42 protein-coding genes and 1 tRNA gene (1 of these 43 running past the window's edge) are annotated in these 57,671 nt (G+C 60.1%); 22 read left to right on the top strand and 21 right to left on the bottom strand.

Going from position 1 to position 57,671, the window contains the following annotated elements:
- On the bottom strand, window positions 1–894 hold the 5' portion of the coding sequence (gene serS, locus HMPREF9720_RS11930; RefSeq protein WP_009598640.1) for a serine--tRNA ligase. It extends 378 nt beyond the left edge of the window; 894 of the gene's 1,272 nt are visible here — the first part of the coding sequence; it begins with the start codon at window positions 892–894; its stop codon lies off the left edge, out of view.
- A 455-nt stretch (window positions 895–1,349) separates the two neighbouring features.
- Here serS and HMPREF9720_RS11920 point away from each other — a divergent pair, with 455 nt between their 5' ends.
- Genes HMPREF9720_RS11920 through HMPREF9720_RS11905 form a run of 4 tightly spaced genes read left to right on the top strand, consistent with a single transcriptional unit; the run spans window position 1,350 to window position 7,583 of the window.
- Entirely contained in the window at window positions 1,350–3,179 is a 1,830-nt protein-coding gene (locus HMPREF9720_RS11920) for a peptidase U32 family protein (protein WP_009598645.1), read from the top strand.
- Between the two features lie 9 nt (window positions 3,180–3,188).
- A complete protein-coding gene (locus HMPREF9720_RS11915) occupies window positions 3,189–6,242 on the top strand; it encodes a glycoside hydrolase family 2 TIM barrel-domain containing protein (protein WP_039940603.1) in 3,054 nt (1,017 codons plus the stop codon).
- A 12-nt stretch (window positions 6,243–6,254) separates the two neighbouring features.
- Window positions 6,255–7,283, top strand: coding sequence for a class I SAM-dependent methyltransferase (locus HMPREF9720_RS11910; RefSeq protein ID WP_009598612.1), 1,029 nt, complete (start codon window positions 6,255–6,257; stop codon window positions 7,281–7,283).
- A 12-nt stretch (window positions 7,284–7,295) separates the two neighbouring features.
- Window positions 7,296–7,583 carry a hypothetical protein gene (locus HMPREF9720_RS11905; protein ID WP_009598656.1) on the top strand — a complete coding sequence of 96 codons (288 nt, stop codon included), beginning with the start codon at window positions 7,296–7,298 and terminating at the stop codon, window positions 7,581–7,583.
- Window positions 7,584–7,653: 70 nt separating this feature from the next.
- Here HMPREF9720_RS11905 and HMPREF9720_RS11900 read toward each other — a convergent pair whose 3' ends face one another.
- From HMPREF9720_RS11900 to HMPREF9720_RS11860, 9 genes are all read right to left on the bottom strand, one after another.
- Complete coding sequence (locus HMPREF9720_RS11900) at window positions 7,654–8,226, bottom strand: chromate transporter (protein ID WP_009598663.1); 573 nt, start codon at window positions 8,224–8,226, stop codon at window positions 7,654–7,656.
- Window positions 8,223–8,765: a chromate transporter gene (locus HMPREF9720_RS11895; protein WP_014774535.1), complete on the bottom strand. Its 543-nt coding sequence runs from the start codon at window positions 8,763–8,765 to the stop codon at window positions 8,223–8,225. Before HMPREF9720_RS11895 ends, HMPREF9720_RS11900 begins: the two co-directional genes overlap by 4 nt.
- Window positions 8,766–8,767: 2 nt before the next feature.
- Window positions 8,768–9,532: an NADH ubiquinone oxidoreductase gene (locus HMPREF9720_RS11890; RefSeq protein ID WP_009598609.1), complete on the bottom strand. Its 765-nt coding sequence runs from the start codon at window positions 9,530–9,532 to the stop codon at window positions 8,768–8,770.
- A gap of 11 nt (window positions 9,533–9,543) precedes the next feature.
- Complete coding sequence (locus tag HMPREF9720_RS11885; RefSeq protein WP_009598583.1) at window positions 9,544–11,055, bottom strand: hydrogenase large subunit; 1,512 nt, start codon at window positions 11,053–11,055, stop codon at window positions 9,544–9,546.
- Entirely contained in the window at window positions 11,052–12,452 is a 1,401-nt protein-coding gene (locus HMPREF9720_RS11880; RefSeq protein WP_009598584.1) for a hydrogenase 4 subunit F, read from the bottom strand. Before HMPREF9720_RS11880 ends, HMPREF9720_RS11885 begins: the two co-directional genes overlap by 4 nt.
- 4 nt (window positions 12,453–12,456) lie before the next feature.
- Complete coding sequence (locus tag HMPREF9720_RS11875; protein ID WP_009598611.1) at window positions 12,457–13,086, bottom strand: membrane protein; 630 nt, start codon at window positions 13,084–13,086, stop codon at window positions 12,457–12,459.
- The gene (locus HMPREF9720_RS11870) at window positions 13,083–13,997 is read right to left on the bottom strand and encodes a respiratory chain complex I subunit 1 family protein (protein ID WP_009598662.1); all 915 of its coding nucleotides are present in this window, start codon (window positions 13,995–13,997) and stop codon (window positions 13,083–13,085) included. The genes HMPREF9720_RS11875 and HMPREF9720_RS11870 overlap by 4 nt, the downstream gene beginning before the upstream one ends.
- A 2-nt stretch (window positions 13,998–13,999) precedes the next feature.
- A complete protein-coding gene (locus HMPREF9720_RS11865; RefSeq protein ID WP_009598588.1) occupies window positions 14,000–15,985 on the bottom strand; it encodes a proton-conducting transporter transmembrane domain-containing protein in 1,986 nt (661 codons plus the stop codon).
- An 82-nt stretch (window positions 15,986–16,067) separates the two neighbouring features.
- Window positions 16,068–16,781, bottom strand: a complete 714-nt coding sequence (locus HMPREF9720_RS11860) for a 16S rRNA (uracil(1498)-N(3))-methyltransferase (RefSeq protein ID WP_009598661.1) — start codon at window positions 16,779–16,781, stop codon at window positions 16,068–16,070.
- Window positions 16,782–16,876: 95 nt separating this feature from the next.
- On the opposite strand from HMPREF9720_RS11860, the gene HMPREF9720_RS11855 reads away from it, so the two are divergent.
- The 3 genes from HMPREF9720_RS11855 (at window position 16,877) to HMPREF9720_RS11845 (ending at window position 22,364) form a co-directional block, all read left to right on the top strand.
- Window positions 16,877–19,048 (top strand): M3 family metallopeptidase, encoded by a 2,172-nt coding sequence (locus tag HMPREF9720_RS11855; protein WP_009598595.1) that lies wholly within the window; start codon window positions 16,877–16,879, stop codon window positions 19,046–19,048.
- Window positions 19,049–19,084: 36 nt separating this feature from the next.
- Entirely contained in the window at window positions 19,085–21,205 is a 2,121-nt protein-coding gene (locus HMPREF9720_RS11850) for a M3 family metallopeptidase (RefSeq protein ID WP_009598589.1), read from the top strand.
- A gap of 232 nt (window positions 21,206–21,437) precedes the next feature.
- Window positions 21,438–22,364 carry a hypothetical protein gene (locus HMPREF9720_RS11845; RefSeq protein ID WP_009598602.1) on the top strand — a complete coding sequence of 309 codons (927 nt, stop codon included), beginning with the start codon at window positions 21,438–21,440 and terminating at the stop codon, window positions 22,362–22,364.
- 370 nt (window positions 22,365–22,734) lie between these two features.
- Here HMPREF9720_RS11845 and HMPREF9720_RS11840 read toward each other — a convergent pair.
- Window positions 22,735–22,805: transfer RNA gene (locus HMPREF9720_RS11840), tRNA-Gln, on the bottom strand.
- A gap of 138 nt (window positions 22,806–22,943) precedes the next feature.
- Here HMPREF9720_RS11840 and HMPREF9720_RS11835 point away from each other — a divergent pair.
- A complete protein-coding gene (locus HMPREF9720_RS11835; RefSeq protein ID WP_009598597.1) occupies window positions 22,944–24,188 on the top strand; it encodes a nucleoside permease in 1,245 nt (414 codons plus the stop codon).
- 54 nt (window positions 24,189–24,242) lie between these two features.
- On the opposite strand, the gene HMPREF9720_RS11830 is transcribed toward HMPREF9720_RS11835, so the two are convergent.
- Window positions 24,243–24,686, bottom strand: a complete 444-nt coding sequence (locus tag HMPREF9720_RS11830) for a GNAT family N-acetyltransferase (protein WP_009598604.1) — start codon at window positions 24,684–24,686, stop codon at window positions 24,243–24,245.
- 50 nt (window positions 24,687–24,736) lie between these two features.
- On the opposite strand from HMPREF9720_RS11830, the gene HMPREF9720_RS11825 reads away from it, so the two are divergent.
- On the top strand, window positions 24,737–25,606 hold the full coding sequence (locus tag HMPREF9720_RS11825) for a nitroreductase family protein (RefSeq protein WP_175282414.1): 870 nt from the start codon (window positions 24,737–24,739) through the stop codon (window positions 25,604–25,606).
- A gap of 104 nt (window positions 25,607–25,710) precedes the next feature.
- Here HMPREF9720_RS11825 and HMPREF9720_RS11820 read toward each other — a convergent pair whose 3' ends face one another.
- Window positions 25,711–28,575: a putative LPS assembly protein LptD gene (locus tag HMPREF9720_RS11820; protein WP_009598599.1), complete on the bottom strand. Its 2,865-nt coding sequence runs from the start codon at window positions 28,573–28,575 to the stop codon at window positions 25,711–25,713.
- 140 nt (window positions 28,576–28,715) lie between these two features.
- On the opposite strand from HMPREF9720_RS11820, the gene HMPREF9720_RS11815 reads away from it, so the two are divergent.
- From HMPREF9720_RS11815 to HMPREF9720_RS11755, 13 genes are all read left to right on the top strand, one after another.
- Window positions 28,716–30,005: an N-acetylmuramoyl-L-alanine amidase gene (locus HMPREF9720_RS11815; protein ID WP_009598586.1), complete on the top strand. Its 1,290-nt coding sequence runs from the start codon at window positions 28,716–28,718 to the stop codon at window positions 30,003–30,005.
- A 13-nt stretch (window positions 30,006–30,018) separates the two neighbouring features.
- Entirely contained in the window at window positions 30,019–31,020 is a 1,002-nt protein-coding gene (locus HMPREF9720_RS11810; RefSeq protein ID WP_009598592.1) for an MlaD family protein, read from the top strand.
- A gap of 21 nt (window positions 31,021–31,041) precedes the next feature.
- Window positions 31,042–33,531, top strand: coding sequence for an endonuclease MutS2 (locus tag HMPREF9720_RS11805; RefSeq protein WP_009598617.1), 2,490 nt, complete (start codon window positions 31,042–31,044; stop codon window positions 33,529–33,531).
- An 82-nt stretch (window positions 33,532–33,613) separates the two neighbouring features.
- Complete coding sequence (alr, locus tag HMPREF9720_RS11800; RefSeq protein ID WP_009598625.1) at window positions 33,614–35,992, top strand: alanine racemase; 2,379 nt, start codon at window positions 33,614–33,616, stop codon at window positions 35,990–35,992.
- A 4-nt stretch (window positions 35,993–35,996) separates the two neighbouring features.
- Entirely contained in the window at window positions 35,997–36,506 is a 510-nt protein-coding gene (locus tag HMPREF9720_RS11795; protein ID WP_009598641.1) for a hypothetical protein, read from the top strand.
- Window positions 36,485–37,195: an SAM-dependent methyltransferase gene (locus HMPREF9720_RS11790; protein WP_009598638.1), complete on the top strand. Its 711-nt coding sequence runs from the start codon at window positions 36,485–36,487 to the stop codon at window positions 37,193–37,195. The genes HMPREF9720_RS11795 and HMPREF9720_RS11790 overlap by 22 nt, the downstream gene beginning before the upstream one ends.
- Window positions 37,196–37,261: 66 nt before the next feature.
- On the top strand, window positions 37,262–37,861 hold the full coding sequence (locus tag HMPREF9720_RS11785; RefSeq protein ID WP_009598651.1) for a nucleotide exchange factor GrpE: 600 nt from the start codon (window positions 37,262–37,264) through the stop codon (window positions 37,859–37,861).
- Between the two features lie 4 nt (window positions 37,862–37,865).
- Window positions 37,866–39,032, top strand: a complete 1,167-nt coding sequence (dnaJ, locus tag HMPREF9720_RS11780) for a molecular chaperone DnaJ (protein WP_009598639.1) — start codon at window positions 37,866–37,868, stop codon at window positions 39,030–39,032.
- 207 nt (window positions 39,033–39,239) lie between these two features.
- A complete protein-coding gene (locus HMPREF9720_RS11775; RefSeq protein ID WP_039940613.1) occupies window positions 39,240–39,689 on the top strand; it encodes a hypothetical protein in 450 nt (149 codons plus the stop codon).
- Entirely contained in the window at window positions 39,690–41,729 is a 2,040-nt protein-coding gene (gene mutL, locus HMPREF9720_RS11770) for a DNA mismatch repair endonuclease MutL (RefSeq protein ID WP_009598634.1), read from the top strand.
- Between the two features lie 195 nt (window positions 41,730–41,924).
- On the top strand, window positions 41,925–42,533 hold the full coding sequence (locus HMPREF9720_RS11765) for a rhomboid family intramembrane serine protease (protein ID WP_009598629.1): 609 nt from the start codon (window positions 41,925–41,927) through the stop codon (window positions 42,531–42,533).
- 4 nt (window positions 42,534–42,537) lie between these two features.
- Complete coding sequence (locus tag HMPREF9720_RS11760) at window positions 42,538–43,689, top strand: endonuclease/exonuclease/phosphatase family protein (RefSeq protein ID WP_009598601.1); 1,152 nt, start codon at window positions 42,538–42,540, stop codon at window positions 43,687–43,689.
- 12 nt (window positions 43,690–43,701) lie between these two features.
- Entirely contained in the window at window positions 43,702–44,151 is a 450-nt protein-coding gene (locus HMPREF9720_RS11755; protein ID WP_009598600.1) for a YhcH/YjgK/YiaL family protein, read from the top strand.
- A 112-nt stretch (window positions 44,152–44,263) separates the two neighbouring features.
- On the opposite strand, the gene HMPREF9720_RS11750 is transcribed toward HMPREF9720_RS11755, so the two are convergent.
- The 8 genes from HMPREF9720_RS11750 to HMPREF9720_RS11715 form a co-directional block, all read right to left on the bottom strand.
- Window positions 44,264–45,577 carry a UDP-glucose dehydrogenase family protein gene (locus tag HMPREF9720_RS11750; protein ID WP_009598637.1) on the bottom strand — a complete coding sequence of 438 codons (1,314 nt, stop codon included), beginning with the start codon at window positions 45,575–45,577 and terminating at the stop codon, window positions 44,264–44,266.
- Window positions 45,578–45,603: 26 nt separating this feature from the next.
- Window positions 45,604–46,791, bottom strand: a complete 1,188-nt coding sequence (locus HMPREF9720_RS11745; protein WP_009598603.1) for an FprA family A-type flavoprotein — start codon at window positions 46,789–46,791, stop codon at window positions 45,604–45,606.
- Window positions 46,792–47,042: 251 nt separating this feature from the next.
- On the bottom strand, window positions 47,043–47,510 hold the full coding sequence (locus tag HMPREF9720_RS11740; protein ID WP_039940598.1) for a lipocalin family protein: 468 nt from the start codon (window positions 47,508–47,510) through the stop codon (window positions 47,043–47,045).
- Between the two features lie 18 nt (window positions 47,511–47,528).
- Window positions 47,529–49,577 carry a S8 family serine peptidase gene (locus HMPREF9720_RS11735; RefSeq protein ID WP_009598652.1) on the bottom strand — a complete coding sequence of 683 codons (2,049 nt, stop codon included), beginning with the start codon at window positions 49,575–49,577 and terminating at the stop codon, window positions 47,529–47,531.
- Between the two features lie 398 nt (window positions 49,578–49,975).
- Window positions 49,976–51,775: a DUF4302 domain-containing protein gene (locus HMPREF9720_RS11730; protein WP_009598610.1), complete on the bottom strand. Its 1,800-nt coding sequence runs from the start codon at window positions 51,773–51,775 to the stop codon at window positions 49,976–49,978.
- A gap of 12 nt (window positions 51,776–51,787) precedes the next feature.
- The gene (locus HMPREF9720_RS11725) at window positions 51,788–52,678 is read right to left on the bottom strand and encodes a zinc-binding metallopeptidase (protein ID WP_009598587.1); all 891 of its coding nucleotides are present in this window, start codon (window positions 52,676–52,678) and stop codon (window positions 51,788–51,790) included.
- Window positions 52,679–52,708: 30 nt separating this feature from the next.
- Complete coding sequence (locus HMPREF9720_RS11720) at window positions 52,709–54,310, bottom strand: RagB/SusD family nutrient uptake outer membrane protein (protein WP_009598642.1); 1,602 nt, start codon at window positions 54,308–54,310, stop codon at window positions 52,709–52,711.
- Window positions 54,311–54,331: 21 nt separating this feature from the next.
- Window positions 54,332–57,631 carry a SusC/RagA family TonB-linked outer membrane protein gene (locus HMPREF9720_RS11715; protein ID WP_039940595.1) on the bottom strand — a complete coding sequence of 1,100 codons (3,300 nt, stop codon included), beginning with the start codon at window positions 57,629–57,631 and terminating at the stop codon, window positions 54,332–54,334.
- Window positions 57,632–57,671: the final 40 nt, after the last annotated feature.

Here is a 57,671-nt window from a genome sequence, read left to right as displayed (position 1 = left end):
GTACGAGTTCTGGGGCAGGCTCAGCTGCACGATCTCCACCTTGTCGAACTGGTGCAGGCGGTTCAGGCCGCGCACGTCCTTGCCGTAGGAGCCGGCTTCGCGGCGGAAGCAGGGGGTGTAGGCGGTCATTTTTACGGGGAAATCCATTTCGTCGAGGATCACGTCGCGGTAGATGTTCGTGACGGGAACTTCGGCCGTGGGGATCAGGTAGAAATTATCGGCCGTGGCGTGGTACATCTGCCCCTCCTTATCGGGGAGCTGTCCTGTGCCGAAGCCCGAAGCCTCGTTGACCATGATCGGCGGCTCGACTTCGAGATAGCCGGCTTTGGTGTTGCAGTCGAGGAAGTAGTTGATCAGCGCCCGCTGCAGGCGTGCGCCCTTGCCCTTGTAGACGGGGAATCCGGCGCCCGTGAGCTTCACGCCCAGATCGAAGTCGATGATGTCGTATTTGCGGGCCAGCTCCCAGTGGGGCAGCGGGTTTTCGGGCAGTTCGGTGTAGCTTTCGACGAGTTTTACGACGAGGTTGTCCTCTGCGGTTTTGCCCTCCGGGACGATCTCGGCGGGGAAGTTGGGCAGCGTGACGATCGCGGCCTGCAGCTCCTCCTGCACTTCGCGCGATTCGGCCTGCAGGCGGTTCGATTTCTCCTTGAGGTCGGCGACGAAGCGTTTGCGCTCCTCGGCCTCTTCGCGGCGGCCCTGACCCATCAGCGCGCCGATCTCCTTGGCGGCTTTGTTCTGCGCAGCCAGCGTATTGTCCAATTCTACCTGAATTGCCTTGCGGCGGTCGTCCAGCGTTTCGATCTTTTCGATGACGGGTGCGGCGTCCACGCCCTTTTTGGCCAGTTTGCGGATCGCGGCCTCTTTGTCATCGCGGATTTGCTTTAGCGTAAGCATACTATCTGTTGATTTTTGAGTATTCGTATTACAAACCGCAAATTTATAAAAATAGCGGCAATATCGCTCCCGGCGGGCGTTAAATTTTCAACCTCCGTGCGAAAAACGCGTTATGGCCGGGTGGGTGGCGGCGAATCCGGCATGGCGTCTTTCCAGACACTCCGCACCCGGCGGTCTGTTGCCGATGTCTCTGCGCCGCGCGTGCGGTGCGGGCTTCCGAGGTGCTTCCGGGGTGAATTTGGGCCGGGCCGGGCCGGCTTCCGGCGCTTCGGCTTCCGGCGCTTCGTGTTTCAGCGCTTCGGGCGGCGGGACGCAGGGGTACGGGCGGAGAGGGGACAGGCGGGGCGCTATTCCGGGCGGCGGGGAATGCGGGGCAAACTCCGGCAGGGATATGTTTTTTCGGCTTCGGCTCCGTTTTTTGTCGGGGAATTTGTTATTTTTGCAAAAAATAAAGCATGAACTTCGTCGAACTACTCGCTCCCGCCAGAGATTTGCAGTCGGCCGTGGCCGCTGTGGATTACGGCGCCGACGCCGTCTATATCGGCGGTGCGAAGTTCGGGGCGCGCCATGCGGCGGGCAACAGCGCGGAGCAGATCGCCCGCGTCGCGGAGTATGCCCACCGTTACGGCGTGCGGGTGCATGCCACGCTCAATACCCTGATTTACGACGACGAACTGGAGACCGCCGAGCGGCAGGCCCGCGAGCTGATCGCGGCCGGGGTCGATGCGCTCATCGTGCAGGACATGGCTCTGCGGCGGATGGATCTTCCGGTCGAACTGCACGCCTCGACGCAGGTGTGCAACATGACGCCCGAACAGGCGCGTTTCTTAGGCGAATGCGGTTTTGCCCGCGTGATTCTCGAACGGGCGCTGTCGCTCGACGAGATCCGGGCGATATGCGCCGCGACGAACGCCGAAGTGGAGTGTTTCGTCCACGGGGCCATCTGCGTGGGTTACAGCGGCCGCTGTTTTCTGTCGCGGTCGATGTCCGAGCGGAGCGGCAACCGCGGCGCATGCAGCCAGCCGTGCCGCCTGACCTACGATCTGACCGACGGCAGCGGGCGCACCTATCTGGCCGGAAAACACCTGCTCTCGGTCCGCGACCTGAATCTTTCGGCACACGTCGGCGAGCTGCTGGATGCCGGCGTCAGGTCGCTGAAAATAGAGGGGCGTCTCAAAGACATCAATTATATCCGCAATACGGTGGCCTATTACCGCCGCGCGGTGGACGATGCGCTGGCCGTGCGGCCGCACCTGCGGCGTGCTTCGGCCGGTGAAAGCGTCGCGGACTTCACGCCCGATACGGCCAAGAGTTTCACCCGCGGGGAGTCGGAATACTTCTTTGCGGGCAAACGTGCTGGCGTCGCGTCGTTCGACACGCCGAAGGCCGTCGGCGAATATGCGGGCCGCGTGACGCGTGTCGAAAGGACCCGTTTCCGGCTCGACCGGGCGCATACGCTGGCCGCCGGCGACGGCATCTGCTTCCTGACGCCGCGCGGACTGGTCGGAACCAATGTCAATGCTGCCGACGGCGACTGCGTGACGCCCAACCGTATGGAAGGGATCGCTCCGGGATGCGAGGTCTACCGCAATTACGACCACCGCTTCAACCAGCTGCTCGAACGGAGCCGTACGCGGCGCGTGATTCCGGCCGCGGCCGTGGTGACGGCGTCGGCGGAGGGGGTGACGTTCCGCTATACCGACTGCGAAGGGGTGGCGGCTGTCGCCGAACGCCGCATCGCTTTGGAACCTGCGAATAATGCCGAAGCGAACGCCGCCGCCCTGCGGACGCAGGCCATGAAAAGCGGCGATACGATTTTTGCGGTGCGCTCGGCCGAGGTGCAGGGAGCCGAATGGTTCGTTCCGGCGTCGCTGGCGTCGCAGCTGCGTCGCGAAGGGCTTGCCGCCCTGCTGCAGGCCCGGCTGGCGCGGGGCGTCGAGCACCGGATTCTGCCTGAGGGCGCGGCGGAGTATCCGTCGGAGACGCTTTCGGCCGAGGAGAATGTCACCAACCGTCTTGCCGAAGCGTTTTACCGCGACCACGGCGTCCGGCAAATCGAGCGGGGGCTCGACCTCGCGGCCACGACCGCCGGGCGTCGGGTGATGCGCTCGGCCTACTGCATCCGCCGCGAAATCGGCGAATGCCTCAAGGAGCGGCCGCGGCTGAAGGGCGATCTTTGGCTGGAGCGCGGCGCGAACCGCTACCGGCTGGAATTCGACTGCGTCCGCTGCGAAATGAGCTTGGTGGACTGCACCCGTAAAGAGACTGCGAAACCAAAACCATAACCATAACCGATGAAAAAGACTCTCTTGATCCTTGCGGCGGCGCTTTCGGGCGCGTTGGCCGCTTCGGCCCAGACCGGCCGCGAATGGCAGGACCCTGCCGTCAATGAAATCAACCGTCTGCCGATGCACTCGACCTTTGCGGCGGGCGAGAGCATGCCGCTCGACGGCGTGTGGAAATTCCACTGGGTGCGCAACGCTTCGGAGCGTCCCTCCGGTATCTGGCAGGAGGATTACGACGATGCGTCGTGGGGCGCGATGCCCGTGCCGGGGATGTGGGAGCTGAACGGTTACGGCGACCCGCTCTACGTGAATATCGGCTATGCGTGGCGCGGCAATTTCGAGAACAATCCGCCGCACGTGCCCGACGCCGAAAACCATGTCGGTTCCTACCGGCATACGTTCGAGGTGCCGGCATCGTGGAGCGGCAAGGATATTTTTCTCTCGATCGGCTCGGCGACGTCGAACGTCTATGTCTGGATCAACGGCCGTTTCGTCGGCTACAGCGAGGACAGCAAGCTTGCGGCGGAATTCGACGTCACGAAATTCGTGAAGCCGGGCGAAAACTTGATCGCCCTGCAGATGTTCCGCTGGTCGGACGGCACCTACCTCGAAGATCAGGACTTCTGGCGCTTTTCGGGCATTGCCCGCGGCGTGACGCTGACGGCCCGCGACAAGGCGCACCTGAAGGACGTGCGCATCACCCCGACGCTCGACGCCGATTATAGGGACGCCCAGCTGCACGTCGAAGTGGAGACGACCCCGCGCGTGAAATCGGTCGGCCTGACGCTGCTGGATGCGGCGGGCGAGGCGGTGGCCGAACAGCAGATCATGCCGGCGGGCGGCAAAGCGGGGTGTCTCTTCCGTGTTGCCGATCCCGCGAAGTGGTCGGCCGAGGCGCCTAACCTCTATACGCTCCGGATCGACGTGTCTGACGGGCGGAACGTGACCGAAACCGTGACGCAGCCCGTGGGCTTCCGTTCGGTGGAGATCCGGAATGCCCAGCTGCTCGTAAACGGACAGCCCGTGCTGATCAAGGGCGCCGACCGTCACGAGATGGACCCGATCGGGGGTTATGTGGTGAGCCGCGAGCGGATGATCGAGGATATCCGCATCATGAAGGAGATGAACATCAACGCCGTGCGTACGAGCCACTATCCCAACGATCCGCAGTGGTACGAACTCTGCGACGAGTACGGCATTTATGTCGTGGACGAAGCGAACGTCGAGTCGCACGGCATGGGCTACGGCGAAGAGACGCTGGCCAAGGTGCCCGCCTTCGCGCAGGCGCATATGGAGCGCAACCAGCGCATGGTGCTGCGCGACAAGAACCACCCCTCGGTCATCGTCTGGTCGATGGGCAACGAGGCGGGTATGGGGCCTAACTTCGAGGCCTGCTACCGCTGGATCAAGGATTACGATGCGTCGCGTCCGGTGCATTACGAACGCGCCGTGTACGATCGGGACGGTGCGTTTACCGACATCATCTGCCCGATGTACTGGGACTATGCGCAGTGTGAGAAATACCTGAAGAACAACCCCTCCAAACCGCTGATCCAGTGCGAATACGCGCATGCCATGGGCAACTCGATGGGCGGTCTGGACCACTATTGGAAGCTGGTGCGCCAATATCCGTCGTATCAGGGCGGATTCATCTGGGACTTCGTCGATCAGGGACTCGCCCGCTACGAAAAGAACGGCCGCGTGTCGTTCCTCTACGGCGGCGATTTCAACAACTACGACGCGACCGACAATTCGTTCAACTGCAACGGCATCATCGCGCCCGACCGCACGTGGCATCCGCACGCCTATGAGGTGAAGCGGCAGTACCAGAATATCTGGACCGAGCTTCTCGATCCGGCGCAGGGCCGCGTGGAGGTGTACAACGAGAACTTCTTCGTGGGGCTGGACGATTACGAACTGACGTGGGAACTGGTCGCCGACGGCCGGGTCGTGAAGGCCGGCCGTATTGGCGAACTCGATGTCGCGCCCCGGCAGCGACGCACCTATGCGCTGGGCTTTACCTCCGCCGATTTCTGCCCGCAGGCCAAGGAGCTGCTGGTGAACGTGGCCTACAAACTGAAAAACAAACAGCCGCTGTTGGACATCGGCCATACGGCGGCGCAGCAGCAGTTCGTCGTGCGTGAGTACGACTGCAAAGCCGGGTTCGGTCTTGCTGTGTCGGAACGTCCCGTCGAGGTGACTGCATGGGAGCGCGGCACGCGGGTTGCAGGCCAGACGTGGGAGATGTTCTTCTCGCGCGACGGCTTCCTCAGCGCCTACGACGTCGATGGCCGCGCACTGATGGCCGAAGGCGCCGAGCTGCGTCCGCAGTTCTGGCGCGCTCCGACCGAGAACGACCTCGGCGCAAAGCTCGACCGCAAACTCGCGGTCTGGAAGAATCCCGAACTGAAACTCACGAAATTTGACGCCGGTGTGAAGGACGGCGTGGCGGTCGTCGAAGCGCTTTACGAGCTTCCCGCCGTGAAAGCGACGCTGGCGCTGACCTACCGGATCAACGGCGCGGGGGAAATGGAGGTGACGGAACGGATGACCGCCGGCAAGTCGGCCAAGGTTCCCAACCTGCTGCGCTACGGCATGACGCTCACGATGCCGGCGCGTTACGACCGCGTGATCTACTACGGCCGCGGCGAACATGAAAACTATGCCGACCGGCTCTCGTCGGCCGATCTGGGACTTTACGAACAGCGTGTCGCCGACCAGTATCACGACGAATATGTGCGTCCGCAGGAGTCGGGCACCAAGAGCGACGTGCGCTGGTGGACCGTGGCCGACAGTTCGGGCACGGGGCTGACGATCCTCTCCGACGCTCCTTTCTCGGCATCGGCGCTGCCCTATGCGACGGCCGATCTCGACGTGTCGAACTTCCCGCCCCAGCAGCATTCGGGAACGCTCACGGCGCGCGACGCGACGTTCGTGAACTTCGATCTGCGGCAGTCCGGACTGGGCTGTATCGACAGCTGGGGACAACTGCCGGAGGAGCGGTTCCGGGTGCCTTACGGCGACTATACGTTCCGCTTCCTGCTCAGGCCGACGATAAAATAAAGAAGATTTTTTATGCAAGAACAGCTGACACCCGCTTTCGGGGATTACGAATTGATCGACACGGGCGATTTCGAGAAGCTCGAACGCTTCGGGCGTTACGTTACGCGGCGTCCCGAACCGCAGGCTATCTGGCGGCGGACGCTCTCCGAGGAGGAGTGGCGCCGTGCGGCCGATGCCTCCTTTCTGCGCGATACGCGCAGCGAGGAGCGCGGCGAGTGGCGTCTCGGTTCCGAAATGCCCTCGCGCTGGACGGTGGATTACGCCTATAAGGGGATGCGGCTGCGCATGCGGCTGGGACTCACCTCGTTCAAGCACGTCGGCATCTTCCCTGAGCAGGCCGCCAACTGGAATTTCATCTACGACAACTGCCGGGCGCTGGCGTCGGGCGGAGCCGCTGCGATGGGGATTGCGGGCGGAAAGGCGCCGGATGCGATGCCGGCCACAACCGCTCCTGCGGGCGCTCCGGCCACAACCGCATCCGAGGGCGTTCTGTCCGGAGCGGCGCCGAAGGGCCGGACTGCGCCGCGAAAACCGGTTACGCCCCGTGTGCTGAACCTTTTCGCCTATACGGGCGGCGCGAGCCTTGCGGCGCGTGCCGCCGGGGCGGAGACGACCCATGTCGATTCGGTGAAGCAGGTCGTGACGTGGTCGCGCGAGAATATGGAGCTGAGCGGGCTGGACGGCATCCGGTGGATCGTCGAAGACGCGCTCAAATTCGTCCGGCGCGAAGTGCGGCGCGGCAGCCGCTACAACGGCATCATCCTCGATCCCCCGGCCTACGGCCGCGGCGCCAACGGCGAGAAGTGGATTCTGGAGGAGAATATCTGCGAGATGCTCGCCTGCTGCGCGCAGCTGCTGGAGCCGCAGGGGGCGTTTCTCGTGTTGAACCTCTACTCGATGGGCCTTTCGTCCACGCTGGCCCGTACCGCCGTGCGGCAGGCCTTCGGCGCGCCGCTCGAAGAGCAGTACGGCGAACTCTGTTTCACCGACCGCGCAGGCAAGCAGCTGCCGTTGGGGACCTATTACCGTTTCATCCGCTAAAAGATTTCGATTATGGCTATTCTGACTCTGTTGTTCGGTTTGTTGAGCGGCTGCCTGCTGGCTGTTCTGGTGGGTATCATCGGCAGCCGCCGGCGCATCGGCTTCGGGCTGGCTTTCCTGCTGAGCCTGATCTTCACGCCGCTCGTCGGTCTGATCATCACCCTGCTGACCGATCCGCTGTCGGGCGGCGATCAGCGCTGGGGCTGTATCGGCACGTTCATAGCCGTTCTGGGGCTGTTGTGTCTCGGAGTCTTCCTGTTCCTGCTGCTGGCGGGTGCGGCGGTCGTCGCCGTGGTGTGATCGGCGACTGTTGGGAAAACATCGGCCGGGGCGTATGCGCTCCGGCCGTTTTTATAGGAGAGGGACGGGGTCAGAATACGTAATAGATCAGGATTCCCGCCGCGGCCGAGAGGGCGATCAACAGAATGGGATTCACTTTTTTGACCGAAGAGATGAAGACGCCGCCGAACAGCGCCCAGCTCCAGCCGTCGATGAAATTCTGCTCGTCGGGGGCTTTGCTATGGGGGAACATCAGCAGCAGCGCCGCCGACGCGATCATGCCGATCACCACGGGCCGCATGCCTTTCATGGCTCCTTCGACGAGCGGATTTTGCTTGAGCCGCAGGAAGAAGCGCGTGATGAGCAGCATCAGCGTCAGCGAGGGCAGGCAGACCGCGAACGTCGCCAGCGCCGCCCCCAGAATGCCGCACCACTCGTTTCCGGCCTGTGCGCCGACGGTATAGCCGACGTAGGTCGCGGAGTTGATGGCGATGGGGCCGGGCGTGATCTGCGAGACGGCCACGATGTCGGCGAATTCGGCGTTGGTCATCCATGCGTGCTGTACGACCACTTCGTTCTGGATCAGGGAGAGCATGGCGTATCCGCCGCCGAAGCCGAAGAACCCTATTTTGAGGTAGCTTGCGAAGAGTTGCCAGAAGATCATTTTTTTGCCTTTTTAGTGATGAGCAGCGTCCATGAAATGCCGATCGCGGCCGCGGCGATCAGGATGTAGATCGGCGACCAGCCCAGATACCATACGGCGAAGGCCGCCGCCGCGATGACGAAGAACATCGACCAGTGCATGCCGCGCGCGAGCGAAAAAACCGGCACCACGATCAGCGCAACGACAGCCGGGCGCATGCCCTTGAAGGCCGCGTCCACGACCGGATTGTGACGGATGTCGGCGAACATCAGGGCGATTGCGAGGATGATGACGAACGACGGCAGGACGCTGCCCAGCAGTGCCGCGACGGCACCTTTGAGACCCCGCATCTTGTAGCCGACGAATACCGAGGTATTGATGGCGATCGGTCCGGGAACCGACTGCGCGAGGGTCAGCAGGTCCAAGAATTCCTTGTGCTCGATCCATCCGCGCTTGGCGATCAGCTCCTGCTCGATGAGCGGCAGCATGGCGTATCCGCCGCCGAAGGTGAAAAGCCCGATCTTGAAGAACGAGGCGAAAATCGTTCGGAGTCGTTGCATGGTCATTCGCGTTTTTTCTTGCCTAACAGGTTGAGGATGCCGTCGATGAAGGTCATCGGATGCGTCGGGGCGCCCGGCAGCCAGAGATCGGCGGCGTGCGTATCGAAGAAGGTGCGGTCCACGGCGCGGCTGCCGGCGAACAGGCCGCCTGAACAGGCTTCCGAGCCGCAGACGACGAGGATTTTGGGGTTGGCAACGGCGTCGCAGCAGATCCGGAGCGCTTCGGCCATATTGACCGTGATCGGGCCGGACACCACCACGCCGTCGGCATGGCGGGGCGAGGCGGTGAAGCCGATGCCGTAACGTCCCAAGTCGAAATTGACGTTGCCCGTGGCGTTGAGTTCCATTTCGACCGATGCGTCGCCCCCGGCGCAGACCTCGCGCAGTTGGAGCGAGCGGCCGAAGTAGCGGCCGATTTCGGGCCGTACGGCCGCGGGGTCGAACCGCACGCACTTGTCGCCGGGCCGCACGACGAGTCCTTCGCGCGTCGGCGAGCCGATGCGGTAGTCGTTCGTGAAGCGGATATTGCGCGGCGCCGTGCGGGCGCATTCGCCGCAGAAGAGACAGCGGCCGAGGTCGAGCGAGAGCGGCGCGGTGGTCAGCGCCCCGGTGGGGCAGATTGCCGCTGCCCGTTCGAGGTCCGCGGTGTCCGGGGTTTCGGTCAGGTGGGGCCGTCCGCGGAACTCTTCGGTCAGTTCGACGGCGTCGAGATCGGGAATGTATTGTTTCCCGTGGCTGCGCAGTACTTTTATTTTCGGTAGTATCATGTCTTTCGTCTTTACAAATCGTGGCCGCAGTAGGAGAGGTTGAAACTCTTGTTGCAGATCGGGAAGTCCGAAATGCCTTCGCCGCGCACGGCCAGCGCCAGCGCCAGCCAGTTGTGCAGGCTGGGGTCCTTGATGCGGCAGGCGGCGATCCGGCCTTGGGCGTCGGTCAGCAGGACGTGGCACGTTTCGCCGCGCCATCCCTCGACCAGCCCGAACGCGAGCGAATCGGGTGCGGGCGGAGCGGCATAATCGGGTGCCGGCAGGCTCCCCGGCGTGTAGTCCGCCAGCAGGCGGTCGATATACCCGGCCGATTGCAGCACCTCGCGGCAGCGCACCATCAGACGCGCCATCACGTCGCCGTGGCGTTTGACGATGCTTTCGTGCCGGATCGTTCCTGCGAAAACGCCCCACGGGTGCGTGGCGCGGATGTCGCGGGCCGCGCCGCTCGCGCGGGCCGCCTGACCCACGCCGCCGATGCGGAGCATCTCCTCGCGCGGCACGATGCCGCACTGCTCGAAGCGGGCCAGCAGCGTCGGCGACGACTTGATGTCGCGGCGCACTTCGTCGTAACGGCGGGCGATCTGAGCGACGTTGCGACGGATCGTCTCCGCCTTTTCGGCCGTCAGCGGATGGTTCGTGCCGCCGGGGCGGATCAGCCCCTTGCCGAAGCGGTTGCCGCACCACGCCTGCGTGGTGTTGATCGTCATTGTCCGGAGCGCTTCGCAGGCCACCTGCCCCAGCTGGTAGCCGACGTCCATGCAGAGCGCGCCCGTGTCGGCGATCTGCATCGCCATCCGTTCCAGTTCGAGCGCCACGGCGCGTTCGACGCCGAGCCGTGCGGAGGGGACGCCGCCCGTGAGTTTCTCGACCGCCGACGCGAACGTGGCGGCATGGGTCACGGCGCTGTCGCCCGCGACGGCTTCCGCGAGACACATCTGCCGCAGGCGGTTGGCCGTAGTCTCGAATTCATGCTCGACGCCGCGGTGCTGGTATCCCAGCGCGATTTCGAGGTGGAGCACCTGCTCGCCGTTGCAGATGAAGCGGAACGCGCCCGGTTCGATGATTCCCGCATGAATCGGGCCGACGTTCACTTCATGCAGCGAACGGCCCTCCATCGTGTAGAAGGGGTAGTTGTCCATCGTACTGCCGCGGTCGAACCGGTCGAACGGAAAACGCAGCGGCTTGGGCCACGGCATGCCGTCGAAACGCACACCGTAACGTTCGGCGATGTCGCGCTCGAACGGATGCACCTGCGGGTGCAGGGCCGTGAGCGAGGGGAGTTCCTGCTCGTCGTAGTACTCCATGGCGTGCGACGCGATCAGCACCTTGGCCTCCGCGTCGTCGAGCAGCAGGCAGAAGAACCGGAGCCGGTCGCCGAGCGGCAGGGCGAAATAGTGGGCTATATGGTAACGCGCGTCGGCCAGCTTGGCGGCCAGATCGGCGTAGAATTCGGCGTACGACGCTTCGGGAATTTCCGACAGCGGTACGGCGGGGGCTGTATTATCGGTTATATAATATTTCATAACGCGGCGATTTCGGTGATGATCCGTTGCAGAAGTTCCGGCTGCCACATGCCCAGCACGATGGCGACCGCGAGCAGCGACAGGGCCGACCACGAGAGTGCCTTGTGGGCTTTCGAGGGGTGCAGACGGTCCTGATTGGGCTGGTAGCAGAGCCGGATCAGACGCGATCCGAACGAGTAGATGACGATGCACATGAGCAGCAGCAGTCCCGCCACGAGCCACCAGTTCCGGTCGGTGATGACCTGCTTGAGGATCATCAGCTCGGAGACGAACAGCGGCGAGGGCGGGAAAGCCAGCAGTACGACCATGCCCGTCAGCAGGCCGACGGCCCCGACGCGGTTGATGCGGATGTAGTCGCCGATGCGGTTGATGCGGTAGCTGTCATACACCTGCCGTACGACGGCCATCTGCAGGAAGAGACTGCTTTTGACGAGCGTATGGCAGAATACGTGGAACAGCGCCGCCCATACGCCGATGCCGCCGATGCCCAGCCCGATGGCGGCGATGCCCATGTTCTCGACGGTGGAGTAGGAGAGGAAGCGTTTGTAGTTGTTGGTGCGGCGCAGGAAAAGCGCGCCCACGCCCAGCGAGAGAATGCCCACGATGAGCAGTACCGAGCGCACCCACGGGAAAACCTCCGTTCCGGCGAGCAGTTTATAGACGCGCAGCAGCGCGAGGAATCCGGCGTTGACCAGTCCCGTGGAGATCAGCGCAGAAGCAGGCGCGGGGGCCGCGAAATTGGCGTCTATGCCGACCGTGTAGAGCGGGAACAGCTCCAGTTTGCAGCTGTATCCGCTGAGAATCAGCAGGAAGGCCGTCTTCAGGTAGAGCGGGTTGCCCGACGAGGCCGCTTCGGCGACGGCTTCGTACGAAAGCGTTTCGCACTTGGTCGCGGCGGCCAGCAGCAGGATCCCCAGATAGGCCATGGCGATGCCCGTCGAGCAGACGAAGACGTATTTCCACGCCGCTTCGAGTGCCTGCGCCGTGCGGCGGTGGTAGATGATGCCCGCCGAGCAGAGCGTCGTCGCTTCGAGGAAAATCCACGTTACGGCGAGGTTGTTGGCGAAATAGGCTCCGGCGATGGCCGTGGTGAGCAGCATCAGCAGGGCGAAATAGAGACGGTAGGAGCGGAGGTCCTCCCCTTGCAGGTAGGCTTCCGAGTGGCCGAAGACGTACATCGAGACGACGACGAGCAGCAGGTAGAAGAGCGTGCCGAGCGCGTCGAAGGTGAAGAACGCGGCCGAGGTCGTGTCGTAAAGCCCGCCCCAGAGCAGCAGGCCCGCGGCGGCGATCTGAACGGCGTAGAAGAGTATGCCGGCGGCGAGAACCGCACGTTTGGTCCGGGCGAAGAGCGCCGCGACGGCGATCAGGATGCTGGCGATCAGGTAATATATCATGGCGTCAGTCCTTTACGTTGGTGAGTGAATCGGCGTCGTCGGCGTGTATCTTGCCGTCGATCTTGGTGAAGAAGATGCCCAGCATCAGCACCGAGATCAGGATGTCGAGCAGGATGGCGATGTTGATGAGCAGCGGCATTTCGACGCCTATGGCCATCGAAAAGAGGAAAACGCCGTTCTCGATCACCAGAAAGCCGACCATGTGCGAGAAGATGCGCGAGCGCAGGACGATCAGGATCAGGCCGCTCAGCAGGGCGTATAACGCCACGCCGAAGAATACGAGGTCGATGGCCGAGTCGGCGATGTAGTAGGTGATCGAGGCGCTGACCGCCAGCGCCATGAGCGACAGCAGGAGCGAACCCGACTGCGACGATCCGGAGCGGCGTACGCGGTTGATCTTGGTTTTGCGGATCATGGCGAAGAGGATGGCCGGGACCAGCAGGGCCTTGAACGCCAGCGTCTCGATGGCGATGAAGATCAGTTCCAGCGGATTGATGGCGTGCAGGCGCAGCAGGGCGACGGCGAAGAGAATCCACCCCTGCAGTCCGATGATCGACGCGAAGTTGCGGAAACGTTCGGTGATCGCCAGATAGACGAGCGTGATGACGTAGAGTATGACCAGCGGGAGTATCATTGGATGCTGATGTTTAGTTGCAGCAGGTAGCCCGTGAAGAAAACCAGAGCCGCCAGAGCCGCGATGGTGAGAATGAATGTGGTGTTGCGCGAGAGTTTGTTGCGGGCCTGCGTCGATTCGACCACGCCGACCGAGAGTCCGGTGAGGAGTACCGCCAGCGGCGCCGCGGCCCACCAGTGGGGGCAGAGCGCCGCCGTCACGGCGTCGGCCGCCAGCATCGAGAGCGCCGCGGTTTTGAGCCACCCGGCGATTTTGATCATGCCGAGGTCCGTGCCGCAGTAGTCGAGGCACATCACTTCGTGGATCATCGTCAGTTCGAGGTGGGTGCGGGGATCGTCCACCGGTACGCGGCCGCTTTCGGTGAAGACGATCTTCACCAGCACGTAGGCCGTGAGCACCAGCAGGACGGTCAGCTGCAGGTCGCCCGTCGCCGCTTCGGCGAAGATTCGGGCGAACGACGTGTGGCCCGCCAGCAGGGCCAGCGTGCCGGCCGTGAGCATGAGCGCCGGTTCGACCAGCGCGCCGTAGAGGGCTTCGCGGCTCGCGCCCATGCCTTCGAACGAACTTCCGGTGTCCATGGCGCCGAGGATCAGCGCGAAGCGGCCAAGAGCCATCAGGTAGGTGAAGCAGACGATGTCGCCGTCGAACGACAGCAGGGGTTTCAGCTCCCCGACGGGGATGAAGAGCGCGGCGACGATCGCCGAGCCGAGGTAGACCGACGGCACGGCGCGGAACAGCGCCGAAGCGGTCGTCGAATAGACCGCGCCTTTGCGCAGCAGCAGGCGCACGTCGTAGAGGTGCTGGGCGAAGCGGATGCCCCGGCGGCCCGCCAGCACGGCCCGCGTGCGGTTTATCAGGCCCGGAATGCAGACGGCCGTCAGCAGGATCAGGAGTGTATTGAGTGCCGTCATCGTCAGATCAGGTTAAAGATGGACAACAGGAATATCAGGACCAGAAACGCCAGTGCGAAGAGCACGTAGTGGTTGATCTTGCCCGTACGCAGGCGCATGGCGCGCTTGTTTATCACGCGTAGCAGTTCGACCCACCACGCCGCGAAAAGTTTGTCGAAGCGGTCCTTGTGGCGGATATCGAAGTTGTGCGCGGCAGGGAAAATCTCGCCTTTGCCGACGGCGCCGCCTTCGCCGCTGTTCTGCGTGAGCGACGTGGCGATAGACTGCAGTCCTTCGGAGTAGGATTCGCCGCTGTACTGCATCCGCACGTTGGGCGAGGTGAAGCCGCAGCCCCATGTCGCGCCGTCGGTCACCTTGCGCGTGCGCAGGGCGCGGCTGCGAAGCCATGCCAAGAGTCCGACGACCAGAATCAGCAGCCATGCCGTGCGGCTGACGGCCGCCAGCGTGGGCGACAGCAGGTAGTCCGCCGCATCGGCGGGGTGGTGGATGAAAAATCCCGCGGCGCGGGTTACCGCGCTCACGGCGGTCTGCGGAAAGAGTCCGATGAAGAGAATTCCGGCCAGCGGCAGCGCCATAGCGGCGATGCGGAAATTATCGACTTCGGAGGCTTCGGCCACTTCGTGCGTGCGGGGCGCGCCGAGGAACACCGTGCCGTAGAGCTTGGTGAAGGCCAGAATCACAACTCCGCCGATCAGCGCCAGTGCAGCCAGTCCGGCCGCCGAAGCGAGCACGTCGCTGCCCGAAGCGATGCCGTCGAGCATGCCGAGGTAGATCAGCAGTTCCGAGACGAACCCGTTGAGCGGCAGCAGGGCGCAGATGGCCGTCGTGCCGGCCAGAAACAGCAGGCCCGTGACGGGCATGTGCCTGCCCAGCCCTCCCAGCGCATCGAGCGAGGTGGTGTGCGTTTGGGAGAGTATGTTGCCGGCTCCGAAGAAGAGCAGCGATTTGAACAGCGAGTGGTTGAGTGTGTGGAGCAGTGCGCCCGAAAGTCCGCAGATCGCCGCGAGCTGGTTGCCCGAACTCTTGCCCAGCGCCGCGATGCCCAGTCCGATCAGGACGATGCCGATGTTTTCGATCGACGAGTAGGCCAGCAGCCGCTTCACGTCGTTCTGCGCCGCGGCGAGGATCACGCCCCAGAGTCCCGTGACGATGCCTGCGACGAGCAGGATCAGGCCTGCGGTGCGGAGCGTCGGCAGGTCGGCGATCTGCGCCGTGACGCGCAGGATGCCGTAGACGCCCGTCTTGATCATCACGCCCGACATCAGGGCCGAGACGTGCGACGGGGCGGCGGGATGCGCTTCGGGCAGCCAGACGTGCATCGGGAACATGCCGGCTTTCATGCCGAAGCCTGCGAGGAAGACCACGAACAGCGGCAGGGCGGGCTGCGTGCGGAAATATTCGCCCAATAGGGCGAAGTCGGCCGATCCGCAGACGCTGTCCAACCGCACGAAGCCGATGAGCAGCAGGGCGAATCCCACGTGCATCATGATCACGTAGGCCAGCGCGGCGCGGCGCACTTCGCGGCGCTCGGCGTCGAACAGGATCAGCAGGAACGATGCGACGGTCATCAGCTCCCAGAAAAAGAGGAATGAAAATCCGCCTTCGGAGGTCACTACGCCCAGCATGGCGTAGAACATCGTCGCCAGCGCGGTGTAGTGCAGCGAGATGTGGGCCGGGGATTTGCGTCCGAGGTAGTGCGCGAGATATCCCCGCGAGTAGAGCACCGCGGCGACGGCCCCGACCGAGACGATCAGCGCGAACAGCGCCGAAAGAGGGTCCATCGAGCCTGCGTCGCTTCCGAAGAGGAAGACGTCGGTCGCCCACAACCGTACGGTATGTCCGCCGGCAAGCACTCCGACGGCTGTTGCCGACGCCCAGAGCGCCCCCGCCGCGACGACTGCCAGCGTCGCCCACACCTTGGCCTTGAGAGGGGCGGCGAATATCAGCGCCGTCACCACCGCCAGCGCGAGAAGTGAATAGAGAAACATGAGCTATTTGTGTGTAATTATACTGTTTATACCGTGCCGCCTTGCGGCGGAACCGGCGATGCGGACCGTTTTGTCCGTATCGCTAACCGTTTGCCACGGAGACCATCACCACTGCGGCCACTGCAGCCGTTTCGGTGCGCAGCCGCTGCGCGCCGAGGGTTATCTCCTCGAATCCGTTCGCGCGTGCGAAGGCGATCTCTTCGGGCGAAAAATCGCCTTCGGGACCGATCAGGATCAGCGCCGCCTCGCCCCTGCGGAGCGTCGCCGGGAGGTAGGCTTTGCCTTCGGGCGACTGCGCCGGGGCGCAGTGGGCAATGAACTTGCGCCCTTCGAAAGGCATGGCCGCCGCTTCGCCGAAAGGCGTGAGCGGACGCAGCGTGGGACGGTAGGCTTTGAGCGACTGCTTCATGGCCGCCGTGATGACCCGTTCGCCGCGTTCGGGCTTGAAGACCCGGCGTTCGCAATGCTCGGTTTCGAGCGGGATGATCGTGCCGACACCCACTTCGGTCGCCTTTTCGAGGAACCATTCGAAGCGGTCGGCGTTCTTGGTCGGCGCAACGGCCATCGTCAGCGAATAGGGGAGCGCCTCCCACCCGGCGCGGGTCTCCGTGACGCGCACCGTGCAGCGTTTCGGATTGTCGTCCGTAATCTCGCAGCAAAATAAATTGCCCCTCCCGTCAGTTATATGAAGGGTATCTCCGCGTCCCAGACGCAGCACCCGCACGCAGTGTTTCGACTCCTCTTCGCTCAGCGTATGGAGGGGCGGCGTGATGTCGGGGGCGTAAAAAAGTTGCATACCTCTTATAATTTACTAACTTTGCAACATTGTACGGATGCCTTGCGCGCGTCCGTATTTTCAGCTCGCAAAGTTACATAAAATAACATGAATAGATGAAACGTATTGCAGGTTTATTCACAACACTCTTACTGCTTATGGCACTTGCGTCATGCAACTCCCCGAAAAGCGCCGGGGAGAATCCCTTCTTCACCCAGTGGGACACGCCTTTCGGCGTGCCGCCCTTCGATAAGATCCGCGCCGAACACTTCATGCCCGCCTTCGAGCGCGGCATGTCGCTGCACGACGCCGAGATCGACGCCATCACCTCGAACAACGACGAGCCGACGTTCGAGAATACGATTCTGGCTTACGACAACGCCGGACAGATGCTCGCGCAGACCGAGCTGATTTTCGGCATGCTCTGCGCCGCCGAGACCAACGAACGGATGCAGGCCCTGCAGGAGCAGGTGATGCCCCTGCTCTCGGCGCACCGCGATAAGATCCGGCTCGACGAGAAACTTTTCGCCCGCGTGAAGGATGTCTATGACCGGCGCGCGTCGCTGGGACTCGACGCCGAGCAGAGCCGACTGCTCAGGAAGACCTACGACGCTTTCGTGCGCTCCGGCGCCCTGCTCGACGCCGGACAGAAAGCCCGGCTGAAGGAGATCAACGGCGAGCTGTCGCTTACGGCCGTGAAGTTCGGCAACAACATTCTGGCCGAGAACAACAACTTCGCACTCGAACTGACGGCGGACGATCTGGAGGGACTGCCTTCGGGCGTCCGCGACGCCGCGCGCGAGAAGGCGCAGGCGATGGGCAAGGGCGACAAGTGGGTCTTCACGCTCCATAAGCCCAGTCTGATTCCGTTCCTGACCTATTCGGCCAAGCGCGACCTGCGCGAAAAGATCTACAAGGCCTACCTGAACCGCTGCAACAACGGCGATCAGTACGACAACAAGCAGCTCATCAACGACTTCATCCGTCTGCGTACGGAGAAGGCCAAGATGCTGGGCTATCCGTCGTACGCCGCCTATGTCGTGGCCGACGAGATGGCCGGTACGACCGATGCGGTCTACGCGCTGCTGGACCAGATATGGACGCCGGCGCTCGACCGCGCCGGGGAGGAGCTGGCCGAGATGGACAAACTCCTGCAGAAGGACGTTCCGGGCGCGACGTTCGAGTCGTGGGACTGGTGGTATTATGCCGAAAAACTGCGCAAGCAGAACTATGCACTCGACGAGGAGATGCTGCGTCCCTATTTCTCGCTCGAAAACGTGCAGGGCGGCATCTTCTACCTCGCCAACCGGCTTTACGGCATTACCTTCCAGCCCATCGTGGCGCCGCTCTACCATCCTGAGGCGATCGCCTACGAGGTGCTCGACGCCGACCAGTCGCATCTGGGCGTGCTCTATTTCGACTTCTTTCCGCGTGACGGCAAGAGTCAGGGGGCGTGGTGCGGCAACTATGTCGAACAGACCTACCGGGACGGCGAGCGCGTCGCTCCCGTGGTGAGTATCGTCTGCAACTTCACCCGTCCGGTGCGCAACACCCCTGCGCTGCTGACGCTCGACGAGACCGAAACGCTCTTCCACGAATTCGGCCATGCGCTCCATTTCCTGTTCCACGACGTGAAATACCGCGGACTCACGGAGGTCGAGGGCGACTTCGTGGAGCTTCCGTCGCAGATCATGGAAAACTGGGCTTTCGAACCCGAAATGCTGAAACAGTACGCCGTGCATCACCGTACGGGCGAGGTGATTCCCAAATACCTCGTCGATAAACTGCGCAGGAGCGAACTCTTCAATCAGGGTTTCGCCACTACGGAGCTGATCGCCGCGTCGCTTTCCGACATGGACATCCACTCGACCACCGACTACGAACCGTTCGACCCGATGGTCTTCGAACGCCGGGCGCTCAACGAGAAGCGCGGCCTGATTCCGCAGATCGAACCCCGCTACCGTTATCCCTATTTCAGCCATATTTTCGACGGCGGCTATTCGGCGGGCTACTACTTCTATACGTGGGCCGAAGTGCTCGACAAGGATGCGTTCGCAGCCTTCCGCGAGAGCGGCGACCTGTTCAACAAGAAGATCGCCGCCGATTTCCGCACCAAGATCCTCGCCCGCGGCGGTTCCGAGGACGGCATGACGCTCTACCGGGCCTTCCGCGGAGCCGATCCCGACAAGCGGGCGATGCTCCGCGGCCGCGGCCTGCTCGCCGAACCCGATCCGCAGCCGGACGAAGAGACCCCGATCCCCCTCGAACCGGAATCGGACGGGCAATAGACGAATCGTGAAAAATAACCCAATATTTGCAGTAACATGAAAAAAGCACTTATCATTATGACCTTTTCAGCTATGGCGGCAGGCTGCGCCGACAATTCGATTACCAAAGCGCAGCTGCCCGAACTGGATACGACCAACCCCTTGCTGGCGGAGTGGAACACGCCCCACCAGACGCCGCCGTTCTCGCAGATCGAGCTTTCGGATTACGAGCCTGCGTTCGATGCGGCCATCGCCTGCTCGCGCGCCGAGATCGAGGCGATCGTCAATAACCCCAAGAAACCGACCTTCGGCAACACCATCGTGGCGCTGGAGCGTCAGGGGGCGCTGCTCGACCGCATTTCGGGTGTTTTCTACAACCTGCTCGAAGCCGCGACCTCGGACCAGATGCAGGAGATCGCGCTGCGCGTTCAGCCCAAGCTCACCGAGCTGTCGAACGACGTTTCGCTCAATCCGGAGCTTTTCGCCCGCGTGAAGGCGGTTTACGAGAAACCCGGCCGCGGTCTTTCGAAAGAGGACAGGAAACTGCTGGAAGACACCTACCAGAGCTTCGCCCGCAACGGCGCCGCCCTTTCGGACGCCGATAAGGAGCTTTACCGCAAGTATACCTCCGAGCTGTCGGCCGCGACCCTGCAGTTCGGCCAGAACGCGCTGGCCGCGACCAACGCCTTTACGATCAACATTACCGATCCTAAGGTCGTTGCCGAACTGCCCGCATTCGTCCGGGAGGGTATGGCCGCCGACGCCAAGGCGCGCGGCGAGAAGGGCTGGACCGTGACGTTGCAGGCGCCGAGCTATGTGCCGTTCATGACCTATTCGTCGAACCGCGCCCTGAAGGAGAAGCTCTGGCGCGCCTACAATTCGCGCGCGCTGGGCGGCGAGAACGACAACACGCAGATCGTGAAGCAGATCGCCAACCTGCGCCTGAAGATCGCCAACCTGCTGGGTTACAAGTGCTACGCGGATTACGTCCTCGAACGCCGCATGGCCGAGAATACTCCGACCGTCACGGCGTTCCTCGACGAACTGCTCGGCGAGACCAAAGCCTATGCCGACAAGGATTACCGGATGATCGGCGACTATGCCGCCTCGCTCGGCTTCAAGGGCCAGCTGATGCCGTGGGACTGGGGCTATTACAGCGAAAAATACAAGGACGAGAAATATGCGCTCAACGACGAGGTCGTGAAGCCCTATCTGAAGCTTGAAAACGTCAAGAAGGGCGTGTTCATGCTCGCCAACAAGCTTTACGGCCTGAATTTCACGCCCAACGACAAGATCGAGGTCTATCATCCCGACGTGACGGCCTATGACGTAACCGACGAGAACGGCCGCTTTATGGCCGTGCTCTACCTCGACTTCTTCCCCCGCGAGTCGAAGCGTTCGGGTGCGTGGATGACCGAATTCCGCGGCACGAAGATCGAGGACGGCGAGGAGACCCGTCCGCTGGTGTCGCTGGTGATGAATTTCACCAAACCCACCGAGACCGCGCCGTCGCTGCTGACGTTCGACGAGCTGGAGACTTTCCTCCACGAGTTCGGACACGCCCTGCACGGCATGCTGGGCGAGGGCAAATACGAGTCGCAGACCGGCACGAGCGTTTACCGCGACTTCGTGGAGCTTCCTTCGCAGATCATGGAGAACTGGGCTACCGAGAAGGAATTCCTCGACCTGTGGGCCGTGAACTACCAGACCGGCGAGCCGATTCCCGCCGAAATCGTGGAGCGCATTATCGCGGCGCAGAACTATCTGGCCGCCTACCTGAACGTGCGTCAGCTGTCGTTCGGCCTGACCGACATGGCATGGCATACGATCACCGAGCCTTTCGAGGGCGACGTCGAGCAGTTCGAAGTGGCGTCGATGGCTCCTTCTCTGGTCCTGCCCGTCGTGCCGGGAACGGCGATGGCTCCGGCTTTCGGCCACATCTTCTCAGGCGGTTACGCTGCCGGCTATTACGGCTACAAGTGGGCCGAGGTGCTGGAAGCCGACGCTTTCTCGCTTTTCAAGGAGAAGGGCATCTTCAACCGCGAAGTGTCCGGATCGTTCCGTGAGAACATCCTTTCGAAAGGCGGTACGGAGCATCCGATGGAGCTGTACGTACGCTTCCGCGGCCACAAACCGGAGACTAAGGCGCTGATCGAAAAGATGGGGCTGGGTAAGTAAGACCGCCGCATCCGGGACAAATGAAAGGGAACCTTCCGAGAAGGTTCCCTTTTGTTTTATTTCTTGTCCGAAAAATATCAATTTGTCAATATTTTGCTAAATTTGCGGTTGGGATTGAGAGTTTGATATAGAATTAACACTTGTACTATGCCTCTTGACAAACTGAATGCGGCGCTGATCGCCGCTATTCAAAACGGTAGGTACCCCGGAATATACCAATCCGGCGGCCGTATTGACCGATAAACTGAACATCGGCCGCGAAGCGGCTTACCGCCGTCTGCGCGGCGAAGTTCCCTTCACTTTCGGGGAAGCGGCCGTGCTTTCGGCTCAGATGAATTTTTCGCTCGACCGCGCCGTCGGGGCCGTCGATTTCGGAAACGTGCTTTTCCGTCTCAGCTTCAACGATTACCATACGGCGCTCGAAGACTATACGGGCGTTATCGATCAGGACACCCTTTTTTACCGGGAGGTTTCGCCGGATACGGATGCGGAGCAGGCTATTGCCGGAAACTCGTTCCCGCGGATGCTTTACATGCGCTACGAAGGGCTTACCAATTTCAAACTCTTCAAGTGGCTTTACCAGCAGGGGCTCGTCGATTGTTCGACGACTAAATTCGAGGATATGAAAGTGCCCGATGCGCTTTTGCAGAGTTACCGCGACCTGCTGAAGGAAGCGCAGTTGATGCCTTCGACGACGCTGGTGTTCGACGGTAGCTGCACCAAGCGCTGGGTCAATGCCATCTGCGCGTTCCGCAACATGCACCTGATAACCGACCAGAGCGTCGAGATGCTGAAGGGCGAATTGCTGCAGTTGCTCGACGAGCTGGAGGAGATAGCCGTTGCCGGACAGTTCCGCAGCGGGAAGCCGGTGTCTATTTACATATCGGACATGGATATCGAGGCGACTTACTGCTATGTCGCGGCGCGCCACTACCGTGCGAGCTGTATCGAGGCGTTCTCGATCAATTCGCTGCGAAGCGCCGATCCGGGCATGTTCGAGCATGTTAAGCGGTGGATTACGTCGCTGAGTCGTTTTGCAACGTTGATTTCATGCAGCGGAGAATTGCAGCGGATTCATTTCTTCAAGCGTCAGCGTGCGATCGTGGCAGAATTGGAAAGGGAGGGCTTAGAACCCTCCCCCGAAGTCTTCCAGGAATAAACGGAACCTTGCGTCTAGCTCCATATGTCTATCCTGTGCTTCAAATCCTGACGGATTTTCCACTTGCGTCACTTTTGCGGGTGTAACCCGCCCCTTGCACAATCCCACTTGAATTCTTCATATCTCCTGTGCAATACAAACGTACTGCATTTCGGCGGGTCAAACAAGACGGAAAACAGAAATCGAAGGGAGTTTGTGCGCCTTATTTCGAAACAGCGGCGGGGTGCGGCCGCGCATTGTGAAAATCGGCGGTCCGGTTTTTGCCGCAGTGTCGATTAGCGGTATCGGGCCTGCGGATTGTTTCGGAAATCGAAACAGCGGAATCCGGCGGATAAAATGAAAAAAGCGAGGATAATTCCTCGCTTTTCAGTTGAGCTACCTGGATTCGAACCAAGAATAACAGGACCAGAATCTGTTGTGTTACCATTACACCATAGCTCAATGACGTTTTGGTGATGCAAAAGTAGAACTTTATTTTTCAATTGCAAAGAAAATTCCGAAAAAAATTTCGTACATTTGTTTTAATCGTTTCCGAACTAAAATGAACCAGAAATTAAAATAACGTAAAATCAGAGAATTATGGGAATTAAGTTTCGCCTTATCGTTATGAACTTCCTCCAGTACGCCATCTGGGGCTCGTGGCTTATTTCGCTGGGCGCCTATCTGGGCGGCGGACTCGACTTCACGGGACTGCAGATCGGCAGTTTCTTCGCGACGATGGGCATTGCCTCGCTGTTCATGCCTGCCGTAATGGGAATCATAGCCGACCGCTGGATTCCGGCGCAGAAGCTGCTGGGCATCTGCCACCTGATCAGCGGCGCCTTCCTCGTGGCGGCGGCTTCACAGACGGCCTATGCGCCTTTGTACAGCTGCATGCTGCTGAGCGTGATGTTCTACATGCCGACGATCGCGCTGTCCAACTCGGTGGCCTACAACGCCCTCGATCTGGCGAAACTCGACACCGTGAAACACTTCCCGCCGATCCGCGTGTGGGGGACCGTGGGATTCATCGCCGCGATGTGGTTCGTCGATCTGACGCATATCGGCGGCATCCAGATCAAGCTCACCGCTTGGCAGCTCTATGTTTCGGCGTTCCTGTCGTTCGTGCTGGCCGTCTACTCCTTCTCGCTGCCCGGATGTTCCGTGGACCGCAACGTCAAGTCGCAGTCGTGGATCGACACGCTGGGACTGCGCGCCTTCGCGCTTTTCAAGGAGAAGCGTATGGCCGTCTTCTTCATCTTCTCGATGCTGCTCGGCGCCGCTCTGCAAATCACCAACGCTTTCGGCGATACCTATATTCAGAACTTCGGGTCGATGCCGCAGTATGCCGATTCGGCCATCGTGAAACACTCGGTGATCCTGCTGTCGCTCTCGCAGATGTCCGAGACGTTCTGCATCCTGCTCATCCCGTTCTTCCTCCGGCGTTTCGGCATCAAGAAGGTGATGCTGATTTCGATGCTGGCGTGGGTGCTCCGCTTCGGGTTCTTCGGCATCGGCAATCCCGGTTCGGGCGCGGCGTTCCTGATCCTCTCGATGGTCGTGTACGGCGTGGCGTTCGATTTCTTCAACATTTCGGGTTCGCTGTTCGTCGAGAAGGAGACCAGCCGCGAAATCCGTTCTTCGGCGCAGGGCGTCTTCATGATCATGACCAACGGCTTCGGGGCCTTCTTCGGCTCGTACGCCGCAGGCGCCGTCGTCGATGCGTGGGGCTGGCCCGATTCGTGGTACATTTTCGCAGGCTATGCCCTCGTAGTGGCCGTGGTCTTCGCATTCGTGTTCAAATACAAGCACAACCCCGCGGAGATGGCGTCGGTGAACCATTAGTCCTAAAAACGATTCCGGCGGCAGGGATTTCCTTTGCCGCCGGAATTGTTTTTGTTACCGTCTTAGCATCCTGACATGCGGGATGCCGGCTTCGAGGTAAGTTCCGGAAACGGCTTCGAAGCCCAGCGATGCGTAAAATCCGGCGAGGTACTCCTGCGCCGAGATGCGGACGGGCTGCGGACCCCACGTTAGGGCGATATGCCGCAGGGCTTCGAGCATCAGGCGGCGGCACAATCCGCGGCGGCGGTAACCGGCGTCTACCAGCACCCGCCCGACGGATGCCTCGGCGCAGACGATCCCTGCGGGGATGATCCGCAGGAATGCGACGACGCGGCCGTCCTCCTCCATCCAGAGAAAGACGCTCTGCGGATCGACCTCGTCGGCGTCGGGTTCGGTGATGTGCTGTTCGAGGAAAAAGACGGCTTCGCGGGCCTGCACGATGCGGTGGTACTCGGCGGCGGAGATTTCGCTGAAATGTTTGATGACGATGGGGTGCATGCTGTTTGTCGGATAGATGCCAAAGATATTGAAAAATTTTGAAAGATATGATGGAGAATACGATTCGAGTAAATGATGCGATCTGCATCCGCTGCGGCCGCTGCGTGAAGGTGTGCCCGTCGCAGATTTTCGTTCAGGAGAAGGCCGGGGCTGCGGTGACGCTGCATAAACCCGAAAACTGCATCGTCTGCGGCCATTGCGCGGCGGCATGTCCCACGGGGGCGGTTGAACATGCCGATTTCCCGGCGGAGAAGGTGCATCCGATCGACTATGCGGCTTTGCCGACGCCCGAACAGGTCGAACTGCTGCTCGCCGTGCGGCGTTCGAACCGCGCTTTTTCCCAGCGTCCCGTGCCGCAGGAGTATCTGGACCGCATCGTTGCCGCCGCCGACCGCGCGCCGACGGCGACCAACGCCCGCCAGCTGGGTTATACGCTGGTGACGGACCCCGCTATGCGGCGCGAAATCGTCGAATATACGCTGGGCGTCTTCGGCCGGATCGTGAAGCGTCTGTCTAACCCGCTCGTGCGGCCTTGGCTGAGCCGGCTGCTGCCGGGCGTTTACCGCTACATTCCGGCGTTCAGACGGATGCGCCGCGAATATGCGGAGCAGGGCGTCGACCGCATTTTGCGGGGTGCGACGGCTGTGCTGTTCATCCATGCGCCCAAGGAGAGCCGCTTCGGCGCCGAGGACGCGAACCTCGCTTATCAGAACGCCTCGCTGACGGCTGAATCGCTCGGTGTGAGTCAGGTCTACATGGGATTCGTGCTGACCGCTGTGCGGCAGGACGGGAAAGGCGGGCTGAACCGGATGCTGGGACTTCGAGACCGCCGTATCTGCGCCGTCATGGCGCTCGGCATGCCGCAGTTCCGCTATCCGAACTACATCGACCGCAAAGAACCTGAAGTCCGGAAAATTTAGCTCCGCAGGGGCAGTCCCGATTGTGCGGACACCCTATTATATATGGAAACGCCCTGCCTCGGCAGGGCGTTTCCATTTTCCGGACGGCGGCGGCTTTTGTACGTTTAGTACATATTGTCGTACATACTCTGACTCTTGTCGTATTTGAGGTCGGAGAGCGACGCCGCCTTGACGCCGATGTTGAAACTCCAGCTGCGGTGGTAGCCGAACGGAATCCATGAAAAGGACATCTGCCAGCAGTGCAGGTCGCGCGAAATGGAGACCGACGAGGTCGTCAGCTTGTTTTGCTTGATGTCGTAACCGCCTTGGAACGTGACGCCCGTCTTCGGCGTCAGATTGATGCTGCCGTTGAAGCCGATCGTCTGCGTGATGTTCTTTTTATAGCCTTTGGGCGGATAATTTCCCCGCGATATGGAGTAGTTGACCGTGTAGTTGAAACCGAAGTTCCACGGCAGTGAGAAGTCGTAATAGGTTTGGGCCATGTACTGCCTTCGCAGTACGGGGTCCATGTTGCCGTAGGGGTCGTAGAACGGGTTCATGTATTCGGGCGGAATGCTCGTGATGTCGTTGATGGCGCGTTCCGTACGGTCCTGACGCGATTTGAAGGTGTAGCCGAACGACCAGCCCGTCGATTCGATACGTCCTGGCAGGAAGAGCTTGTCGTACAGTTTTCCGTCGGGGGTCAGCTTGTAGAGGTTGAGCGTCGCCGAGAGGTTGATGCCGAAGTTGCCGAACAGCGTGGTGCGGAACGAGATGGGGATGGTCGAGAGCCCCATCGAGTCGGCCAGAAAGTTATACGAACCGCTGAGCCGCAGCTCGTCGATCAGTTTGATCTTCTTGACGCCTGAGGTGTCGCGCTTGCTCAGCACCTTCATTTCGAGGTTCTGCGACAGCGAGAAGTTCATCGACATCGAACGTCCCGAACTGGGGACGCCGTAGGCATTGACCGAATAGGGCGAATAGGGGCGGAACGTACCGGTCGAATCGGACTGGTAGTTGCTCTGATAGCCGTATTTGGGATCGCCGAAGTCCGGGGCGTACGAGAATCCGATCGACGGCGTGATCGTATGGCGGATCGCCTGAATCTTGCGGTCGCGGCGTTTTTTGGTGAAGTCGTACATGCCGTACACGGTCGTCGATGTCGAGACGCTGAAATTGTAGTTGTACAGACGGTAGAAGCCGTACTGTGCCGGCAGCGTGTCGACGCTGTTGGTGACGGGATTCCATTCCAGCTCGACCTTTTTGAAATACCACTTCTCGTTGTAGTTGGCCGACGGCGAGATGTTGATGTAGTTGAAGAGGTTGAACGACGCCGAAACCGGGATGTTGTGTTCGATGCCGTTCTTCATGTTGTCGAGCGTCTCCTTCGAGAATATTTTGTCCTCGGTGGTGCTCACCGAGTTGGTCATTTTACCCGTGTACTGCATCGAAATCTTCTCGTACCAGCGGTCCTTGCCGGTTTTCTCCTTGCGTTTGAAGGGGTAGAAGCGCGAGACGTTGAAGACCAGCGTGGGCAGGGTTACCGAAATGGTCTTGTTCTGCGAGTTCTGCGAAATGGACATGTTCGCCGAGAGCGAGAACGGTGTGCCGGCCCAGTTCTTCGAATAGGCGATCGACGAGTTGGTCTGCGTGGCGAGAATGTCGTTGAGGTTGGTCGCCGAATACTTGCTGTAACCGCTGGTGGCGAAGTTCACCGACGCCGAGAAGGTCGAACCGGGGTTGGCCTTGGGGTCCTGCGAATGGGTCCACTGGATGCGGAAGTTGCTCTGCTTGATATAGTCGGGTTCGCCTTTCTCTCCCGTCTTGATGTTCGAGTACTGCATGTTGAAACTGCCGCTGTACTTGTAGCGCTTGATGTAGCGCGATGCGGCCGACGCCTCCCACGAACCTAGCGTGTAGATGCCTCCGCGGACGGCCAGATCGGCGTAATCGCCCAGCGTGAAGTAGTAGCCCAGATCGCGCAGGAAGAATCCCTTGGTGTACTCTTCGCCGTAGGTGGGCATCAGCAGACCCGACTTGGGACCCGAACTGATCGGGAAGAAACCTTCGGGAATGCCCAGAAAATAGATCGGCACGTCCTCCATGACCAGATAGGCCGGACCCGTGACGACCTTCTTGCCCGGAATGACCTTGGCCTTGGTCATCGCCAGATAGAAGTGCGGATGGTCCGTTTCGTCGCAGGTCGTATATTTTCCGTTCTCGATGTTGATCGTGTTGTCGGGCATCTTCTTGACGCTGCCGCCCACCAGCCAGCCGTCGCCCTGCTGTGTCGCCACGCCCTTGATCTTGGCCTTCTTCGATTCGAGGTTGTAGGTGATCGTGTCCATCTTGTAGGGGGCTTCGCCGCCGTCGGAGAATTCGGGTTTGGTGACGATGGCCTTGCCTTCGAGCGAGTCGGGTTTGCCGTATGCGTGGATCAGCTTGGAGTTCATGTCGATCTGCATGTAGTCGGCCTTGAGGTTGCTGTTCTGATAGGTGACGTCGCCTTCGTTGTAGATGTAGACCATCTTGTTGCGGACGTCGTAAACCAGCGAGTCCTTGTTCTTGCCCGAAATCGGATCGTCGAGGAAGGCGCCGGGCTTGCGCGGCCGCTTGACCGAGTCGCGGGCCACGGTGTCGGCCTGCCTGCCGGCCAGCGAGTCGGCCCGGCGGGCGATGAGCGAATCGACCTGTGAACTGAACATCGAGTCGCGCTCCTCCTGCGACATGGCTTCGAATTCGGCGTGGCGGCGGGCTTTCTCGCGGGCGGCCCGTGCCTGCGCGCGACGTTCGCTGCGTGTGCGGACGGCTTCGGGAACTTCGGCCGCGGCTTCCGGAAGGGTATATGCCGGAATGGAATCGTGGGTGCGGGTGCTGTCCGGGGCGGCTGCGGCGAACACGCTCCGGGGTGCGGACGCGCCGAACACCAGCTGGGCGAAGAGCAGGATCAGCGCCGCCGAAAACAGATATTTTACCCTAAGTTTATCCAAAATTCCAATAATTTTTCGTACCTTTGCCGACATGTCGGCAAAAACGCCTGAATCAGGTCTCCGGCGACCTCCCGCGGGGTTTTCAGGCGCGACAAAGATAGGTAAAAAATTACAGAAAGCTTACACTTGATCTCTTAAATATGCGCACACGACTGTTCCTGTTATTCGCATTTGCGGCCGTAACCGTTCTTACGAACGCGGCATCGGCCGGGAATATTGCGCACGGAGTCGAAGTTGTGGTGATCGACCCCGGTCACGGCGGCAACGATCCCGGTGCGCACTACGGCGGAACCAGCGAAAAGGACCTGACGCTGAAGGTGGCTCTCAAGCTCGGCAAAATGATCGAGGAGGGCATGCCCGGCGTGAAGGTGGTCTATACGCGCAAGACGGACAAGGCGCTGGGACTCGACAAGGCGAAAGACCTGCAGGCGCGCGCCGACATCGCCAACAAGGCCGGCGGCGACCTCTTCATTTCGATCCATGTCAATGCGGCCAAGTCCACGGCCGCGCGCGGCGTCGAGACGCTGATCATGGGCGAAAGCCCCAAGGAGCAGCGTTACAACGAAAACGCGCTGTTCGAGAACAACCGCGAGGACCTGATCGACATGTCCGACGAACGTACGGCGGCCATCGTGCGGGCCTATATCCAGAACCTGCAGTTCACCTACGGCGAATACAGCATGGCCATCGCGCGCTGCATTCAGAACAACTACCTGAAGGCGGGCCGCCATTCGCGGGGCATCAAACCCCAGCTGCTGCGCGTGCTCTATGCGACCGACATGCCGGGCGTGCTGACCGAGATCGGATTCCTCTCCAACTCGCAGGAGGCGGCCTACATGAAGTCGGAGAAGGGCCAGACAGAGATCGCCCGTTCGATTTACGAGGGCGTGAAGAACTATTCGGCCTATGTGCTCGAAACGCGCAATGCCGAAGAGGAGGCCGCTGCGGCGCCTAAGCCGGAGCAGAAACCGGAGCAAGTGGTCGTCGGCAAGGAGCCTGTGCGCGGGGCCGGCGGAAAGGCGGGGGCGAAGGACTCCGCCGCCAAATCCGAATCCGTGACTGCGCCGGCAGAGCGGGAGACGTCCGAAACGCAGACGCCGAAAACGGAGACTCCCAAGGCCGGCGCCCCGAAGCGTGAGACGCCGAAAGCCGAAACCCCGAAGCAGCCGGCTCCGAAACAGGACGCGCAGCCGCTGCGCTATACCGTGCAGGTGCTGGCCAGCCCCCAGACCGTGCCGGCTTCGTCCGAGCGGTTCAAGAGCTACCGCGGCAAGGTAAAGCAATATACGGCCGACGGCAAATACCGTTATAAATATTGCGTCGGCGAATACGAGACCCGCGCTGCGGCGCAGAAGCAACTGGCGGCGGTGCGCAAGGTCTTCCCCGACGCCTTTGTGGTGAGCTGCCGGGGAACTCGGATCGTGAAATAAAAACATACGAGATATGAAAAGGGAAGTTAAGATCGGAATTTTCGCCGTGGCGATGATCGGCGTCGCATGGGCGGGCATCCGCTTTCTGAAAGGATTCGATATTTTCAGCCGCAATGTCGAATATTATGCGGCTTACGACCAGATCAACGGCGTGCAGAACGCTTCGCCGATCATGATGAAGGGCGTCAAGATCGGTTCGGTGACGGGCCTGTCGTTCGACCCCGCCCGCAGCGATAAAGTCGTGCTGCGGTTCACCATCAAACGCGAGTACCGCATTCCGACCGATTCGGAAGCCAAGATTTTCAGCAACGGGCTGATGGGCGCCAAGGCGATCGAAATCACCTACGGCACGGCCGACACCTACCTGCATAAAGGTGATACGCTGCGGTCGAGCCGCGACCGCGACCTGATGGATGTGGCCGGTTCGGAGCTGGATTTCTTCAAGCAGAAGGTCTCGCAGCTCACCGGCGATCTGTCGCGTGCGCTCGACAACCTCAACAGGCTGATGGAGGACAACGCCGGCAATATCGCCGGGACGCTCGGCAACCTCAACTCCGTGACGGGCGACATGGCGCAGATCCTTTCCGCCGAGAAAAACAACCTGAAAAGCGCGCTGGAGAACCTTTCGAAGTTCTCCGACATGCTCGGCGACAACGCCCAGCGCGTGGACAGCATCATCGGCAATGTGGACCGGGTCGTCGCGCAGTTCTCCGAAGAGGAGTTCGCCGTCAAGCTTTCGCAGACCGTCGGGCATCTCGACGATCTGGTGGCCCGCATCGCGCAGGGCGAGGGCACGATGGGCAAGCTGATGAACGATCCCGAACTTTACGATTCGCTCAACCGGGCCAGCGAGAATCTCTCCGCACTGCTGGCCGACGTCAAACAGTATCCGGGCCGTTACGTCCATCTTTCGCTCTTCGGGCGCAACCCTGAGAAGATGAAGGAGCGGGCTGACCGGAAGGCCGCGAAGGCCGCCGAGAAAGCCGAGCGCGATTCGCTCAGGCGGCTGCGGTAGCCCTTTACCCGACATAGCACCATGATTTATCCTGCAAACTTCGAGCAGAAGATCGGCTTCGACCGGCTTCGTGAACAGGTTGCGGCGCGCTGTACCATGCGTGCCGCCCGTGCGCGGCTGGCCGGCGAGACCTTTTCGACTTCGGCGCGCGAGATCGCCCGGCGGCTGACGCTTGCCGACGAGATGCGTCTGCTGCTCGATATGGAACACGAATTTCCCGGCGGGGAGTATCCCGACGTCGATCATATTGTCGCCAAGCTGCGCGTCGAAGGCTCGTTCCTCGACGTCGAGGAAGTGGTGACGCTGCATCGTGCGCTGACGGTCGTCGGCGGCATCGTCGCGTTCATTCTCAACCGCGAAGAACAATATCCGGCGCTTCACGCCCGCAGCCGCGGCGTCGCGGCCTTTCCCGAAATCGTGCAGCGGATCGACGCCATCGTCGATCGCTTCGGCAACGTGAAGGACAACGCTTCGCCCGGTCTGCTGGAGATCCGGTGCGCCGTCCGCGAACGCGAGGGACAGGCCGCCAAGCGTCTGCAGGCCGTGCTGTCGGCCGCCAAGAACGCCGGCATCGTCGATGCTGACGCCCAGATTTCGATCCGCGAAGGCAAAGCCGTGATTCCGGTCGCCGCGGCCAACAAGCGCAAACTGCAGGGCTTCATCCACGACGAGTCGGCTACCGGACGCACGTTCTACGTCGAGCCGGTCGAGGTGGTGGAGATCAACAACGAACTGCGCGAACTGGAATACGCCGAGCGGCGCGAGATTGTCCGCATCCTCTCGGAGTTCACCGATTCGGTGCGTCCCGATGCGGAGCTGATCGCCGATTCGGGCGATTACCTCGCCGAGATCGACATGCTGCGCGCCAAAGGGCGCTGGGCCTCGGAGAACGGCTGCGTGAAGCCGATCGTCTCGACCGACGACCGGCTGGTGCTGAAAAACGCCCGCCATCCCTTGCTGCAGCAGACGCTCCGGGCGCAGGGCCGCGAGGTCGTGCCGCTCGACATGCAGCTGGACCGCCGCAAGCATATCCTCGTCATTTCGGGGCCTAACGCGGGCGGCAAGTCGGTCTGCCTGAAAACCACGGGCATCGTGCAGTATATGTTCCAGTGCGGTTTCCTCGTGCCGGCGTCGGAGGTCTCCGAGCTGCCCGTGTTTCGGTCGATCTTCATCGACATCGGCGACGAGCAGTCGATCGACGACGATCTTTCGACCTATTCGTCGCACCTGCTCAACATGAAGAACATGCTGGCCGGGGCCTCCTCCGCGACGTTGGTGCTGATCGACGAATTCGGGTCGGGTACCGAGCCGGTCATCGGCGGCGCCATCGCCGAAGCCATCCTCGAACGCCTGCTGGCCAAGGGGTGCTACGGCGTTATCACGACCCATTACGCCAATATCAAGTATTATGCGTCGAACGCCGAAGGCATCGCCAACGGCGCCATGATGTTCGACGTGCAGCATATCCGGCCGCTGTTCCGGCTCGAAACGGGCAAGCCCGGCAGTTCGTTCGCCGTGGAGATCGCCCGCAAGATCGGCCTGCCGGAAGAGATTATCCGCATTGCGGGCGAGAAGGCCGGCAGCGACCATATCAACATCGAAAAGCAGCTGCGCGAAATCGCCCGTGACAAACATTACTGGGAACAGAAACGCGACCGCATCCGCCTGACGGACCGCAAGGTCGAAGAGCTGGAGCAGACTTACGCCGAGCAGTTGGCGAAGATCAAATCCGAGCGGCAGGAGATTCTGAAAAAGGCCAAGCAGGAGGCCCAGCGGTTGATCGCCGACGCCAACAAGCAGATCGAGAATACGATCAGGACCATCCGCGAAGCGCAGGCCGAAAAAGAGCTGACGCGGCTGGCGCGCCGCGAGCTGGACGACTTCCGCGATGCGGTCGAGCAGGCCGATACGGCCGAGAAGGACGCGCAGGTGGCCCGTGAGATCGAGCGCATCGAACGCCGCCGCCAGCGGCGCATCGAGCGCAAAACCCAGCGCGGCGAAGCGCAGGCGGCGGCCGCCCCCGAACCGCCCAAACCCCGCGAGGTCGAAACCGGTTCCAAGGTCCGCATGGCCGGGCAGGATATGGTCGGCGTGGTGCAGTCGGTCAAGGGGAAGAAAGCGCAGGTCGCCTTCGGGCAGATACTTACTACGGTAGACAAGAAACTGCTGACCGTGGTGTCGAACAGCGAGTTCCGCGAAGCGACGCGCCCGCAGACGGCCCGTACGGTGGTCTCGGTCGATATTTCGGCCCGCAAACTCAATTTCAGGGACCATATCGACGTGCGGGGCATGCGCGCCGCCGAAGCGCTGGACGCCGTGCAGGATTTCGTCGATGACGCCCTGATGGTGGGCGTGGGTTCGGTTTCGATCCTTCACGGCAAGGGTACGGGGGCCCTGAAGGAGGAGATCCGCCGCTATCTGCGCACGGTTCCTGAGGTCGAAAGCGCCAAGGACGAGCATGCCGACCGCGGCGGGGCGGGCATTACGATCGTGACTTTTAAGATGGACTGACGATTTTTCGCGGCGTTCCGGCCGAATGCGGGGCAGATGCCTACAGACCGCAGGGCGGACGGAACGGAAAAATGATAAGAGGATGAATTACAGACTTTCACGTATTGCCGCCATTTGCGGCGGAAAGTTTTCGGGCTGCGATTCCGAGGTGCGGTCGGTCGTTACCGACAGCCGGTCGCTTTCGTGCGAGCTGGGGTGTCGCCCGATGTTCGTCGCCATGCGCGGCGCGAACCACGATTCGCATGATTTCATCGCCGACATGCAGAGCCGGGGCGTGCGTGCGTTCCTCGTCGAGCGGGGTGTCGAAGCCTCCTCGTGCACCGGGGAGTGCGGTTTCGTGCAGGTGGACAACGCCATCGAAGCCCTTCAGCGGCTGGCGGCCTATCACCGGGCGCAGTTCCGGGGCACGGTGGTCGGCATCACCGGCTCGAACGGCAAGACCGTCATCAAGGAGTGGATCGCCGAGGAGCTGCCCGAAGGCATGAAATATTACCGTTCGCCGAAGAGTTACAATTCGCAGCTGGGCGTGCCGCTTTCGGTGCTGATGCTGGAGGGCGACGAGGAACTGGCGATTTTCGAAGCGGGCATCTCGAAACCCGGCGAGATGGAGCGGCTCGAACGCATTATCCGCCCCGACGCGGTGATCTTCACTTCGATCGGCGACGCCCATCAGGAGAATTTCATCAATCTGGAACAGAAATGCGACGAGAAGATGATTCTCGCCCGCAGCGCTTCCAAAATCATCTACCACAGCTATTACGAGCCGCTGGGCCGTATGGTCGCGGCGCATTTCGCCGATCGCCGTCCCGTCGATGCCGCCTCATATCCCGAAGTGCCCGAATCGGTCATAGGCAACGCCGCTTCGCGCCGCAACGCCCAGATCGTCGAGGCGTTCTGCGATGCGATGCGCTATCCCGCCCCTTCGTTCGCCGGGGCTCCTTCGGTGGCGATGCGTCTCGAAGTGAAGGAGGGCATCAACGACTCGATACTTATCAACGACGCCTATAACCTTGACCTCAATTCGCTGGCGCTGGCGTTGGACTACCTGCACAGCGTGGCGCTGAGCCGCCGCCGTACGCTCGTGTTGTCGGACATTTCGCAGAGCGGTCTCTCGGACGACGAGCTTTACGGCCGCGTGGCGGGCATGGTCGCACGCGCCGGAATCGACTTCCTGATCGGTATCGGTCCCCGCCTGAAACGCTATGCCGCGCTGTTCGCCTGCGACAAGGAGTTCTTTACGGCTACCGACGAATGCGTCGCGCGCATCAACCGCGACGCCGTGGCCGGGCGTGCGATCCTGTTGAAAGGCGCACGCGATTTCCGTTTCGAAAAACTGGTGCACCTGCTCTCCCGCAAAAGTCATACGACGGTGCTGGAGGTCGATCTCGACGCCATGATCCATAATCTCAACTATTTCCGGTCGAAGCTGAGCTTCGGGACCCGGCTCGTGGCGATGGTCAAGGCCGGTTCGTACGGCGCGGGCGATTTCGAAGTCGCGCAGATGCTCCAGCATCAGGGCGTGGACTATCTCGCTGTGGCGTTCGCCGACGAGGGCGTACTGCTGCGCGAGCGGGGGATTTCGATGCCGATCGTGGTGCTCAACGCCGACGCCGACAGCTTCGACGTGATGATCGCCAACCGGCTCGAACCCGAAATCTACAGTTTCCACTCGCTCGGCGCTTTCGCCGATGCCGTGACGCACGCGGGCGAGAGCCGTTATCCGATTCACGTCAAGCTGGATACGGGCATGCACCGGCTGGGGTTCGTGGAGCAGGAGATCGCGCAGTTGTGCGCGACGCTCGCCGCGACGCCGCAGGTCAAGGCGGCTTCGGTCTTCTCGCACCTCAACTGCGCCGACATGCCCGAAGAGGATGCCTATACGCGGGCGCAGATCGCCCTCTACGACCGCATGAGCGCGCAGCTCGCCGCCTCGCTGCCTTATCCGGTCATCCGCCATACGGCCAATTCGGCCGCCATCGAGCGCTTCCCCGAAGCGCAGTTCGACATGTGCCGTCTGGGGCTGGGGCTTTACGGCTTCGGGTTCCGGCACAACGACGCCCTGCGTCCCGTCTCGACGCTCAAAACCCGCATCGTGCAGATCAAACGCCTGCCTGCGGGCGATGCGGTGGGGTATGGCCGCGCCGGAAAGCTCACGCGGCCGACCACCACGGCCACGATACCGATCGGCTATGCCGACGGGCTGGACCGGCATCTGGGCTGCGGCCGCTGGTCGGTGCTCGTGGCCGGACAGCCTGCGCCGATCATCGGCCGGGTCTGCATGGACAGCTGCATGATCGACATTACGGACATTCCCGGCGTGAAGGAGGGCGACGAAGTGTCGGTCTTCTCGCCCGTGCCGGGCAACGACCTCGAAACGATGGCCCGTGTGCTCGATACGATCTCGTATGAAATCATGACCTCGGTTTCGGGACGTGTGAAACGCATCTATCTCAAGGAATAACGGGATGAAGTGCTACGACTGCGGCGGCCTGATCGCGCCCGGAGCGGACAAATGTCCCGCCTGCAACTGTCCGGCGGAGAGGATGCAGGCCGTGAAGTGTCTCGAAACCCGCCTGCTGACGGCCCGCGTCGAAGCGGAGTCGGCCCTCGACCAGCTGGGCCGGGCGAAGGTCGCGATGCTCTGCGCCGCGTTTTTCGCGCTTGTCGGCGGCGTGGTCGTGCTGGTGCATGCCGGGGGCGACGCGACGATGCGGGCCGTCGGGATTTTCATGGCTGCGCTGGCATGCGTCTACGCGGCACTGGCCTTTCTTGTCCGGAAAGCTCCGCTGACGCTTTCGATCGCGGGATTTCTGCTCAGCTGGCTCTGTCTCGGCGGGTTGCCCGGTCTGGTGATCGTCGGGGCCATGGCGCTGAGTCTCTGGTTCGCCGTGCAGTATGTCCGCATTGCGAACCGTGTCGGATTGTTGGAACGAAAAATCGCTGAACTGAAAAAATGTACGGAACACTCTATCTGATCCCGTGTCCGATCTCGGACGAAACGGCGCCGTGGGACGTGCTGCCCGCAGCAAACCGCGCCGTTATGGATTCGCTCGACTATTTTATCGTCGAGAATACCCGCACGGCGCGGCGGTTTCTGTCGAAAGCGGGCGCGGCGCGCCCGATCGACACGCTCTGCTTCCGCGAACTGAACGAACATACCGTCGCCGGGCGTGAGGTCGAAGAGCTGGTGAAACCGCTCGTCGAGGGGCGTTCGGCGGGCGTGATTTCCGAAGCGGGCGTGCCGGGCGTCGCCGATCCGGGGGCGCTGGTGGTCGAAGCCTGCCACCGCCGCGGAATCCGTGTCGTGCCGCTCGTCGGACCTTCGTCGATCGTCATGGCGGTCATGGCGTCGGGGCTCAACGGACAGTCGTTCGCCTTCAACGGCTACCTGCCCGTCAAACCGCCCGAACGGGTGCAGGCGATCCGCCGTTTCGAACGCCGCGCGCACGCCGAAGGCCAGTCCCAGCTCTTCATCGAGGCCCCGTACCGCAACGTCAAGCTGATGGAGCAGCTGTTGCAGACCCTTGCGCCCGAAACGCGGCTGACGGTGGCCATGGACATCACGGCTCCCGGCGAATTCATCCGCACGCTCCGCGTCCGCGAATGGCGTGCCGCCGAACTGCCCGCGATGAACAAACGCCCTGCTATTTTCATCATCGGATAGGCCCTTCCGGAGGTTGGTATACAATTTGATCGACTATAAGACGGAAAATCTGAAAAACAACTATATATGAAAAAGGAAAAAGCTTATAATGAAGCCATTAACGGCGACGAAGGGTTCGAGCCGGGCGACGGTTATCCCTCGTGCGACGGCGAACCCTGTGCCAATGTGTCAGACGAGCCGCAGGACGGGACTGACACAATGGCAGACGCGACCGACAGCGGCGCCACGCCCGATTTAGCGGCGGCAGTCGCCGAATGGCAGGATAAATACATCCGTCTGCAGGCCGAGTTCGACAACTACCGCAAGCGTACGCTCAAGGAGAAGATGGATCTGGTGCAGACCGGAGGCCGCGACGTCTTGCTGGCGATGCTTCCCGTGCGCGACGACGTGCAGCGGGCGGTCGATGCCATGCAGAAGAGCGACGATATCGAAGCGCTGCGCGCCGGCGTAAACCTGATATCGCAGAAATTTACCGAAACCCTGCGTCAGAAGGGCGTGACCGAGATCGACGTCAAGGGCCGGGAGTTCGACGCCGACCTATGCGAGGCCGTGGCCAAGTTCGCCGCCGGAGAGGACATGCAGGGCAAGGTCGTAGACGTCGTCCAGACCGGTTACATGTTGGGCGACAAGGTGCTGCGTTTTGCAAAAGTCGTTGTAGGAGAGTAAGAAGATGGCTGAAAAGAGGGATTACTACGAAGTGTTGGGCGTCCAGAAGAACGCTAACGCCGACGAAATAAAGAAGGCCTACCGCAAGGCTGCCATTCAGTATCACCCGGACAAGAATCCGGGCGACAAGCAGGCCGAGGAGAAGTTCAAGGAGGCAGCAGAAGCCTACGACGTGTTGTCGAACCCCGACAAGCGTGCCCGTTACGACCAGTTCGGCCATGCCGGCATGAGCGGCGCGGCGGGCGGCGGAGGCGGTTTCGGCGGATTCAGCGGCGGCGGCTTCTCGATGGAGGATATTTTCTCGCAGTTCGGCGACATTTTCGGCGGACATTTCAGCGGGGGCGGGTTCCGTTCGTCGTCGTCCGGCGGCCGGCGCGTGAACCGCGGCTCCGATATCCGCATCAAGGTCAGGCTGACGCTGGCCGAGATCGCCAACGGCGTCACCAAGAAGCTCAAGATCAACAAGACCGTCGCCTGCGACAAGTGCGGCGGCACGGGAGCCAAGGACGCCGATTCCTATTCGACCTGCTCGACGTGTAACGGCACGGGCCATGTGACGCGCGTCGAAAACACCTTTTTCGGCCGCATGCAGACCCAGAGCGTGTGCCCGACCTGCGGCGGTACGGGCAAGGTCATCACTTCGCCCTGCGACAAGTGCAAGGGCGAAGGCACCGTCCGCGGTTCGGAGGTCGTGGAGATCAAGATTCCGGCCGGCGTGGGCGAGGGCATGATGCTCACCGTCACGGGCAAGGGCAACGCCGCGCGCCACGGCGGCGTCAACGGCGACTTGCAAGTGCTGATCGAAGAGGAGCCGCATCCCGAACTGATGCGCGACGGCAACGACCTGATTCACAACCTCAATATCACCGTGACGCTGGCTCTGCTGGGCGGTACGGTCGAGGTGCCGACGGTAGACGGCCGCGCCAAGATCAAGATCGCTCCGGGAACGCATGCCGGCAAGGTGCTGCGTCTGGGCGGCAAGGGTTTGCCCGACGTGAACGGTTACGGCCGCGGCGACGAGCTGGTCGTGGTGGACATCACCATTCCGTCGAAACTCAATGCCGAGGAGAAGCGGCTGGTCGAGGAGTTGTCCCGGCAGCCCGGTTTCCAGAAAGCCGACTCGGTCAAAAACCAGAATATTTTCGAGCGGATGAAGAGTTTCTTCCGTTAGGAAACGATACGGTTTCGTCTCTACGGCGGAGTGCTGAATACCCCTGCGGGTTCCGGCATTCCGCCGTATTGGCAGATCGGGAGCCGCCCCGGCCGCAACCCGCTTCCCGCGCGCGGCGGACGCATGCGTCCGTGCCGGAAAAAGGAATTCGGGGCAATAAAATTGCGGAAGAATTCGTATCTTTACAAAAAAATAGGAGGACATGCCATGTTAGGTTTCACCCCGTTCAAGAAGCACGCGAACAAGTTCAACTACATACCGCGTTATTACGATCCCGAAAAGGAGGCGCGCGAACAGCGCCGCGCCGAGCTTCGGGGCGAAAGAGCCGAAGACGCCGGCGGTGAATACCGCCCCGGACAATATATCCGCACCCAGCGCGATGCGCGCGCCGCACGCCGTTCCAAGGAGGAGAAGACGGGCCGCGACCGCATTTGGAAGATGGTCGTAGGCGCGGTTCTGGTGCTGCTTTTCATCTATATTCTCTATCCGAGGCTCGCCGACGTTTTCCTGCGGGCGCGGACCTCGGCCCCGGCGCAGACCGAAGCGGCGGGTGCCGAAGAGACGGTGCGGCGCAACGGGCTTGATCAGTCGGGCATTTCCGACGTCGAGTGGCAGGAGCAGCCTATCACGGTGGTACCCAACGATTATCAGGAGTAGATGGCAGATAAGATCAGATTATTACCGGAGGTCGTAGCCAATCAGATCGCGGCGGGCGAGGTCGTCAACCGTCCCGCCTCGGTGGTCAAGGAGATGATGGAGAATGCGATCGACGCAGGCGCACGCACCGTAAAGGTCAATTTCCGCGACGGCGGCAAGGACCTGATTCAGATCGTGGACGACGGCTGCGGCATGTCGCCCATCGACGCGCGCATGGCTTTCGACCGCCACGCCACGAGCAAGATAACCTCCGTGGACGATATTTACGCACTCAATACTTTCGGCTTCCGCGGCGAAGCGCTGGCTTCGATCGCCGCCGTGGCGCAGGTCGAACTGCGGACGCGGCAGGAGGGCGACGAAGTCGGCACGCAGACCGAGATCAACGGCGGCCAGTTCGCCGGACAGACCCCGGTGATGTGTCCCGTGGGGTCGCAGTTTTTCGTGCGCAACCTTTTCTACAACGTGCCTGCCCGCCGCCGTTTTCTGGACAAGAGCACCACGTCGGCGGCGCAGATCAAGTCGGAATTCCAGCGTGTGGCGTTGTGCAATCCGCAGATCGCCTTCGAGCTATACGCCAACGACGCCCCGGTCTATACGCTGGGTGCGGCGTCGCTCGCCGGACGTATCGTCGATGTGGTGGGACGCCATATCAAGCAGAATCTGCTGGAGGTCGAGGCCGACACTTCGATCGCCCGCATCGAAGGCTACATCGGCCGTCCCGCCGCCGCCAAACGGCGCAACGGCGAACAGTACCTCTTCGTAAACGGCCGCTATTTCAAGAGTTCGTACCTCACGAGCGCCATCATGAAGGCGTACGAGAAGCTGATTCCCGAAAGCAGTTCGCCGTCGTATTTCCTCTACCTGACGATCGACCCGTCGCGCATCGACGTCAATGTCCACCCGCAGAAAACCGAGGTGAAATTCGCCGACGAGGAGGCCGTGTGGCAGATCGTGAACGCCGCCGTGCGCGAAACGCTCGCCAAGACGGGCGCCGTGCCGCTGATGGATTTCGACCGCGAAGGCATCGTCGAGATTCCGGTGCTGACCAAAGGGGCGGTCTACAGCGAGCCGCGGGCCATGTCCAACAGCGAATACAATCCTTTCCGCGAAGAGTACATCGACCCGTCGGCGCCCGATCCGAACGTCGATTTCGCCGGATTCGACGTGCCGTTCAGCGACAACGGCCAAACTCTCTCCGACAATGCCGGCGCGGGCTTCGCTCCGCGCGGCGGAGGACGCGGTTCGGGTGTCGCTTTGCCGGGCGGCCTGCGCAGCGCCGGGGGCGGGGGATTTCCTGCGGCCGGCAGCGGCGCCGACGAATTTTCGATTCCCTCTGCGGCGGACGACGCCTTCGAGGATTTCGTGTCGGGCGGGGGCTTCGAAGTGACTTCGGAGAGCGGTTTCGATGCCAGCGAGCTAGAATTCATCCCCTCCGAAGCGACGGTCGAGCAACAGCGTCTCGACGTTGACGGGCGGCCCGAATTTACCGATCCGCTGCCGCTCGGAGGCGGCTATGTCGCCGCCCTGCTGGGCGGACGGTTCGTGGTGGTGGACGTGCGCCGCGCCCGTGAACGGATACTTTACGAAGACTACCTGAAGATGCTCGGCAGCGGTTCGTCGGTGAGTCAGCAGTTGCTGTTTCCCGAACGGCTGGTGCTTCCGGACAGCGAATACGCCCTGCTCGAAGAGAATGCCGTCGAATTCGCATCGCTGGGCTTCGATCTCGATTTTCAGGGCGACTGCGCCGTCGAGGTGAAGGGCACGCCGGCCGACATGCCTGCCGACTCGGTGGACCAGCTGCTTTACGAACTGCTGCAGGCCTTCTCGACGCCCGTGTCGCTGGCCGACGTGCGGCGCGAGAAGATCGCCGCCGTGATGGCGCGCGGAGCTGCGAAGCAGACTGCGCGCCTCATGTCGCGCGACGAAGCCGCCGCACTGCTCGCGCGGCTGGCCGCTTCGGGCAATTTCAGCTTTTCGCCATCGGGCAAAGCCATAACCGCCGAGATAACCGTCGAAGATATCCGGGCCAAGTTGGGATAATCCGGCGGAAAAACGTACATTTGCATAAATTTTCGGCGCCCTGATCCGGCCGGCTCCATGCGGCTTGTTTTCGGGGCGGAAAATTGAAAACAGCTCCCCGCAGGATCGGGCTTGCGAATGCAGGCCGGGCCGCGTTTGCAGCCCTGAGAGACGGGACGGGGAGAAAACCGCAACAAAACTGAAAAAAGATAATTTATGAACAGGAATTATTTCCAGACGCCCCCGGTGGTGTTGAATCTGATAATCATCAACGTCCTGATCTTCATGGCCACGGCGTTGCTGCCGAAGGCGGGCAATGCGATCATGGAGTACTGCGCACTGTCGCTCGGCACGCCGTTTTTCCATGTCTATCAGTTCATCACCTACATGTTCCTGCATGCCAATTTCGAACATATCTTCTTCAACATGTTCGCTCTCTGGATGTTCGGGCGTACGCTTGAGTATGAATTGGGGCAGAAACGCTTTCTGACCTATTACATGGTCTGCGGCATCGGCGCGGCGCTTATCCAATACCTGACGGCGCTGGCTTTCGGCGAATTCCCGCTGGTGCTGGTCGGCGCTTCGGGCGCCGTGATGGGACTGTTGCTGGCGTTCGGAGTCCTGCACCCCAATGCGGTCATCATGCTGCTGATTCCCCCGATTCCGATGAAGGCCAAATGGTTCGTCGTCATCTACGGCGTCATCGAACTGTTTCTGGGCTGGCGCGGTGTGGGCAATGTGGCGCATTTCGCCCATGTGGGAGGCATGTTGTGGGGCTTCCTGCTGCTCCAATGGTGGAAACAGCGGGGCATAATCCGTTTCTGACCCTATGTCCGAGACCTATTACAGCGGTTATGACAGCGACCGCGGCCGTAAGCCGCGGCGCAGTCTGTTGCTGCGGCTGCTCGATCTGCTGATGACGCTCCTGACGGCCGTAACGGCCGTTACGATGGTCGTCACCTTTTTCGTCCCTTACGTCGATCCGGGCCGGGTGTGGTTCTTCCCCGTGCTGGGGCTGGCTGCACCGGCGGTCTATGTCGTCACGGTTGTTCTGGCGCTCTATTGGATCATCCGCTGGCGGCTGGTGCGGGCCGGAATCATGGTCGCGCTGGTGGTCGTCGGGCTTTTCAAGGTGTCGCTTTTCTACAGACCTGAGTTCCGCCGTAATTACGGCGACGAGAGGTACGACCGCCGCGCCTTCAAGGTGATGACCTATAACGTGCGGGGATTCTACGGCGAGAACGGACTCAGCAGCGTGGGAGACGTGCTGCAGTTGATCGGCGACCATAATCCCGATATCATCTGCCTGCAGGAGTTCAACGCGCGGCTGGCCGGGCAGTCCGACGAGTTCGCATTGCTGGACGAGAAGTACGAAAGCGCCGTTTTCGGACGTACGCAGGCGCCCGATTCGCTTTACGGCGCGCCGCTGGTGATCCTGAGCAAATACCGCATCCTGCGCTCCGGCGTCGTGCTGACCCCCGGCACCTCGGTCTGGGCCGATCTGCTGATCGGCGACGATACGATTCGGGTGTTCAACAACCACCTGCGTTCGACGGCGATCAAGGCGGCCGACAACGACTACCTCACCAGCCGCGGATTTCTCTCCGATACGGCGCGCGAGGACAAACTGCGGAGCATGGCGGGCCGTTTCCGCGAGAACAGCGTGCTGCGTGCCGCGCAGGTGGACAGCATCGCGGTGGTGGTGGAGGCGTGGCGTTCGCGGTGCATCGTCTGCGGCGACTTCAACGATACGCCCATGTCGTACGTTTACCGCACCATGGCCAAGGGCCTGAACGACGCTTTCAGCCAGTGCGGTTCGGGCTATTCGCATACGTTTCGCGGATTTTTCAATACCCTGCGGATCGACTACGTGCTCAGCTCGGAGGGTTTCGATGCGCTCTCGTACGAGGTGCCCACGGTCGATTACTCGGACCACCATCCCGTCGTCGTCCGGCTGCGGAAAAATGCAATGAACAACTAATCCGATATAATTATGATTTTCGACTCTTTGAAAAACAGTGCGCTCTATTATTCGTTGAATCCGCGTCTGGAAAAAGCTTTCGGTTTCATCGCCTCGACCGACTGGGAGAAGATGGAACCCGGTATCCACGAACTCGACGGCAAGGATATTTATGTGAATGTCATGGATACCGAATTGAAGAAGCCCGCCGACGCCAAGCTGGAAATCCACAACGCCTATCTCGACATTCAGGTGCTTGTCCGCGGCGAGCGCGAGACCTTCGGCTGGAGCGAACGTGCCGTCCTGAGCAAACCGCTGGGCGGGTTCGATGCCGAGAAGGATATTCAGCTCTTCGACGACGAGCCGCAGACCTGCTACACGATCCGTCCCGGTCAGTTTACGATCCTCATGCCTGAGGACGGCCATGCGCCGATGGTGGGCGAGGGAAGCATACGCAAGATCATCGTCAAGGTCCGCATGTAGGATCGCCGAGACGATAACACGAAGGCCGGAGTGTATGCTCCGGCCTTCGTGTTATATACGGTTACCGCTTCCTGCAGCCTGCCGGATTGCATTCCGGATGCCGCTGCACCTGTTATTTCCCGATGCCGTAATAGCGGAATCCGGCGTTCAGCGCCTCCTCCTTGTCGAGGATATTGCGGCCGTCCACGATGATGTTGTCGCGCATGGCCGAACGCAGGAGCGTCCAGTCGGGCATGCGGAACTGCTTCCACTCGGTGATCAGCGCGACGGCGTCGGCTCCTTCGGCGGCTTCGTACATCGACGCGGCATGATAAACGCGCTCTTCGCCGAGCCTGCGGCGGGATTCGTTGGCTGCGACCGGATCGTATGCGCGGACCGTCGCTCCCGCTTCGAGCAGCCGGTCGATCACGACCAATGCCGGTGCTTCGCGTATGTCGTCCGTTTCGGGTTTGAAGGCGAGTCCCCAGACGGCTACGGTCTTGCCGCGCAGGTCGCCCAGCGCCAGCTGCAATTTGTCGAAAACGATCGACTTCTGGCGTTCGTTGACCCGCTCCACGGCTTCGATCACCTGCATCGTGTAGCCGTGTTCGTGTGCCGTGTGGGCCAGCGCCTTCACGTCCTTCGGAAAGCACGAGCCGCCGTAACCGCAGCCCGGATAGAGGAATTTGCTGCCGATGCGGGCGTCGGAACCGATTCCTTTGCGGACCATCTCGACGTCGGCGCCTACCAGATCGCACAGGTTGGCGATCTCGTTCATGAACGAAATTCGCGTCGCCAGCATGGCGTTGGCGGCGTATTTGGTCATCTCGGCCGAGGGAATGTCCATGAACAGCACGCGGAAATTGTTGATCAGGAACGGCCGGTAGAGCTTGGTCATCAGCTTGCGCGCCCGTTCGCTTTCGACGCCCACGACCACGCGGTCGGGCGACATGAAGTCCTTGACAGCCGCGCCCTCCTTCAGAAATTCGGGGTTCGAAGCGACGTCGAACGGCACCTTGCACTTCCGCCGGGCAAGCTCTTCGCGGATTACGGCCTTGACTTTCTGCGCAGTACCTACCGGAACGGTGCTTTTGGTCACCAGCACCGTATATTTCTTGATATTCCGCCCGAACGTGCGGGCCACTTCCAGCACGTATTTCAGGTCGGCCGAGCCGTCCTCGTCGGGCGGCGTGCCTACGGCCGAGAAGACCACCTCCACGTTGTCAAGACAATCCGTGAGTTCGGTCGTGAAGTGCAGACGGCCCTCTTCGACATTGCGCCGGACGACCTCTTCCAGCCCCGGTTCATAGATCGGGATGACGCCGTTGTTCAGCCCGTCGATCTTCTTTTTGTCTATATCGACGCACGTGATGTCGAGGCCCATTTCGGCGAAACAAGCCCCCGAAACCAGACCGACGTACCCCGTTCCTACGACTGCGATTTTCATATTGTGAGTTTTTGGTGTGTGTATGTTCAGCGGCGGAAGCGCTCGGCGACGCCGTCGGCGAACCGGCTGCAGAAGTCGTGGCAGCCGGACGAGAAGCCCTGCTTCATCTCCACGGGATCGCAGATCGGCTCCCACTTCATGCGCTGCGCGAATTCGCCCATGCCGCGCACGGCGGCCCCGGCCCAGCAGAACGATCCGAACCACCCGAAGTTGCGCTGCGGGACGCAGCGAGCGGCGATCAGGTCGAGCAGGCGCGCCGCGGGCGGGTAGATGCCTCCGTTGTAGGTCGGCGCGCCGACGATCAGCGTGTCGTAGCGGAACACGTCGCGCAGCACGACCGATTCGTCGGCGAACGAAAGGTTGTACATGACGATCGGGCCGACGCCCCGGCTCGCAAGCTCGCGGGCGATGCGTTCGGCCATCTGCTCCGTGTTGCCGTACATCGAACCGTAGGCGAGCACTACGCCGGGTTCTCCCTCGTAGCGGCTCAGACGGTCGTAAATATCCATTACCTGCGGAATCTGCCGCTGCCATACGGGACCGTGGGTCGAACAGATGGTCGTGGGGTTCAGTCCGCGGACCTTTGCCAGCGCTTTCTGCACGGGGCCGCCGTATTTGCCCACGATGCAGGCGTAGTAGCGGCGCATCTCGTCCCAGTAGCGCGACGGGTCGAGCTGCGAATCGGTGATGCCGCCGTCGATAGCCCCGAACGTGCCGAAAGCGTCGCCAGAGAAGAGCGTCCCGGCTTCGGCGCACCACGTGACCATCGTTTCGGGCCAGTGTACCATCGGCGCCATGTAGAACGAGAGCGTCTTCGCGCCGAGCGAAATCGTGTCGCCCTCCTTGACTTCGAGCGTCCCGGTGTCGATGCCGTAGAAGCCTTGGATCATTTGCAGCGTCTTGGCATTGCCGACGATCCGGATGTCGGGGTAGAGCAGGCGCAGGGCGCGGATGGACGACGAGTGGTCCGGCTCCATGTGATTGACCACGAGGTAGTCGATCGGGCGGTCGCCGATCGTCTCGCGGATATTTTCGAACAAACGGCTTCCGAAAGCCTCTTCGACGGTGTCGATCAGGGCGACCTTCTCGTCTGCGACCAGATATGCGTTGTATGAAACTCCGTGGGGAAGCGACCAGAGGCCTTCGAAACGGGTTGTCGTGCGATCATTGACCCCGACGTAATGAATGCCGGGCAGAATTTCGGTGATGTTCATAATATGTAACGTATTTTGTCCAAAGATAGTGAAAAATGTGCCAAAACGGAAATCGAGAGCTATCCGGCTGTCCGTCTGATGTTTCTGTAAATATAATTTCTCTTCCAGAGGGCAAATATAACAGTTTTTCGGACATGAACGGCGTTTGCGTCCGGAAATCGGCCGCCGGTGGGGTGTGAATGACTCCGGCATGAAAAAATCTCCGGTCATAAGACCGGAGATTCTCTGTTTTGACCTTTGCGGCGGACGGCCTACAGAGCCAGCCGTACCGCCGAACGGGTGGATTTCATCACGGCGGCGCCCTCCTTGACCGAATTCGGAATCGTGCTGCGCTCGTATACGCTCACTTCCGTAACGTTCGTGGCGCTGGTCAGCGTCAGCGTGCTGCCCGATTCGTTGAATGAAATGTCGTAGGTGCTTCCGAAGTTCTTGTCGCCGCTGTATTTTCCGCTGAGCACGTCGTTCTGCACCTGATAACTGCCGGTGAATTTCTGGTATTTTACCTCGGCGAGCCTTTGGTATATCTCGAAAGTATTGTCCGCTCCGAACGAGAGGTAAATATCGAAATCCTGCGGAGTCTCGCCCGTCCATGTCTTGAGCTGCCACTCGCCGACGAGCTGTTTTGCCGTGGGCGACACCTTCTCCTTGTCCGACGATCCGCAGCCGGCGAACAGACACAGGCCCAATGCGGCCAGTACGATATAGATAGTCTTTCTCATAGTTTTCATACGTTTATATTATAACCAACCCCCGTTGCCGGCTTGTACCGCGCGGGCGATGATCGCGAACTCCTTGGTGATCTCCATGCCGCTCATCTCTCCGTTTGCCGAGGAACTTCCGGCCATGGCCTTGATCTTGATCTTGGCGACGCCCGGTTTGGTGCATTTGATCTGCAGTTTTCCGTACGAGAACGCAGGCGCGGCGGTGATCCCCAGCTTGTCCATGTCGGCCTGCGACATTTCGGCGCTCTTGTAGGTCAGGTTCGCCGAAGCCTGCCCGAAGAACTTGTCGAGCGAGAGCACCTGCTGTACGCCGACTTTAGCCGGCAGGCAGGGCGTGCCTTCGATCTGCATCAGCAGCTGGTAGGCATCGATCGATCCGGTGCCCATATTCTTGCGGTAGTTGCGGAGTACCATGCCGTTTTTGGTGCCGCCGATGATATAGGAGTCGATGTCGTTTACGGCGGTCAGGAGCATCGATTTGAACTCGTCCACCGTGTAATGCCTGCCTTTGGCCAGCGCGTAGGAGAGTCCCAGCGCAGCGACGCCCGATACGTGGGGGCAGGCCATCGAGGTGCCCTGCATGTAGCCGTAGTCGGCTCCGTCGGTGCCGAGTTCTGCGGGTAGCTCGGAAGGCAGTGTCGAAAGCACCTGCGCGGCGCTGGTTCCTGCGGGCGAGATGCTGGCGTCGCCGCCCGGAGCCGCGACGTTGCAGCCGGGACCGTAATTCGTGTAGTAGGCCGGCAGGTAGTCCGGGCCGAACGAGGTGACCGAAACGTAGCTGCGGTAGCCGCCCGGATAACTCGCGAAGTTGGTGGCGTCGTTGCCTGCGGCGAAGATCGCAAGGCCACCGTCGAGTACGTCGTTGTTCTTTTTCGAGACGAAGTAGTCGATCGCCTCTTTTTCCGCGGCGTAATTCCTTTCATAATAGCTGTCCGACGTGAACGGCGACTGAGTGGGGTAGCCCCACGAACACTGGATGATCGAGGCGCCGTTGTCGGCGGCGTATTTGATCGCCCGGACCGAAGTCGAGATGGTGCCGCCCTTGCCGCCCGAAAAAATCTGGCACGACATGAGTTTCACGCCGTCGTTGCTGCCCGTGCCGCCCGCTACGCCGCAGACGCCTTTGCCGTTGTTGTTTACGGCGGCTACCGTACCTGCGACGTGGGTGCCGTGGCCCGAATCGCCGTCGTATTTGCCTTTATTGTCATAATGCGATACACTCCATGTCAGATTGGAGGAGTTTGTAGCGAAGTTGTAGCCATGTACGTCGTTCTTATAGCCGTTCCCATCATTGTCGGTGTTTGCCGCACCGTTCAGTTCGGCCTTATTTACCCACATGTTGTCGGCCAGATCGGGATGGGTGTATTTCACGCCTTCATCGACGATGGCGACGATGATCGAAGGGCTGCCGCCGGTCAGTTTCCATGCCTCCGGAACATTGATGTCGGCGCCTGCGGCCGTCGTAGCCGCGAACATTTTGTCGCCGTTGTTGCTGTAGTGCCATTGGTTCGGAAGTCCGGGATCATTGAAGCCGCTGCCGGAGAAATCGGCGCGGGTCGTCCCCGTCTCGTCGATTCTGAACGGCATGGGATTGCCGACCGATGCCTTTTGCAGTTTCGTGTCGAATTGTATGCGGCTCACTTCGGCCACTCCGGCCAGCTCCCTTGCGGCTTTTTCCAGATCCGCGCCTTGGCCGAAGGTGAGTATGTACCATTTATGCAGCCCTGCGGCGCGGGTCTGCTCTTCGTTCCGGGCGTCGTAAGTGAAAAGACGTTCCAGCGAAACGATCTCCAGACGGCTCAGAACGTCGTCTACGGAGGCGACTCCCGAACGTGTCGCCGCAGTGCGGGTTGCGGCAGCGGTGCTTTCGATGGTTTCGACCGCACGGTCGTTGAAATAGACCAGAAGCGTTTCGGCCGCCGCATCGGCGGAGGTGTTGACGATCTTGGCCGACGGAGTCTGCGCGGAAGTACCCCCCCCCGCGTTATTATCCGTATCCGGATCGGTCGTACAGCCCGCCAACAGCAGGAATGACGCAAAAATGAGTAGTTTTCTGTTGTTCATAAACTATGATTTTGGATAGATGACAAAAGATAGGCTCTGCAAATCTTCCGGAGCGGATTTACAGGGAGTATATGCCGCCGGCGTATGGTTCAAAAAAGATTCCATAAATGGTTCGTAACGGAAGATTGAGATACAAATATGCGATTTTGTGCGGATTTATGCAAATTATTATTCTATTTATTATTTTATGGAGACGAACCGTCCCAGCCTGCATTCCGCTTGAAGACCTCTCCGGCAGTCGGCTGCGCCTGCGCGCCTATGAAGAGTCCATTGACAAACATGAGTCCGGTGCAATACCGAACTCATGCAGATCAAACGATGGTAATCCCTCTAAAATTTGGGAGGAGTCATTCGATAATGACTCCTCCCACCCCTATTGATCAATAATGCAAGGGCTCTTATTCGAGCTTTGCAGCTTTTACATTGATGCCGATCTGAAACGACGATAAATTCATCTGCGGAATATCCGATAATTTGTGGTACCGGATTACAGTATTGACGTTCGTCAGAGCAGCGGCTTTGGCGGGGACGCCGGCAGCCGATTTCTTAACCATCTTGAACGGTCCGACCGGATGATCTCCCGATGTAAATCCTGCTGCGGGACCATAAGATCCGTAGCTGCCTCCGGTATCTATGAAATATCCTACCGTACCTACGGTAAACTCCTCGCCGTCCGAGAACTTGCCCTTATAGCAGGAAACGGAAGCTGTTCCGTCGGAATTCATAACGCCGGTCAGAGCCGGATAGCTGCCAGAGACGATATAGGTGCCCGATGCTGCGATTCCGCGGGCGATAAGATACGGCGTACCGTTGGGATCCGAATACGGGAGTTCTTGCCCGTTTATGATCTCGAACGAATTGTTGGTTGCTTTGAAGTCGGCAGTTCCCGCCCAAGTCAGTCGGCGGACCGAAATATCCCAGCCGGTCAGCGAATAAGAGGTGTTGGCGACCTTCTTGGCAAGCGTGATGTCGAATGTAATCGGCTGCTTGCTCTTTTCGGACGACGTACTGGTGACGGTCCATGTACCGAGCCATGCTTGGTATTCCGGCGACATCGGATCGCCCTGACCGCTCATGAAAGCGGTGCCCTTTGCCAGTTCCGTGATCGGATAGATCCAGCCGTTTACGATTTTAAGACCGAATGCGCAGGGTATGTACTCCGTGTCAGAATCTACCGTCAGCGTTTTCATCATTTTGCCGAGCGACAATTGGTTCATCGACGTGATTCCGTCCATCAGTTCGTACAGAATCTCCTCATCCGATGCACTTGCGAATGCACTCGACGGCACGACGTCGAAATAGTAGTACTCGTTTGCAACAGTCGGCGTCGTTTCTACGTTGACCGAAGTAGCCTTGATGTCCGATACGGCGAAGGTGAACTTATTGTTGGATACCGTTTCCTGAATCCGGGCGCCGCTCATCTCGTCGGTGAACATGCCGCCGCTCCAAGTCATCTCCTCGATCGACACTCCGTCGACAACCAGCGGCTCATAGAACTTGAGTCCGGTATCCTGCGTGTAGATGAAGCTTGCGGGAATCGTTCCGTTTTCAGTCACAACCGAAAAATAACGGGAGTTATAACCGGCCGCCACCTCGCGCGAAATGTCGTAGGTCTTGCCGTTGAGAACGAGTTCGTAGGACCGGAAATTGTCCATCTTGGTCACATCCGCAGAATATTTGCCGAACATCGTGTTCCATGCGGTTTCCGGCAGGGGAGTCAGCACGATGGTGTTCTGGGTCTTCTTGCCGCGCAGAACGACTTTGTCGGCCGCGTAGCTCATGATGATGAACTCGCTGTCGCCTCCCATACCCGTATTGGTCGGGCCGACACCGGAGTTCGGCTCCGAATAGATATGGAAGTACGGATTGTAAGTGTCGAAATTGATCGTGGGACCGTAATCCTGATCGTACGAGTAGAGACTCTCGGCGGTCTTGCCGGCGCCTCCCGCTTCGGAAGTTACGGTAACCGTTCCGTTCTGGAACTTCATGTAGATCGCAATGCCTCCGTACTCCTGCGTCGCACTGGGATAGTACTCCATCAGCCAGCCGTTGGCAGCTCCGGTCAGCGCCTTTTCGGTGCCCTCCTGCACCTCGCGGATTCGCTCACTGGCCGTTTTGCCGAAAGCGTCCTTGTCGTCTTTGAGGCACGAAGAGAGGACAAGCGGCAAAACCGCTAATAATATGATAAGTTTTTTCATCTCTTTTACGAATTAAATGTTATAATCGAGCGACCAAATCTCATTCTGCCGACGTAATACCACTTTTCGCAGTTCATCGATATTGATATCCCATGTGCTGAGCATGTAGGCACGCATGATATCGTTCTTCTGTTCGAGAAGCGGACGTCCGGCGCTGCCGCCTTGTGCGAGAATGGCTTCCCATTCGGCAGCCGTCGAGGTTACGTAGAGCGAGAGCTGTTCCACGAAATCCTCATCGGGAGCCTTCGACGAATAACGCGTGATAAACCCGGCCTGACGAGCCGCTGCATCCGTCCGATAGGTGTCGAAGCATGCGTCGCCGACGTAGCTCGAAGGCGTCACGGCGTTGAAGTCGGTCGAGTAGGGCCGCGTCTGGTGGAGGATGTGACCGAACTCATGGTGCATGGTCTTGAAGAATAGCTCGTTGAGCTGGGCAATATTCTTCGTGCTCAGCAGATAGTCGATGATGTTTACCTGATAAAGGGTCATCATCTTACCGCCTTCGGCCACACCGAGTACGATGTTGTTGTTTTCGTTATAGGCCGGCGAACCGATAACATGGACGATCTTCGGGAAGTTCTCGCTGATGAACTGCCTGTTGCCCGTCACTTCGTCGTAAACCTGCAGCGTCAGGTGCAGCGTCAGCTTGGCCAGTTTGATCGCCTGTCCGTAATCCGCGGGAGTCAGGTTGTAGTCCATGTCGCCCAGAACATCTTTGAAACGATATTTGAAATCGATGTTGTAGGGTTCCATATAGTTCTTGGCAAGCCATCTGTCGAAATCGTTCTCGACGGTAGGCGAGTCGAGGACAGCACTCGTCTTTTTCAGGTCGTCCTCGGAGCAGCCCGCCAAAACGAACACTCCGAACACTGCCGTCATAAGTAATATAATATTCTTTTTCATCGTATATCCTGTTTTATCGTTAGCATCTGATTATCTCGGGTTAGGAGTCAGGCCTGCGGCAACGACATCCATCGGCAGCTGCATCGCGCAGCGCGGGTCGCGGGCGTGCAGTTCGTCGGTAACGCTTCCGAGCGTGTTGTAGCTGGCCAGCTTGCGACGATAGATCGTAATGCCGTAACGTTTTACGTCGAACCAGCGCAAACCGAGGTGTACGGTCTCCACACGGCGCAGATGCAGCAGCGCATAGCACATGTTGGTCTGCGTGCCGGCTTCGAGCGGGAAAGCCGTCTCGCCGAAAGGTTTCTTCACCGTGGGGTTGGCCGGGGTATACTCCTTCGTGTTCTGCGCCCACTGGTTGACACTGGCTTCGGTGAGCGTCTGGGCGCCGGATTTCACATATTTGCTGATCCAGAGGTTCATGTCGTTCAGAGCCGGTCCGTATTCCTTCTTCATGATGTAAGCCTCGGCGCGGCAGAGCAGCGTCTCTTCGGCCGTAAATGCGGGGAAAACCGTATGCGCGAGTCCCGTCTGCATCACCGGGTCCTTGATCTCGAAGAGATAGGGCGCACGCCATGCGAAACACTTGTCGGCTTTACCGGTATTCATTGAATACGGCGCAGAGTAGAGCGTATAGCTGCTGCCCCATGGAGCCGTCGGAGCGCGGAAGGTTTCGGTCTGATCCAGCCAGTTACCGTGGGAGAACCCGGTGTAGGCATTGTAAGGACCGAACGAAATGCCGGGAGCATCGGTTATCGAGGTCTGCAGCAGCAGATTGCACTTGTGCGAGTAGTCGATATAGTCCATCGTGCGGAGCAGGGTCTGTCCGTCGGCCGACTGCAGTCCCAGCTTGCCGTTCGCTTCGAGGTCGCGCATCATCGTTTCGGGAGCGCTTCCCAGCACTACCTTCGCGGCGGCGATACACTCGTCCCACTTCTGATAGAAGAGGTAGAAACGGGCTGCAAAGGCATAGGCGGCCTTCTGGTTGAAATGGTACTTCGGCACCGAGTAGAACTCGTCGGTGATCAGCGGCAGACCCTCGATCAGGTCGGCGTCGATCTTGGAATAGACATCGGCCAGCGTACCGCGGGTGTATTTGGGGTTGAGTATCGTTTCGGCCTTCTCCATGTAGGGGATGCCAAGGTCTTCCGACGCATACTGCGGATTGTAAGCCTGACAGAACATATTGGCCAGACAGAAATGAGCGTATGCACGGCAAATGAGCGCTTCGCCCTTGGCGGCCTTCAGCTGCGGGGTGTCGGCGCCGCCCAGCTCCTTGATGGCGTCGAGCGCTTGGTTGGCAGCGGCAATCGCCATGTAATACTGACTCCATACGACCTGAGGCGCTTCGTTGGTAACGGCCGCCGTAACGTCCTGCCAGCGGTAGTACTCTTCCTGTTCGGGTTCGAAGTTCGGTGAAACCAATGCCGTTTCATCGACATTGTCCGATGCGTATTCGCAGGTTACGGGGTAGGTATGTTCGGAATATGCCGAAACCAGCAGACTGGTGATCTTGTCGCTCGAATCGAGTTCGGTTCGGTTGTCCGGCATCTCATCCAAAAAGTCGTTACAAGCGGGAAGCGCCACGAGGGCAGCCGCGAGTACGATTAGCGTGGTTATTTTTTTCGTATTCATATTTTTCAACTTTAGCGTCTGTTATAAACCGATTTTCAGCGTCAGCGTAAATTGCTTGGGCACCGGAACCGCAACACCGCCGGTATTGAAGAATTCGGGATCCTGACCGTTGAGCTTCTTGTCGGCATAGATCAGGAAGAGGTTCGTAGCCTGAAGTTTAAGCGACATGTTCGAGAAACGGAGTTTCTTGATCCAGCGCTTCGGGAAGTCGTAGGTCAGCGAAATCTCCTTCATGCGGATGAAGTCGCCCTTGGCGATACGTGCCGTCGAATAGTTGTAGGCATTGTAAGCGCGCGAAAGGTAGTTGTCCTTCTTGACCTGACGCTTGTTGGCGATAACCGGAATATCCGTATGGTTCTCATCGCCCGGACGCATCCAGCGGTTGCGGAACTCGCGCGGCATGGAGAGCAGGTCGCTGTAGGATTCGGAGAAGACCGGATCCAGACGGATCACATTGCCGAACGAGTAGGTGATGAAGACATTGAGCTTGAAGCCATAGAGACGGAACATGTTGCCGAAGCTACCGAAATCCGTCGGATCGGCCGTACCCGAATACTTCAGATGTCCGAGGTTGTTACGCTCTTGGAAGTTGATCGAGGTGGTCGTGAGCTGGCCTTTCTCGTTGATGAACTGCGGGATACCCTCGTCGTTCAGGCCTTGGAAGTCGAACGAGAAGATCGAACGCGAAGGATAGCCTTCCATACCGAAACCGGTGCCCGATACGAGGTCGATGGCACGCTTGTACGACATCAGGTCGGTCACCTCCTCTTTCAGGTGCGAATAGATGAAGTCCGTAGACCAGCTGAAATTCTTGGTTTCGATGTTGCGGGTCGAAAGAGTCAGCTCGACACCCGAAGATTTCAGACCGGCGACGTTACCGTATTTCATCACCTGACCGCCGATACCCTGCGTGTTGATCACACCGATCAGGTCGTGGTTGTCACGCTTGTACCAGTCGGCTGCGAGGCTGATGCGGTTGTTCAGGAAGCCCATGTCGATACCGACGTTCACCTCGTTCTTCTTCTCGTAAGTCAGCTCGCTGTTCTCCAAGTCGTAAATCGTCAGACCCGACTCGGTAACACCGGCCGAAGGACGCCACGGGGTATTGCTCGTAATGACGACGCGCGAGTTGGTCACGAAGCTGGGGCCGCGGTCTGCGGTCAGCGAGTAGGAAGCCTTCAGCGACAAGTGCGACAGTGCGGGACGCAGCGCCTCGAAGAAATTCTCTTCGTGTACGTTCCATGCACCGGCGACGTTCCATGTCGGCAGCCAGCGGGCGCTGCGGCTCTTACCCATGCGGTTCGTTCCTTCGTAACGGAAGGTTCCGTTGAGGGTGTAGCGGCCGTTCCACGAATAGGTGCCGTTGAAGAAGAAAGCGACGTTGCGGTAATGGGTGTCGGCCAGACCGAAGTAGTCGGTGTTCTCCTCCTTGCCTTTCTTGAATACCTCGTAGGCGTAGAAGGGGATCAGGCCCATCGAGTACTGCATACCCCAGCCGTTGAACCAAGATTCGTGACGGTCGCTCTGGTTGACCTCCATACCTCCGTAGAGGTTGATAATGTGCTGGTTGTTGATCTCCGTATTGTACGAAGCGGCAAAACGGAAGTCGTACGACAGCATGTTGTTGTCGCGGCGCTTGTAGATACCGCCCTTGGGCAGGATCGAAATAGGCACTGCATACGCATTGTCGGGATCGGTATACAGGAACGGGTTGTTGTCACGGATCACCGTAGTAGCCATTGCACGGTAGGCGCGGGCCTGATTCGAATAGTCCGTAATGTTGTGCTCCTGCGTCGTAGCCGAATATTTGATGGCGGCCAGTGCGCTCAGTTCGAGACCCGTGACGGGTTTGTAACGCAGTTCTGCTTGGAACTTCGTATCCACGACGTTGAGATCGATGTAGTTCTTCCCAAGTTCGTCGAGAATGTTGAACGGAGCGTAGTTGCGCGTGTAGAATTCATCGGGATCGAGCGTCCGGGACGAATTCATCGCATACGAGTAGGGGTTGATGTCGAAATCGCGCTTTACCTCGCCGAATACCACGTCGGTCGTCGCGGCCAACGTACCCGGAGCCGTTTGCTTACGGTAAGAGCCGCTCGAAATGAGGTTCAGCGTCAGATTGTCGAAAATATTGTAGGTAGCGTTGAGGTTCGCCGTATAACGCTCCACCTCGCTGGCCTTGGTCCATCCCGGATCGAACATGGCGCTCATCGAAGCGTAGTACTGCGACTTCTCGGTACCGGAGCTGAGGCTGATCGAGTGCGTGTGCATCAACGTACTCCGGAAAAGCTCCTTGAACCAGTCCGTGTTGCGGTACTCGGCCTTACGCAGGTAGCGGTTGCGCGCAGCCTCCGTATTTTCGAGTTTGCCCGTATTTACCAGCTCCCACATTTTGCCGTAAACACCGCTCGAAGAGGCGTTTGCGATAGTCGAGTTGTTGAGCCAGCCCTTAGCGGCCATTTCCTGATATACCGACATCTGATCCTGAGAATTCATGATGTTGAAATCGGCATAGCGCGGCGTCATGCGGAACGTATAGTCGCCGGTATAGCTGATGCGGCTTTCGCCTGCGCGGCCTTTCTTGGTCGTAACGACGATCACGCCGGCCATAGCGCGCGCACCGTATATGGAAGTTGCGGAACCGTCTTTCAGAATGCTGAAGCTCTCGATGTCGTCGGCGTTGAGACCTGCGATGGCGGAGCTGATCAGCGTCGTGGCGTCACCCGAAGAGAGTGCGTCGGCGTCGATGTCGATCACATCCTCCATAATGACGCCGTCCACAACCCAGAGGGGCTTCGAGCTGCCGAAGATCGACGTCGCACCGCGGACGCGGATCTTGGGAGCGGTACCGAACGTACCCGATACGTTCTGCACCGAGACACCGGCCGAACGGCCTTCCAGACCGCGGCTGATATCGGCCATACCCGAAAGTTTCACATCGTCGGCAGAAAGGCGGTCCGCCGCACCCGTAAAGAGTCGTTTGTCGGTCTTGGTCATACCCGTAACCACGACGGACTCGATAGTCTGCTCGTCAGGAACAAGGGTAATCTGCATGTTCGGACGGATCTTCACATCCTGCGTAACATACCCCAAATAGGAGATTTGCAGTTCCTCGGATTTCGCCGGAACATTGTTCATAACGAAAAATCCCTGCTGATCGGTGGATACACCGATGGTCGTACCTTTGACGATAACCGAAGCGCCGATCACGGCCGCTCCGTTTTCATCAACGACACTACCGCGCACTTGTTTGGCTTGGGCGAATGCCCCCGCTGCAAACACAAGTACTCCAATTAACGATAGTAGGATTTTTTTTACCATAAGCGTTAATCTATTAGTTAATTTTTTAAAATAAAAAGTT

It is taken from the genome of Alistipes sp. HGB5 (assembly GCF_000183485.2).
Taxonomy (GTDB): Bacteria; Bacteroidota; Bacteroidia; order Bacteroidales; family Rikenellaceae; genus Alistipes; species Alistipes finegoldii.
This window is presented reverse-complemented; position numbering and strand designations above follow the sequence as displayed.

Bases quoted from the DNA above. Each gene is read 5' to 3' on its own strand.
- HMPREF9720_RS11875 (WP_009598611.1), bottom strand. From the start codon at position 13,086: ATGATACTCCCGCTGGTCATACTCTACGTCATCACGCTCGTCTATCTG.
- HMPREF9720_RS11735 (WP_009598652.1), bottom strand. From the start codon at position 49,577: ATGAACAACAGAAAACTACTCATTTTTGCGTCATTCCTGCTGTTGGCG.
- HMPREF9720_RS11885 (WP_009598583.1), bottom strand. From the start codon at position 11,055: ATGAAATATTATATAACCGATAATACAGCCCCCGCCGTACCGCTGTCG.
- HMPREF9720_RS11850 (WP_009598589.1), top strand. From the start codon at position 19,085: ATGAAAAAAGCACTTATCATTATGACCTTTTCAGCTATGGCGGCAGGC.
- HMPREF9720_RS11745 (WP_009598603.1), bottom strand. From the start codon at position 46,791: ATGAACATCACCGAAATTCTGCCCGGCATTCATTACGTCGGGGTCAAT.
- HMPREF9720_RS11725 (WP_009598587.1), bottom strand. From the start codon at position 52,678: ATGAAAAAGAATATTATATTACTTATGACGGCAGTGTTCGGAGTGTTC.
- HMPREF9720_RS11920 (WP_009598645.1), top strand. From the start codon at position 1,350: ATGAACTTCGTCGAACTACTCGCTCCCGCCAGAGATTTGCAGTCGGCC.
- HMPREF9720_RS11890 (WP_009598609.1), bottom strand. From the start codon at position 9,532: ATGATACTACCGAAAATAAAAGTACTGCGCAGCCACGGGAAACAATAC.
- HMPREF9720_RS11805 (WP_009598617.1), top strand. From the start codon at position 31,042: ATGATTTATCCTGCAAACTTCGAGCAGAAGATCGGCTTCGACCGGCTT.
- HMPREF9720_RS11905 (WP_009598656.1), top strand. From the start codon at position 7,296: ATGGCTATTCTGACTCTGTTGTTCGGTTTGTTGAGCGGCTGCCTGCTG.
- HMPREF9720_RS11775 (WP_039940613.1), top strand. From the start codon at position 39,240: ATGTTAGGTTTCACCCCGTTCAAGAAGCACGCGAACAAGTTCAACTAC.
- HMPREF9720_RS11910 (WP_009598612.1), top strand. From the start codon at position 6,255: ATGCAAGAACAGCTGACACCCGCTTTCGGGGATTACGAATTGATCGAC.
- HMPREF9720_RS11870 (WP_009598662.1), bottom strand. From the start codon at position 13,997: ATGACGGCACTCAATACACTCCTGATCCTGCTGACGGCCGTCTGCATT.
- HMPREF9720_RS11790 (WP_009598638.1), top strand. From the start codon at position 36,485: ATGTACGGAACACTCTATCTGATCCCGTGTCCGATCTCGGACGAAACG.
- dnaJ (WP_009598639.1), top strand. From the start codon at position 37,866: ATGGCTGAAAAGAGGGATTACTACGAAGTGTTGGGCGTCCAGAAGAAC.
- HMPREF9720_RS11855 (WP_009598595.1), top strand. From the start codon at position 16,877: ATGAAACGTATTGCAGGTTTATTCACAACACTCTTACTGCTTATGGCA.
- HMPREF9720_RS11880 (WP_009598584.1), bottom strand. From the start codon at position 12,452: ATGATATATTACCTGATCGCCAGCATCCTGATCGCCGTCGCGGCGCTC.
- HMPREF9720_RS11730 (WP_009598610.1), bottom strand. From the start codon at position 51,775: ATGAAAAAACTTATCATATTATTAGCGGTTTTGCCGCTTGTCCTCTCT.
- HMPREF9720_RS11915 (WP_039940603.1), top strand. From the start codon at position 3,189: ATGAAAAAGACTCTCTTGATCCTTGCGGCGGCGCTTTCGGGCGCGTTG.
- HMPREF9720_RS11795 (WP_009598641.1), top strand. From the start codon at position 35,997: ATGAAGTGCTACGACTGCGGCGGCCTGATCGCGCCCGGAGCGGACAAA.
- HMPREF9720_RS11810 (WP_009598592.1), top strand. From the start codon at position 30,019: ATGAAAAGGGAAGTTAAGATCGGAATTTTCGCCGTGGCGATGATCGGC.
- HMPREF9720_RS11715 (WP_039940595.1), bottom strand. From the start codon at position 57,631: ATGGTAAAAAAAATCCTACTATCGTTAATTGGAGTACTTGTGTTTGCA.
- HMPREF9720_RS11835 (WP_009598597.1), top strand. From the start codon at position 22,944: ATGGGAATTAAGTTTCGCCTTATCGTTATGAACTTCCTCCAGTACGCC.
- HMPREF9720_RS11750 (WP_009598637.1), bottom strand. From the start codon at position 45,577: ATGAAAATCGCAGTCGTAGGAACGGGGTACGTCGGTCTGGTTTCGGGG.
- HMPREF9720_RS11760 (WP_009598601.1), top strand. From the start codon at position 42,538: ATGTCCGAGACCTATTACAGCGGTTATGACAGCGACCGCGGCCGTAAG.
- HMPREF9720_RS11825 (WP_175282414.1), top strand. From the start codon at position 24,737: ATGGAGAATACGATTCGAGTAAATGATGCGATCTGCATCCGCTGCGGC.
- HMPREF9720_RS11765 (WP_009598629.1), top strand. From the start codon at position 41,925: ATGAACAGGAATTATTTCCAGACGCCCCCGGTGGTGTTGAATCTGATA.
- HMPREF9720_RS11860 (WP_009598661.1), bottom strand. From the start codon at position 16,781: ATGCAACTTTTTTACGCCCCCGACATCACGCCGCCCCTCCATACGCTG.
- HMPREF9720_RS11720 (WP_009598642.1), bottom strand. From the start codon at position 54,310: ATGAATACGAAAAAAATAACCACGCTAATCGTACTCGCGGCTGCCCTC.
- HMPREF9720_RS11865 (WP_009598588.1), bottom strand. From the start codon at position 15,985: ATGTTTCTCTATTCACTTCTCGCGCTGGCGGTGGTGACGGCGCTGATA.
- mutL (WP_009598634.1), top strand. From the start codon at position 39,690: ATGGCAGATAAGATCAGATTATTACCGGAGGTCGTAGCCAATCAGATC.
- HMPREF9720_RS11740 (WP_039940598.1), bottom strand. From the start codon at position 47,510: ATGAGAAAGACTATCTATATCGTACTGGCCGCATTGGGCCTGTGTCTG.
- HMPREF9720_RS11895 (WP_014774535.1), bottom strand. From the start codon at position 8,765: ATGCAACGACTCCGAACGATTTTCGCCTCGTTCTTCAAGATCGGGCTT.
- HMPREF9720_RS11815 (WP_009598586.1), top strand. From the start codon at position 28,716: ATGCGCACACGACTGTTCCTGTTATTCGCATTTGCGGCCGTAACCGTT.
- HMPREF9720_RS11755 (WP_009598600.1), top strand. From the start codon at position 43,702: ATGATTTTCGACTCTTTGAAAAACAGTGCGCTCTATTATTCGTTGAAT.
- HMPREF9720_RS11830 (WP_009598604.1), bottom strand. From the start codon at position 24,686: ATGCACCCCATCGTCATCAAACATTTCAGCGAAATCTCCGCCGCCGAG.
- HMPREF9720_RS11900 (WP_009598663.1), bottom strand. From the start codon at position 8,226: ATGATCTTCTGGCAACTCTTCGCAAGCTACCTCAAAATAGGGTTCTTC.
- HMPREF9720_RS11785 (WP_009598651.1), top strand. From the start codon at position 37,262: ATGAAAAAGGAAAAAGCTTATAATGAAGCCATTAACGGCGACGAAGGG.
- alr (WP_009598625.1), top strand. From the start codon at position 33,614: ATGAATTACAGACTTTCACGTATTGCCGCCATTTGCGGCGGAAAGTTT.